Origin of the sequence: Algoriphagus boseongensis, assembly GCF_004362805.1 — a bacterium.
Taxonomy (GTDB): domain Bacteria; phylum Bacteroidota; class Bacteroidia; order Cytophagales; family Cyclobacteriaceae; genus Algoriphagus; species Algoriphagus boseongensis.
This window is the reverse complement of sequence record NZ_SNYF01000006.1, coordinates 57,672-115,342: the sequence shown is the minus strand read 5'-3', so window position 1 is coordinate 115,342 and position 57,671 is coordinate 57,672. Positions and strand designations below refer to the sequence as shown.

Sequence of the window (57,671 nt, the reverse complement as noted above, 5' to 3'; positions counted from 1 at the left end):
CCGCTTCTCCAACTTTTGCATAGTCTTGTTTTGGGGAGCGGCTTTTGTCTTTTTTTGTACCAAAAGCCAAGCTCAAATCGAGGAGCGTAAACCCTCTCCTTTCCAATTCTCCGGATTTTTGAATCTGTATTACGGCTACGACTTCAATGAGCCCAGTAGCTCTCAGCGCCTTCCTTTTCTTTACAATCATACCCGCCACAATCGCCCTGCAGTTAATTTAGCTTTGGTCTCAGGTTCGTATCAAGCTGATCGGTTTAGAGCAAATTTGGGAATCCATGCCGGGACCTATCCCGAAGACAACTATGCCAATGAACCAAAAGCACTTCAGTTCATTCATCAGGCCAATTTGGGAATAGCCTTGGATAAAGAGCAGACTTTATGGCTGGATGCGGGTGTTCTTCCTTCTCACATTGGCTTTGAAAGCGCGGTTTCCAAGGAAGATTTGACCCTGTCCAGGTCGCTGATTGCGGAGAACAGCCCCTATTTTGAAACCGGAGCCAAGCTGGGATGGCAGGCCAATGGCAAATGGTATTTAGCATTTCTCTACCTGAATGGCTGGCAAAGGATCCGACCAATTCCCGGCAAAAATAAACCTTCCTTCGGCACCCAAGCTACCTATACTCCCTCCGATCGTACGCTTTGGAATTGGAGTACTTTTCTAGGAACAGATCAAAGTCTGGAAGCAGGGACGAGTATTTTTTTCAGCAATCTCTATGGGACGTTTTCTGTTGGGGAAAGGTGGAAACTGATCGCCGGCCTAGATGTGGGTAAGCGTGTCAATCAGGATCTTGGAAATCAAACGTGGTGGGGAGCGGCATTCCTTGCGCAATACAGTTTTTCAGAAAAATTCTCCTCAGCCCTACGCTTAGAACACTACAGCGATCCTTTCCAAGGCATTACGTTTCTGTATGGGCAAGTAGGTCTGGAGGCGAGTGGTGTCTCGCTCAACCTGGATCAGAAAATCGGAGATTGGGGATTGTTGAGAGTAGAAGGCAGATATTTGGATTCTCCCCAATCCTTTTATCCTAGCGCGATTCAAAATGCTTCCAGCAACTTTTTTTTCCTAAGCTCTTTCTCGGTTTTTTGGAATTAGAGTTCATCTAATCGATCCAAGTAGGATTCCGCCTGATCCAAAATCTCCTGCTTATTTCCCATCTTATCCCAAGTGCGGTACATCATGCCTATTCGGGGGTTTTTCTCGAGTTTCTCCCGGTTGCGAGCATAAAAATGCCAGTACAGGCTGTTGAAAGGACAAGCTTTAGCTCCCAATTTTTCTTTGTGATCATAGGCGCAGTGATCGCAATAATTCCCCTGCTTTTTGATGTAATTGGCGGAGGATACATAGGGCTTGGTTCCCACAATCCCTCCGTCTGCAAACTGACTCATCCCCCGGGTATTGGTGATTTCCACCCATTCGATCGCATCGATGTAGATGCCGAGGTACCATTGGTCAACCTCATCGGGATTAATTCCTGCCAAGAGCGCAAAATTTCCCGTCACCATCAAACGCTGGATATGGTGTGCATAGGCATGATCTATAGATTGTCCAATAGACTGGCTCAGGCAATTCATTTTGGTCTTTCCTGTCCAAAACCAATCGGGTAGTTTTCGCTCATGATCGAAGAAATTCAATTGGGCGAAATCGGGCATTTTCGCCCAGTAAATTCCCCGCATATACTCTCTCCAGCCGATGATCTGTCGGATAAATCCTTCCACTTGGGCGATAGAAATTTGGTCCTGATGCGCCTTCCAGTAAGCTTCTACTTTTTGGACGACCTCAAGTGGACTGATCAACTTTGTGTTCAGAGAGAAGCTGAGTCGGGAATGAAATAAATAAGGATCCCAGGTGGTTAATGCATCTTGATAAGTTCCAAAATTTGGAAGGAGATGATCACAGAAATAGTCCAAGATTTCTAGACTTTCGGCTCGGGAAATGGGCCAGGGGAAATTTTCTGTGTCCAGAGTTCCGATAGTTTTGACACCGGAGTTTTTCAGCATTTCAGCGATTTCTGTCGCATCCTTAGGATGAATTTTTGCCTTTCGGAGCAGTTTTTTATCCTTCAGGGCTTGGCGATTGTCTTGATCATAATTCCATTGTCCCGTCATTGGCTCCTTCCCATCCATGAGGATATCGTATTTTTTGCGCATTTCCCGATAGAAGGTTTCCATGAGGTAGTTCTTTTTCCCTTTGAAAAAATCCTGGAGGAAATTCCGATCGGTCAGGAAGTGCTCGGTGTCAATCGCGCGAGAGGATATGAATAGTTTATCACAGATTTCCTGAAGCATTTGGTCAAGTCTATACTCATCCGGGAGGAGGTATTCGAATTGGGTGAAATTCTCTTTTTGGATTAAATAGCTGAGCTGGTCTTTTAGATTCTGCTTGTTTTCTGAGTTGTCGAGTTGATAATAAATGACTTGATGTCCGGAGGATTTGAGCTCTTTGGCAAAAGTCCTCATTGCCAAAAAGAAGCCAACCACCTTTTGGATATGATGGGTTACGTAATCAGTTTCCTGACGCATTTCCATCATCAAGTAAGTGACATTTGGGTCGATTTCTGTGAACCAGCTATGCTTTGAATTGAGCTGGTCGCCAAGAATTAGCCGAAGGGTTTTGGACATAAAAAAAGGACTTTCATTAACTGAAAGCCCTTTTCACCAAACATTGTTTAAAAAATCAATACTTAAAGCAAGGCATGGAGGATTTTCTTCCGACACCTTTGGATGAGGTCGCTAAGAAGCTATAGCGTAAACTGATTTCATGAGCTCCACCTGTATTGGCGTTTCCAAGGGAAGAAAGAGTGAAGTCGTGACTATAGCCTATGCTTAAGCCTGAGCCTAATGCAATCCCAACAAGAGCAATAATGGATTCATTATTAAAGGAAGATTCACCTGATACAGGAATTCCTCTATACCAAACCCCTAGAACCAAAGGCTGAAGATTCACCTGTGCACCCAAATCCAATTGCTGAAATGGAGCTTGATTTTTGTAATTGAAGGCAAAAGTCAATTCGCGGTTTCCTGTGCTACGATTCAGGAAGTTCTTTGCTCCAGCACCTGAAAGGTCGATCTTGTATCCACCGTGTGCAGAGAATTTTGCAGGGAGTTTGGAGAATTGTCCGTCAAGGAAGGAGATATTCGGTTGGGTGATATGGTGAGCAGAAAACCCAAACCAGAAGTTGTCATTGTTGTAAAGTGCTCCTACGCTGTAGTCGACAAATTGATGACGGGCATCTGCGCCTAAATTTTCTCCAGAAACACTTCCAATTGCTCCTGTTTGGTCATCAATTTGACTACCAAAGACCAAGTTTCCAAAGAATGCATCTCGGTCCATGTAGCTCACCTGTCCACCGATTCTTAAGAATGAGCGGAATCCTAATCGAGCTCGATAAGCATAGGTCAAGCCGATTTCAGAGACACTCAGGTTGGCCATGCTTTGCTCGGCACGGTTGAAAATCAATCCTACTCCGCTTTTTGCTCCAAAGAAGTAGTGGTCCACATGAGCAGAATAGGAAACAAAACTTTGCTCCAAACCTGGCCATTGATTTCGGTAATTTACTCCCATGCTGGTGCCCTCAGAAGCTCCTGTCAATGCTGGATTCAAATACAGTGGATTAGCGTAAAACTGAGAGTATTGCACGTCTTGAGCGGTTACATTGGCCCAATACATGGATAGTAGTAAGATAAGTGTAAATGTTTTTTTCATATACTTATCGGATTAGGGTTATTCCGCCGGTTTTCGTTTGGCTGATTCCGTCGGGGGTGATAAAGCTGATTTTGTATAAATAATTGCCGGGAAGGGATAATTGGCCTTTGTAAGTGCCATCCCAGCCTTTACTTTCTAAACTTGTAGTGGTGAATAGTTTTTCTCCCCAGGTATTGAATACCTCAAGGGTGAAGGATGAAATCCCTCTAAGTTTTGGAATGAAAGTGTCATTGAGTCCGTCACCATTTGGAGAAAATGCATTAGGGATAACCAGCATCTCGGTAGGAGCAAGGACATTGATGGTGTTCTTTTCAATGGAGGAGCAACCAAGCATATCGAAGCCGGTCAAGCTCACCTCATAAGTTCCTGGCTTTTCGAAAATGTGGATTGGATCTTTGTCTGATGACTTTTGGCCATCTCCGAAATTCCATTCCCAGGCAATGAATTCCGGAGCTATTTCACTTTCAAAAACGATCTCCTCCTTCACTTGGACCTCAGGTTCGCTGCTTATGGACAATTTTCGATATTGAAAATCCAATCTTGAACCCTGAGTATTGGTATTAGGGAAATCAACCTTGGTTTCTGTTTCAGTAACGCAACCCAATGCATCCTTTACAGTGACTTTTAAAGTCCCTGATTTATTGAAGGAGATTTCTCTGGAGTTTTCAGAACCTGTGCTCCAAGTAATTTGATAAGGTTCTTTGCCTCCTTGGATAGACACCCATGCGACTCCTTCCACGGTGCCTTCAGCACAATCCACGTCCAAGGCTGATTCAATTCTTGCAGTAAGAGACTGGGTTTCTACTACCTCAATGGTTTTGCTTACTGAACATCCACTTTCATCGGAAACTAAAACTGTATAAACTCCAGCCTTAAGATCTTTTCTTTGCAATTGGTCTGAAGGACTATCTGTCCAGCTTACTTTGATTTTTCCTTTTGCTCCTTTTACTCCTAGAGAAATACCTCCATCAGCATTTCCTGAACAAGAAACTGGACGATTATCCAAAATTTCGATTTGAAGGTTGGATTCGTTTGTTAGTGAAAACTGCTTTTCAACCTGGCAACCGGAGGCGTCTGTGATTTTTACTGAAAAAGTACCAGAGCCCAGATTTTTTGCAGAAGCAGTTGTTTCACCGGTATTCCATAGGTAGGTGTATGGAGCTTTTCCTCCGCTAACATTTACCTTAATTTCTCCATTTGAATTTCCTTGGCATGAAGGCTGAAGAATTGTTTCAGAAAGAGTAATTGTTGAAGAGGCTGAGATAGTATAGGCTGATTGAAAAGAGCAACCTTTGCTATCTTGAATTTGTACTTGGTAAGTTCCGGCCGATAAGTTGGAAAGGTCCTTTGTTGTAGCTCCGGTATTCCACTTATAGGTATAAGGAGGTTGGCCACCTGTTACGTTAAGGGAGATTTTACCATTGGAATCTGAGCTACAGGAAATATTTTCAATTGTTTTTGAAACCTGGATACCTTCTGAGGCAGACTTGATTTCAAAAGAGACGCTAGTGTCGCAGTTGTATTTATCTGCGACAGTTACAGTGTAAACTCCCGGTTCTAGGTTATCTGCTTCCCAAACATTTTTAAGTCCATTGCTCCAGGTTACTTGATAGTCAGGGCTGTTTGGTTCGTAATCGTTTCGACCGATTTTAACAGAAATCTTTGCATATCCATCTGCGCCGGAACCACAGGTGGCATCTTTCTTAACAACAGGATTTAGGATAAGAGGAAAAGGAGGCTGGATTACGATTTTTTGTTCATGTACTTTTCCTTCTGAATCAGTGATCCAAACCGTATAAGTTCCAGCATTTAGGTTGGTTCTGTTTTGAGAGGTTTCTAAAGTATTCCACTTAAAAGTGTAAGGGGCTTTTCCCCCTCCAACAGTTAGATTGATGTTTCCTTTTTCGCTATGCGAGCAAAGAGCAAGTTTACCACTTACTTCAACCCATATACTATTGTATTCAATAACTCTACTTGTCTCCCTAGAAGGTATATTAAAGGCATATTGAGAATATGAAATAGACGGACATACTACCATCGCTAGTAGTACTAATCCTAATCTTATATATGTAAATAAGATTCTATTCATTTCCTCTTATATATATTTTCAAGTGGTGTTTTTTGCCTTATAATATTCCTTTTGTGTATTTTATATTTTAGAATATTATTTTTTGTATTGCACATACAGCAAAATGATATTCTACAAAAGACACATTTTGATGAAATAAGACTCAAATAATTCTAAAATGCAAGAGAATTGGAGGTGGGCAATGAAGAAGTAGTTGTCTTCGAAAAGTCTAATTTTTCTTGAAATTGTATCAAGCTTGAAAAAAATGTTTAGGTCCTGCTTTTTTCAGGATATGAAATGAAAAAGGCCTGAATTTCAGGCCTTGAAAAAAAATTTGAAATTTTTCAAAATTTTTTCTGGAAGTAGTCGTTTTCGAGCAAAAATCAGTACTTAAAACAAGGAATTACCCTTGATCTTTGGTTCCTGGAACGAGGATCACCCCACAAAAAAGTGTATCTAATCGATATTTCATGTGCTCCTCCGCTGTTTTTTTGGCCTAATTTGGATACAGTCACATCGTAAGAGTAACCGATATCCAAACCACTTTCTAAAGAAACTCCAACCAAGCCTATGACAGCTTCATTGTTAGGCAAATTGTTCTTTGTTGGAAGACCTCTATACCAAATTCCCAAGACCAAAGGCTGTAGGAATAGCTGTGCTCCCAAGTCGAGTTGGTTAAATGGATCCTGCTGTTTGTAGTTGAATGCAAAGGAAAGGGACCGTTCTTGTCCAATATGGGTAAAGTAATCTCTGCCTCCTGAGGATAAATTCATTTTATATCCTCCTTGGAAAGAAACCTTCATGGGGAGCACACTAGTTTGATCGTCTACAAATGAAATATTTGGCTCGGTTAGGTGATGTGCAGATCCTCCGATCCAAAATTTGTCTGTGTAGAACAATCCTCCTACTGCATAATCAACAAAAGAATGCTTACTATCTAATGGAATACCATTGAGCTCATCTGTAATACCTCCTACCGTTCCATTTACAATGTCAATCATAGATCCGAATACCAGATCGGAGAAGAAAGCATCCCGCTGCATATAGCTTACTTGCCCACCTATCCTGAAAAATAGATTTTGACTTAATTGAAGTCGATAGGAATAGCTAAGTCCAATTTCATTCGTGGAAAGATTGGCTAGGGTTTCTTGATTGCCATTAAAAATTAATCCAATACCACTGTTGTAGTCAAAAATGTAATGGTCTATGTAAGCAGAGTAGGAATTGAAGCTATGGTCTAGGCCAGGCCATTGATTTCTGTAGTTTACTCCTACACGGGTTAACTCACTTGCACCTGTCAGGGCAGGATTTAAATACATAGGTGCAGCGTAAAATTGGGAATACTGGACATCCTGGGATTTTGAAACGTTCAATTTCAAAATCCAAGCTATCATCACTATACACCCTAATACCTTCCTAAGCATAACTACTCCCAACAAGTAACAAAGTTATTACCAATAACTTAACCTGAATTTGATTTTTGACAATTTAACATCAAGGGCTTAGGATTGGGTGAGCAATCTTTTGTTTTGTCGAAAACCGACTTGAATTCATAACAATTAACTCTCTTAAACTCAATAATTATACCAAAGGCGCCTTTTGAGCGCCTTTGGGTTAAAATTCAATAACTACTTGATGTCTAATCAAGTCTTCAAATTCTTCCCTTTTCCGAATCAAATGGGATTTCCCTTCCCAAATCAAAACTTCAGCAGGGCGTAATCTTGAATTGTAATTTGAGGACATGCTGTATCCATAGGCTCCCGCATTTTTAATAACGAGTAGATCCCCTCTTTTTATTTCATTCATTTCCCGATTTGCTGCGATGGTATCGGTCTCGCAGATATATCCTACCACGTTATATTTCTTTTTGGTACCAAAAGGGTTGCTCAGATTATATACTTCATGGTAGGCATCGTACATCATTGGGCGGATCAAATGATTTAGTCCTGAATCTACTCCTGCAAAAGTGATGGATGTAGAGTCTTTGACCACATTCGTTTTTACCAAAAGATATCCTGATTCACTTACTAGATACTTTCCTGGTTCAATCCAGAGCTCAAGCTGGCGTCCATATTTTTTACAAAACTCCTGGAAAGCCTCACCAACCTTTTTCCCAACCTCGGCAATATCAGTTGCTACATCATTTGGCTTATAAGCCACCTTGAATCCTCCTCCAAAATCCAGGAATTTCAAATTTGGAAACTTCATCGCTGCTTCGAAAAGCACATTTCCACCTTTGAGGAATACTTCTGCATCCAGAATATCTGATCCTGTATGAATATGAAGTCCTACGATATTTACGCCAAATTTATCGACGGTCTCTAAAATCTTTGGAAGTAACTCAATTGAAATCCCAAACTTACTTTCGCTATGTCCGGTTGAGATTTTTAGATTTCCTCCGGCAAGAATATGGGGATTGATTCGAATGCAGGCGGCCACAGATTTTCCATATTCAGCCCCAAACTGCTCCATTAAAGGAATACTGTCCAAATTGACCATCATCCCGATTTTCACAGCTTCCTGAATTTCTTCAAAACCAACCCCGCTTGGCGTATACATGATTTCCTCAGGAGAAAATCCAGCAAGTAAACCTAAGCGAACTTCCTCTATGGAAACAGCATCCATTCCGGCCCCGGCTTTCTTGATCAGTTTTAAAATTGAAAGATTACTTAGCGCTTTGGTAGCATATTTAATTTTCAAGGGAACTGCAGAAAAAGAATTCTGCAAGGTTTTTACCTGACTAAAAATCTTTTCCCCATCATACACATATAATGGAGTACCAAAGGTTTTGGCTAGTGACTCGAGACTGATGCCTTGAATATCCGTGGGGTTTTGCATCCTTTGTGGCAAATTTGAGGGGCAAAGGTATCCTTTGTACACAAAAAAAGGAAGCCGAATAGCTTCCCTTTTGATAGATTCAATGTAATTAAGATTACCTGCTCAAATAACGGCTAAAATTCCCTTTGGTTTGAATTCTTTAAGGATGGGATTGAGTTAAAACATGTTAAGTACCCAATTGACCCTATTCAATAGGCGTAAATTTGAACTATGAGTAAAAATCGTATCACCCTGATAGTCGTATTGATGTCCCTGGCCAGTTTTGGCCTGATGGGTTTCCAATACTATTGGGTGAGAAATGCGTTTCGTATCAATCAAGAGCGTTTTGATCAAAACGTCCTTCAGGCTCTTTCCGGCACGATCGAGGAGCTGGAGAAAGGAGAAACCAGTGATGTTCTTTTAAGCCAATTGTTAAGAGATTCGGCTTTCCAGGAGAATCTTTTTGAGAAAATTGACCCGATCGAGCTTCAGATTCAAACCAGACCAACCTACTCTAGACCATCGGTGGTGGATACCCTTTTTTCCACAGAAATGCCCCAGGTGAGCCAGACTTTCCGTAGGATGCTTTTGTCCAGAGGATTGGATATTTCAATTTTATCAGAGTTGGAAAACTTCTTTACCTACATGACTCCTGAGGTAGCCTCGTCCATGTTTACACCAGATGAGATGCAAATCCTCTTGCAGGAAAAGGAACGGCAATTGGAATATATAGATAAGAGGCAAAGGTTTTTGGCTGAAAATCCAAGAGCTACTACTATTCTAGTCCCAAATGAACCCGGGGAGATTAATATTTCTGAAGATGCTTTAGAAAAAATCCTAAAGACCAATCTCAAAATTGAATTGATGAATCAGGCTTTTGCCGAATTAGCCGAGGGGCAGCAGGCTATTTTGGACCGCTTGGACACTGGAAAAGTGAAATCCATGCTGAAAAGACAATTAGTAGAAAAAGGGATTACTGAGGATTTTGAACTGGGCTTGCTAAATGATGAAGGAAATATCATTGGCATTGGACCTGTTCCTGATCCTTTGCTTTTGAAAACTAAGGGTATGCAGGCCAAGCTTTTCCCGAATGATATTTTGGGGAAAGATAATTTTCTCTATGTCTATTTTCCGGAGAAAAATAACCACGTCCTTCGGCAAGTTTGGCTTCCGATATCCTCGTCTTTGGTTTTTATCTTAGTTATCATTTTCTGTTTTGTATATGCAATTCGGGTCATTTTGAGACAGAAAGCACTCTCGGACATCAAGAATGACTTTATCAATAACATGACCCATGAGTTCAAAACTCCTTTGGCAACTGTAAGTCTTGCGGTAGAAGCACTTCAAGATCCCGAGTTAAGTACTCAGGATAAATTTAGATCCAGATATCTGGGAATCATTAAAGATGAAAATAAGCGCTTGGTGTCCCAGGTGGAAAAAGTTCTCCAAGCGGCAGCTTTGGATAAGCAGGACTTTAAGCTAAAAATTGAAAAGATCGATATAGCCGATTTGCTGGAAAGTACGGTGGAGCATATTGGGCTTCAGGTTGAAAAAAGAGGAGGGAGAATTGAGTTCTTTAACGAACTGAGATTTCCTGAAATCGAGGGTGACGCCTTTCACCTCACGCATATTTTCAACAACCTGTTGGACAATGCAAATAAGTATGCAAGTGAGGTGCCTTTGATTAAGGTCAAAGCTAAAGATGATGGAGACCAGGTAATTGTTTCCATTGAAGACAATGGAATCGGAATGAGTAAGGATGCCCAAAAGAAGATTTTTGATAAATTTTATAGAGTTCCCACTGGCAATTTGCACGATGTGAAAGGTTTTGGACTTGGTTTGTCTTATGTAAAAACTATGCTCGAAGCCCACCATGGAGAAATCCATGTGCAATCTGAACCAGGAAAAGGAAGTATATTCACTATTAACCTACCCAAAAAACAATGAGCAAGGCCAAACTATTGGTCGTGGAAGACGACCCAAATCTAGGAGACATCCTACAGGAATACCTGCAAATGAAAGGCTACGAACCTACACTTTGTAGGGATGGGGAAGAAGGATGGAACAAATTCAAAAAGGATAAATATGACCTTTGCCTTTTGGATATTATGATGCCAAAAAAAGATGGCTTCACCTTGGCGAAAGAAATTAAAAAGGTACAGGAAGACCTGCCAATTCTTTTTCTGACAGCTAAAAATCAAAAGGATGATATCATCGAAGGTTTAAAGATCGGAGCAGATGACTACCTGACCAAGCCCTTCAGTATGGAAGAGCTTCTTCTGAGAATCACTGCAATCCTTCGCAGAACTCAAAAATCAACTGAAGTCGCTCCTTTGAAAACTTACAGCTTTGGTGACTTTGTTCTGCATTACGATGAACAATATATCGAAGGTCCTGAAGGAAAGCATAAATTAACCTCCAAGGAAAATGAGCTGATTCGCCTTTTAGCTTCTGAAATCAATAAGTTGGTGAACCGAAGCCATGCGCTTAAGCAGATCTGGGGAGATGATAGCTATTTCAATGCTAGGTCTATGGATGTGTATCTAAGCAAGATTCGGAAAATCCTCAAGGATGATCCTAAAGTGCAGATCATCACGGTGCATGGAGAAGGGTTTAAGCTGATTGTTGGCGAGGCTTGATGTAGCTAAAGATTTGAATAAATAATTGAAAAACCCCCAAATTCATTCAATTTGGGGGTTTTTGTTTATAAGAATCTATTTGTAAATGGCTTAGAGAAGAATTTCTTCACTAACTCCAAACCACCAAACTTCCCGACATTAAACCAATTCCGCCCCAATACCCGGCCCCTTAGGAAAAGTCACTTTTTCAGGAGTAATCTGTACACCACGAGCAGGATCTTTGGCTAATAGCATCGCGCCATCCATATCCACGTAATCCAGCAAGGGAGCAATATGTGCGATTGCAGTAATTCCAACAGAGGATTCGGTCATGCATCCCACCATAGTTTTCATTCCCAAAGATTTTGCCTCACGGATCATCCGAAGACCTGGGGTGATTCCTCCTGCTTTGACCAATTTCACATTGATTGCATGAAAAAGGCTGTGGCATTTTTTCACGTCACTTTCTACGATACAGCTTTCATCTGCCATAACAGGAAGCTTGGAGTGCTTATACACTTCTCTCATCCCCTCGAGATCATCCTTCCCCAAAGGCTGCTCCATAAACTCCACCCCCAATTTGGCAAGCTCCTCAGAGTAGCGAATAGCTTGCTCAGCCGTCCAAGCGCAATTGGCGTCGATTCTAAAGATAGAATTGGTATGTTTTCTTAGTTCCCGGACGATTTCCAGATCATTTGGAGTCCCCAATTTGATTTTATAAATGGGCCAATCGACTTCTTTCATTTTGGCTACCATTTTTTCTACTGTATCGATCCCAATGGTGAAATTGGTGAGGGGAATACTTTTAGGGTCCAGGTTCAGGTATTCGTAAAGTTTTTTGCCTTGCTTTTTGGTGAACCAATCCCAAGCAGCCAAATCTAATGCACATTGGGCAAAAGGATTTTCTTTAAAAATATTTTTTCCCATTTCCCAAAGTTCCTCGGGAATACTCCACTTTTCGCTTTCTACCAAAGGACGTGCCTCTTCTAGGCAAGCGCTCATATTCTCGATCGTCATGCCATAAAAGGGATTGGTGGTCGATTCTCCCAAGCCCCAAAATCCATCTCCCTCTAACTTTACGATCAAGGTATCCTGTATATCCCGGCTTTGATGAGCAATGGTAAAGGTGTGTTTTAAGGGTAGATCAAAAACCTGGTAACTTAATTTCATGGCATGATTTTTTGAAAGTGTCCAAAAATACGTCGAAATATTTGACTCGATTACCTAGTTTTATTCCGAATTGATTGAAAATCTTCCAATAATGGCAAATACTAAATTCCCTTTCCTATTCTTCGTTTCTTTCTTATCCGTTTGTCTTTCCTTTCTCGGAAATGCACAGGTAGCTTATCAAAAAATTCCTCTTGAAAGACTTGAAGCCGCTTTTGAATCATACAAAGAACCTGCAATTACCCATAGGAGATTTAAGCACGCCGACCTGCAGCCTCTGATTCAAAAGCACTCCAGTGATTTTCAGGTTGAAAAATTGGGAGAGTCAGTAGAAGGGAGAAGTATCTCGGCAATGAAGTGGGGTGCTGGGCAAACGAAAGTGATGCTTTGGTCACAAATGCATGGGAATGAAAGCACAGCCACCATGTCCCTTTTTGATTTATTCAATTTTCTGGAAGGAAGTGGTGATGGATTTGATTACTTAAGGAGTCTGCTGAAATCCCAGTTGAGCCTAAAATTCATCCCAATGATCAATCCGGACGGGGCCGAGGCATTTAAGCGTAGAAATACTTTAGATATCGATTTAAACCGGGATGCGATTTCTCAAATTTCTCCAGAAGCTGTAGTACTAAAGTCAGCCAGAGATGACTTTGAACCTGAGTTTGGGTTTAATCTTCATGACCAGCAGGTGTATTATAATGTGGTCAATACACCTAATCAGGCTACAATTTCCCTTTTGGCACCAGCCTATAATTATGAAACAGAAATCAATGAAGTTCGGGGAAGAGCGATGAAGACCATTGCCGGGATGAATGAATTGCTGCAGCAAATTATCCCTGGAGGTGTGGGAAAATATGATGATGCTTTTGAACCCAGAGCTTTTGGTGACAATATCCAAAAATGGGGAACCAGCACCATTTTGATTGAGTCAGGCGGCTATCCAAACGATCCTGAAAAGCAGGAAATCCGAAAGATTAATTTTATGATTATCCTGAATGCTTTGCACCAGATAGCTACTAAGGGCTATGAGCAGTACACCACGGAGCAATATTTTGCGATTCCAGACAATGGTTTGCAGTTGGTGGATCTGATGATCAACGAAATGCAGATAAAAGTTCAGGGGAAAAACTACCCGATTGACTTGGTTATCAGAAGGAGAGAAAATGAAGCAAATGGCTCCTATTATGTTTCAGGCGCAATTGATGATTTGGGGGATATGCAGGTTTATTTTGCTTTTGAAACTTTGGATGCAACAGGTTTGGAATACACCGAGGGGAAAGTTTATCCAACCGCCTTTGAAAATGTGGAGGCCATTTCATCAGATAAAGCAATGGAATTACTTAAGCAAGGCTTTTTGGCCGCAAAAATCAAAAATGGAACAGTCAGACAACTTCATGGACTGCCAATCCAGATTTTGAAAAGCACAGAAAAAATATTAGGAGGTTGGTCTACCAGTTCAGTCCCCAACTTCTTCCTTTCCAAAGATGGAGTATTGAAATATGCCGTTGTCAACGGATATCTAGTTGATTTGGAAAAGCCCAAAGAGCAAGTCTACAAGAATCGAATTCTCTAGTGTTAATTCAGCTTAAAATAAGACAAAGCCCTCTACATAGGAGGGCTTTTTGCTTTTGAATCCCATAGGTAAAACTCTTATATTCAATTACAAATCCTTTTTGTATGAAAACCAATCTCTCTTCTGTCCTTTTCTCGATAGCCATTGTCATCGCAGCTTTTGTCCTTGGCAATGCAGTCATTAACCGTAACAGGCCTCAGGGAACTATCCATGTGACAGGTCTTGGGGAAAAGAATTTTACTTCCGATCTGATTGTTTGGGAGGGTAACTTTACCCGTGAAAGTAAAAATCTACAATCAGCCTATTCGGATTTGGAAAAAGACAGAACCGCAGTCACTGATTACCTTAAATCAAAAGGAATTCCTGAGGAGCAATTGGTTTTTAATGCGGTTTCTACACAGCCCATGTATCAGCAGAATTATACTTCCTCGGGTAATTATGCCGGACAGACTTTTACAGGATATCAACTTAGCCAAACCTTGGTCATCGAATCCAAAGAGGTGGAAAAAGTGGAAAAAATCAGTAGAGAAATCACGGAATTACTCAATCAGGGAATTACGTTTTATTCCATACCCCCTCGGTATTATTACACCCAATTGGAGTCCTTAAAGTTGGAAATGGTGGCCAAAGCAACCGAGGACGGGAGAGTGAGAGCGGAAAGAATCGCGGTGAACTCCAACTCCAAACTCGGTGATCTGATTACCGCCAATATGGGAATTTTCCAGATCACCGGTCAAAACTCCGGAGAAGACTATTCTTGGGGAGGCACTTTCAATACTTCCTCCAAAAATAAAACTGCCTCCATCACCATGAAGTTGAGTTTTGAGGTAGATTGAAAAGGATGGGTAACTTTGGTTCATGAAAGGGAAAAAGGAAAAACCTAGTCTTCACCCCAGGAATCTTCATCAAGGCCGATATGAGCTGGAAAGCTTAGGGGAGATTTTGCCAGAATTGAAACCCTTTATTTTTATCAATGACTTTGCAAATCTTACCCTGGATTTTTCCAATCCAAAAGCTGTAAAGTTTCTCAATCAGGCGCTGCTAAAGAAGTTTTATCAGGTTGACTTTTGGGATATCCCTGAGGGATTCCTCTGTCCTCCCATACCCGGTCGTGCGGATTACATTCATTATTTGGCTGACCTTTTGGCTCAAAAAAATATGGGAAAGGTTCCCCCTGGCGAAAAAATCAGAGTTTTGGATATCGGGACAGGAGCCAATTTGATCTATCCAATTTTAGGAAACTCTATTTACGGTTGGACCTTTGTGGGTTCTGATTCGAATCCCGAAGCCATTCAATCTGCTCAAAAAATCATTTCAAAAAATCCTCATCTAGCCGGTCAAATCGAAATCCGATCCCAGAAGGATTCCACCAAAATTTTCTCGGGGATTATTGAGAAGGATGAGTTTTTTGATTTGACTCTATGTAACCCTCCCTTTCATGAATCTGCTGAAGCGGCGCAGGAGGGTAGCCGGAGAAAAGTTCAAAACCTAACCGGTAAGCATACTTCCAAAGCTGATCTAAACTTTGGGGGCCAAGGAGCTGAACTTTGGACTGAAGGGGGAGAATTGGCCTTTATCAGAAAAATGATCCATGAGAGTGAGAAATTTAAAAACCAGGTTTTTTGGTTTACAAGTTTGGTTTCTAAATCGGAAAATCTAAAACCCATTCAAGGTTCACTCGAGAAAATAGGTGTCCAATCTCAGGTGGTTTTCCAAATGGCCCAAGGAAATAAAATAAGCCGATTTGTGGCTTGGACTTTTTTGAATGAAAAGCAGCAGGAAGCCTGGAGAACTTTTCGATGGAAAAAATAAAAGCAGGACTCGCCTGCTTTTAAATAGTATTGTTGTTCTTAAATCAAGCGTTCAAGGTGTATTCCACGCTGATTTCCATATTCAAAGCTCTTGAGATGGGGCAGTTTTTCTCGGCATCTTTTACTAATTCAGCGAATTGTTCTTCAGAAATTCCCTCGACTTGAGCCTTCAAGACTAAGTGAGATTTCTTCAAAGTACCTTCCTCAAAAGTAATCTTGGAAGTTACATACAATTCTTTTGGAGGGAAGTTCGCTCCGCTAAGGTTGAAGCTGAGTTTCATCGCGAAACATCCTGCATGAGCCGCAGCTACGAGTTCTTCTGGATTAGTTCCTACACCATCTTCAAATCTGGTGTTGAAAGAGTATTGTGTTTTGTTTAGGACTGTGCTATCTGTGGTCAAAGTTCCTGAGCCTTCTTTGCCGCTTCCATTCCAAACGGCCGTTGCTTTTCTGATCATGGGATTAAAGAGTTTTAGGGATTAAAAGATAAATAATAAAGGAATTTGAGCTGTAGAAAGTTTCGTCCTAAAAATATTTCCTTTTTCCCACAGATTACCACAGATCAAAATCACTGATTTTCACAGATTAGTTAAAAATATCAGTGTGGATCTGTGGCATAAAATCCGTGTAAATCTCTGGGAACATTTTTAAATTAGTCAATGCATGAAAACGAAATTTCTTTCTTAATTCGAGGGGCAATTTTTAAAGTGTATAATACTCTTGGGCCTGGACTTTTGGAGTCTAGCTATGAAGCTGCATTGGGTTATGAATTGGTAAAATCAGGCCTTTTGGTTGAACACCAAGTTGGACTTCCCTTGATTTATCAAGAACTGAAATTGGAGATTGGTTACCGAATAGACTTACTAGTAGAGAAAAAAGTAATTGTTGAAATTAAGTCTGTTGAGCAAATAATGAATGTCCACCACCTTCAAATAATGACTTATTTGAGATTATCGAAATTAAAACTTGGTCTTTTAGTCAATTTCAATACTGATGATCTTTCTAAAAATATTATTAGAAAAATAAATGGATACCTCTAGTTTTTCCCACAGATAATCACTGATCAAAATCACGGATCTTCACAGATTAGTTAAAAATATCAGTGTGGATCTGTGGCATAAAATCCGTGTAAATCTGCGGGAACTAATCCTTTGCCAATTTCTGGAAAATCTCCAAATACTGCTCCGTTACATAATCCCAATTGTACTTTTGAGTCAGGCCAAGTCGGGCAGTTTGGCGAAGGTTTTCTAGCTTTTCAGGTTGTGATTCAGCCTTTTCTACCAGAGATTTTACTGCCATTGGATTTTTTTCAAAATACCATCCGTGCTTTCCATTTTGGAGCATTTCCTGATTAAAAGGAGTATCTAAGGCCAGAATTGCGCAGCCATAGCCTAGCGCTTTCAGCATGGCAGGATTGGTTCCCCCGAATTCGTGCCCATGAAAGTAAGCGTAGCAATGAGAATACAAAGCGGCCAACTCATTGGGATCGGTGACATATCCAGTAAAAAGAAGACGGTGATCTTGGATGTTTTTTAGGCGAATGGCCCATTCATCAGCGAAAGGTACATCGCCTACGACAACCAATGTTTTATCAGAATTTGATTTTAAAAATCCTTCAATTATCAAGTCGGCATTGTTATCAGGCACCAATCGACCGACAATCAGATAATAGCCTCGGCTAATTAGATTCCACTTCAAGATAGGTTCCGCAGAAACTGATTCTTTTGGGTTTGCACCGTAAGCAATGACCTTTGAGTCCTTTTTGAAAAGCTCTAGATAGACCCTTCGCATTTCGTCAGAATCATTGATCACCTGATCGTAGAATTTGGTGGCCATTTTGGATGCCCAGAAGAAATACTTTGATCCCAAGCCTTTCCATTTGGGACGGAGCCACTCCAAGCCATCCACATTGATGGCTGTTGGCTTTCTGAAAATCTTCGAAATGATCCCAAAAGGACCATTGCCGCTATTGACTACAAAAATCACATCCACATCTGAAAAGCAGGCATGGATCATTGAGAAAAAAGTATGAGTGAGTTGTGTCAGACTTTTGGTTTCAATGGCAGGCGTGTAAATGCATTCTATGCCGTTTACGAATTTTGGTTTCTCTGGAAAAAGTGCCCGATGATTATACACCCGAACAAGAACTCCTTTGGCAACAAGCCGCTCCCCTAGTTCTTTGATCATGGTGTCATATCCCCCATAGACATAGGGATAGCCCTTCGCACCCATGATAGCTACTTTCAGTTTCTTTTCAGATGCTGCCATAGGTGAGTGATTATTTTTTCTTCAAAAGCTTCTAGGCTGTAAATGCTCAGCACACGTTTTTTTCCTGCTTCACCCATTTTTGACCTAATCTCAGGCTCGGAAATTAGCTTTTCCAAAGCAGAACTGCCTTTGTCAACATCTCCAATTGGAATCAAAAATCCAGTTTCACCATCCAATACCATTTCTGATGCCCCTCCGGATTTGGTGGCAAGTACCGGTTTGCCTGAAGCCATTGCCTCCAAAATCACAGTGGGAAAAGAATCAGGCAAAATGGAAGGGAGTACAAAGATGTCCAAGGAAGCCATGATTTGGGGAATATCCTGGCGAAAGCCTAAATAAGAAATTTTGTCTGAGAGACCATTTTGGGAAATTGTCTCCTTAATTTCTTCCAAAATCGATTCGTATCCGGGAAAGGGATCTCCAACTAGGACGAAATGAACCTGAGGATGATTTTTCAAAATTCTCTTTGCGAGTTGAAGGAAGAAAAGTTGCCCTTTTCCGGGATTGATTCTCCCTATCATCCCAACAAGTATTTGGTCCGAAGAAAGACTCAAGTCCTCTCGTAATTGAGCTTTGGCATCCAAAAACTCATCATAAGGGATGCCATTGTGAATCACTTCAATTTTAGCTTTCTTCAAAAGTGGTTGCCAGTGATTAGCAACTGCCTGAGATACCGCGATGGGTTTTGACGTGCTGGAATCAAGCAATCCACTAAGCCAACTAACCAAAGGCGCTGGTCCAGGGAGAATTTCATGGATATGCCAAATGTGCGGTAGCCTTTTCCTTTTTGCCCAATAAGCTCCAACAACCACAGCCAGGGTATTGGAATAGACCAATTCGAATTGATATTTTTTATGAAGCTGAGAAAGAAAGCGGTAGGCCTGAAGGTTTTTGTTTAGTCTATTTAGAAGCCCGCTGGGATTCACATATTTTCTCCTGAGAATTCCCAGATTTTGAATGTAAAAGGGAATCTCAGCTGCTTGTAATTCTGCTTCAATGAGACCTGGACCGGTCAGGACCACAATCGGGGAAAGCCCCTGATTTTTGTAAAAGCGCAAAACCTGAAGAATGATTTTCCCAGAACCGTAATATTCGGATGAACTCTGAAGGAAAAGTATATTTCTGGTCTTAGGCATTTCTCCTAAAATAAATTCCAAAGATTCCTGATTTTCTAAAAGCTACCGAAAGGACTTCCAAAATCCATGCAAAAGGAAGTAAAAGCCCAATTCCAAGAATCAGGCCTAAGGTTTTTTTTCGCTTCAATCTCAAAATAAGGTTATCTCTAAATCCAAGTCGAGAAAGTAAAGCCTGAAGCATTCCCAAGACTCCAAGGTGTATGGAATAGGATCTTATTCCGACTTTTTGAAATCCGATTTTCGCTAATTGCTGCTCTAAAACAGGTTCTGTCCAATGGGTGAGATGCTTTGGAATATCCCAATGCATCCAGGATTTTCCGGCAAGTTTGGCTTGCCAAGAATCAGCCCGAGGCACTTCAATGTAAAGAATTCCATTTTCTTCAAGGTTTTGAGACACTAGCTCCTCCAACAACGATATAGGTTTTGGGAGGTGCTCCAAAACATGATTTAAAGTCAAAAAATCAAATTGGCCGCCCTGAATTTTTCCACCCTCATAGAAGGAATTGAAAACTGGAACCTTGTAATTTTCCTTGGCAAAATCGGCACGGGATTTTTCAGTTTCGACCCCCAATACTTTCCAACCCTCAGCTTGGGCTTGGGCAAGAAATTGCCCTTTTCCGGAGCCGAAATCCAAAAGTTTAGAGGCTTGGGGATTCAGTTTTTTTGCTTGATGAAGAACCTTTTTTGCCTCAGAGAAGATGATTTTTTCAAAGACTGATTTCCTGTTATCCACCACGGCATAAACTTCATCTCGATAAAGAGAATCTGTATCCAATTCTTCAGGGATATACGTCCAATTCACCCCACAGGAAGTACAGGGGATAATTTCGAAAGAATTAGGATGATTGGCCGGAGCCGAATTGCAAATCGGACAGGTAATTTGCCGCATGGATTACTGGGGCGAACTCAGAATAATCTGGTGAAAAGCTTCGATAAATTTTTTAGCAGAAAACTCCTTGGCCCGTTCATTCCCTGAAAGGATCAACTGGTTCCTGAGGTCATTTTCCTGATCCAAAAGTATCATTTTTTTAGTCAAGTCGTTTTGATTTCCAGTTTCAAAAGCCAAACCAGAATTGCCGGCTACTTCGATTAAGGCCGGCTGGTCCGAATGAATCACCGGAATTCCAAAGCCCATAGCCTCCAAAATCGGAATTCCAAATCCCTCATTTTCCGATGGGAAAACATAGGCAAATGCCCCACTGTAAAGCGCTTTGATCTCCCCATCATTGAGATATCCTGGCAAGATGACCATGTCTTCCAAGCCTAATTCCTTAACCAGTTTTTCAACAATCGGAAGATCATTCATTTGCTTGCTTTGACCTGCACCACCTACCAGGATCAGTTTTTTAGTGGATTGGGTTTGCTTCAGGTAATCGGCAAAAGACCTGACTAGAAGAGGAAGACTTTTTCGCTTATCAAAAGTCCCGATGTGCAGGAAATAACCTTGCTGTTCAAGCTTGTTTTTGGCTAAAAATTTCTGATCTGTAGCCGCCTGCATTCCTTTTGGGGCTTGGTAAATTACCGAAATAGGCCAGGTTTTACCCAAATGTTCTTCCAGAGAATTCTTCGAATACTCCGTGGTGGTAATGATTTGGGTGTTTTCCTTAAGCCCTTTCTTGATCAAGCTGAGAAAATATTTTCTCCACCATTTGGGGTAATTTTCAGGCATTTGCCAGAAAAATGCATCGTGGATCACGGTAAGCCTCCTGCAAGGAAGTGGTGCCGCGGGAGAAACAAAATCCGGGCAAATCAAGACATCCGGCTTATACTTTTTGACTAAATCAGGAAGTTGAAACTCTTTCCATCGGAAATAATCCAGATGGTAATTGAGCTTTTGGATTTTGGTTTTTAGTCCTTGGTAAGTTTGATCCTTGGATTGTTTTTCGGGTTCGTGCGTAAAAATCCATTCTACTCCTTTTTCAGGATATTTTCTGGCAGCTTTAGCCAGTTCCATCATATAGGTTTTGATTCCCGTGGTGGCTACGTTGAGGTATTGGAGGTCGAGTAGGACTTTCATTCAACCCCAATTTCAACACTTTTTTTCAAAAGACTATACTCTTGTACACTATACCCGATCATCCACCAACTTAGCCATGCTACATAAGTATACATTTCTGCATTTGCCGTGAAGAGTGGAAGTAGCATTCCGACTTTGGTAGCAGCACCCACAAAAGCGATTCTGGCAGTGGAAGTGTCCTCAGTTTGGTAGAAAACGCGAAGGCTTAAAACTACTCCGGTTGCAATGGTCAGGATGTAAAATATCATCCCGATCCAGCCCAATTGGACTCCGTAGATGAGAAATTGATTTTCTCCTCCTACCCTGAGGTCATCCGTAACGCTTCCGGCATTTCCACTCATGGCTAGCCCAATTCCAAAAGGATTACCCACCATGGAATCCAAGGCCAAAAGCCATTCCACTACGTGGCCTATGCTGGAGGTATTTTCAAAAGTCAAGGTATCGAGTACAAAAAAGTAGAAATCTTCAGAAGCAAAAAAGACCACGTAAAGCCCAAATCCAAGCAGGGCGATAAATCCAGCACCGATGAGTTTATACAATCGAAAAACCAGGGCAATGAAGAAAATCATCACAAAGAATGCCCCAAAGGCTGCCCGAGAGGCTGAAAAAACCAAACTTCCCAAGCTGAAAGCCATGACCAAAAGGTAAAGCCAATGGTATTCTTTTTTGGTGGTCAAAAACCAGATTAACCCTGCTGCAAAGCCCATCAAAACCGAGCTGGCCATTTCTAGTGGATCAGAAAAAAAGCTAGCCAATCGTTTGGTTACGGCCTGAGTTTCAAAGGTCCAGGTGAGGCCAAAGTTTCCTGTGGGGTCAATGTCATTTATAGCCTGGTTATACAAAGCATACCCCGTGAATTGTTGTAAGTGAGCGCCAAGTAGGTAGTTTTCTACCAAATTGAAAAGAAATGCAGCTATGGCGATCCCGAAAATGATCGAAAAAATCCTGCCTTTCTCCCAAGCCTCAAATCGGGTATTTCTACCCAAGAAATAAACGAAGCCGGGTATCAACATACTTTTGAAGTACAAAGCCTTATTAATAAATGAGGCCTGACCAATTGGGAGAAGAAGATAAATAAAAGCCAAACTCAAAAAGCTCAGCATCATCCAATCCGTTGATTGTAGCTTAAAGGGGTAATCACTCAACTTCTTCTGGTAAAAGAGGAATACCAATACAGCGATCAGAACTACCAATTCTTTGATAATCTGAAAAATGCTGACTACTTCCGGAGATCGGGTAGCCAAGTAAACTATACTCAAGCTGGTAATGTAAAAAGGGAGAAAAGCCGCCAAATAGAAAATAAAGTAGCTCCATTTTCCCTTGAAGATCATTTCCTGGGAGACCCATAAAAATCCTCCCCCAACAGCCAGAGCAAGAAGTAAAAAAACTATCAAGGCCATCGAGATGCAGGTTTAAGTGAGATTCCCCATCCGTCTCGGATTCCTTTCGCTACTGCCTTCAGCTTTTGAAAACGGCCTCTGAATAGAAAATAAATCATCCAAAGCGTAAACCTTCCCAGATGATATATCATTCCTCCAAAGTTTCCTTCTTGTCCACGAACTAGGAAAAATTGATTGCGAACATGAAAATAGAATACTTTGGGGCTTAGTGTTCCTTCATTTGATTTCTTTTTGGAAGAGGCTCCAGCTTCATGATAAATGACAGATTTTTCCTCGAGTTGGACTCCAAATCCAGCTGCTTTTATCCGCAAGGACCACTCTACGTCTTCGAAATAGAGGAAGTATTGCTCATTTAAGAGACCGGCTTGGAGAATAGCTTCTCGACTGACTAGCATGCAGCAACCTGTAGCCCAATCCAACTCTACCTTTTTGAATCTATAATCCGCCAAAGGTTCCCGATCTCCAAGGGTAATGGCTCTAGAGAGACTTTTTACCCATTTTCCTCCTGCGCTCCAGATCTCTTTTGGGTTATGTAAAAAGAGAATCAAGGGTTGAATAATGCCAGTTTTAGGGTTTTGAATAGCTTTTCTGACTAACTGTCCCAAAAAGTCGGGTTTGACTAGAGTATCATTATTCAGCAGCAAAATATGCGAAAAACCCTCCTTCAAAGCTTTTCTAATTCCGACATTATTGCCTCCTGCGAAGCCTAGGTTTTCTTGATTTTGAATAAGATGAATTTCTGGGAATAGCTGTTTTAGCTGCTTTCCCTCCTCATTCTCTGAGGCATTATCTACCAGGATGATTGCATAATTTGGATAATCCACTTTTCGAAGTGAAGCGAGACAGGATTTTGTGAATTCTATCCCATTCCAATTGACCACTATGATGGCTACCGATACCTCAGAAGTAAAAGCCATGAACCAAGGATCGTTTTTGCCGGTAGAGAAGCACCAAGCAGATTAGAAATACGATTACTTCGGTGGAAAGAATCCCCGCGCTGAGCCCGAGCCCCCCAAATTTGGAAGTCAGAAATGCCGAAACAATCACCATGTATAAGCACATCATCCAGCTTGCCCTGAAAAGCAATTCTTTAAGATCTGCAACCAACATCAAAATGATATTTCCCACATTGAGACAAGCCAAAAAAGGAACTGCAGAAAGAATCTGCAAGTAAAGAACAGATTCCTTGAGTTCAGATCGAGATAGTACTTGAATAATCCAAGGAGCAGCAAGGTAGGTTCCTCCGGAGATTAGAGCTCCGATAAATAAAACACGCAGATAAACTTTTTTAAGAAACCTGTAAAAAGCCAAGGGATCCTCTTTGTGAAGCTTGGAAGCATTTGGAAAAACTGCCTGAATGATCAAGGCAGGAAATAGGCGGAGCACCATCACGACTCGCTCAGCAAGGCTGTACATTCCCAAAGTTTCTGCCACAGAAAAAAAGCTGAGAATGATCAAACCTCCATTGATGGAAATATGACTCGCCAAGTTGCTGAAGAAAAGCAATACGTTGTCTTTTAGGCTTTTCCAAATGGCTGAAAACTCCGGTCGGTAAAACTTTATCTCCAAGAAGGAATGGATGTAAGTCAGAAGTAGCAAGTTGATGGAAAGCCCAAAAAAACCCATCAGGAAGTTGACCCATTTGCTTTGCTCAGGATTGTGGATAAAAAACACAATTCCCATCAGGAAGAGTAGCTTGGAGAAAATATTGGCAATAGAAATCAGCTTCATTTTTTCCATCCCCTGAAAAAACCACAAGGGTAAGGTCGCCTCTGAGAAAAGAAGAAGAACAGAGAAAATCAAAATCGTCTGATATTCCTCGAACAAGCCCAATCCAAAAATCCCGATGAAGATGGTAAATGCTGCCAAAAAGGCTAGGATCAACTTGGCAGAAAACACATTGGAGACCACATGAGATAGTCCCTCTTTGTCTTTTTGAAGTAAAGCTACCTCTCTCGGTGCGCTGAGATTGTACCCAAAGCCTACCAAAATATTTAGCAAAATGATTACGGATAAAGCCAAATTGACCAATCCAAATTGATCTACCCCAATACTTTGGATGAGTAAAGGCATGGAAATAATCGAAATCAGCACATTGGAAGATTGGATCACTGCCAAAAACAGGAAATTTTGGATGGATTTATTCCGGATAAAATTTCCGATCGGAATGAGCTGATTAATCTTTTCAAACATGGCAGCTTAGGGTTTAGCTTTCCTGCACATGCTTTTGATACAGTCTGCGGAAGTATAGGGTGAAAAGCACCAGCAATCCTGTAAGGATAGCACCTAAAACCATTCCCTTGACGAGTCGGATTTCTGTTCTTTTCAAGGGAAATCTCGGTGAATCTATAATCTGAATCAAAGGAGAATTATTGCGATGATTGACCTTGGCGATTTCCAGATTTTTGACAATTTCCTGATAAACCGCTCCGGTGGCTTGCACGTCTATTTGGCGCTTTCGGCTTTCTATGGTGGCAGTACTTAGGAGCGGGTTTGCATTAGGAACTCTATCCTGAGCAGTGGCATAGGCACCGATGTTTTCATCCAAAATCGCCCTTACCGAATCAGCCTGGCTTTGTAGAATCTGAAGGTTTTCTCCGGTTTTCTTGGTTTTAGTTTCAAAGTAGAAGGTGTTGACCTTGTTGACCAAAGTCTCATTGAAGACCTTGGCAAAGGGCTCATCCTTTGAAGAAATGCTGACTTGGATAATGCTGAGTTTTCGATCTGGCTTGGCTACGGAAAGTTGCCTTTCCCGAATCAATTTGGCCACTTCTTTCACTACAGAATCTTGAGTCACCGAGAAATTTTCCCTTGCAATAGAAAAATCAAGATTAGTAAAATCCACTTTGGACGCCCACTTTTGGTCCAACTCCTCAAACTCTACAAACCGATCGATTAATAATTTTTCTTCAGAAAAAGGGCTAAGCAACGTTTCCCCAAGCATTCGGTCGGAGCGGTAGAGTTCCATGATATTATCTCCCTGGAAAAGCCCGCTTGTACCTCCCAAAGAACCTAAATTAACTCCAACCAGAGAAGCAAGGCCTGACATCTGGCCGATGGATGCACCATCTCCCTCTTCTAAAACGAAAGAGGTTTCAGCATGAAAGACCGGCTTTTTGAAAATAGAACCCAAGGCTCCTAAGCCTATTCCAATTATTCCAGCGAGAACAAGAGTTTTCCACTTTGAAATGAAAAATTTCAACCAATCTTGAAGGTTTTGGATCACCTCCCGAAGGGTAAATTGATTCGATGAAAAGTGCTTATTTTCTGTCATTACCAATTGATTTGTGAAATGACCAAAGCTAAAGTGGCTAATCCAGTCGTAATTCCAACCACTTCTCCCAATCGGAGCGGAACCCGAGGGCCTTTGGTAGGAACAATGACTTCTGCACCAGGTTCCACTGAAGGATAGTTACGGATGCCCAAGAAGCCTTTGGTGCGTTTCACTGCCCCATTTGCATAGACTACATAAGTTTGCTTGCGGTTTGCTCTGCGCTCAAATCCTCCAGCACTGTTGATGTAATGTTTCAGACTTCTTCCACTTTCGTATCTGAGCGTAGTAGGATAAACCACGTCTCCACGCATTCTGATTGTTTGAAGAAGTTTTGGAATGGTCAGAATATCACCTTCCTCCAAAAGCAAATCCTCTTCTGATCCTGGGTTTGAAAGAATCTTCTCCAAGTTGATTGCTACTGCTTCGGATTCTTTGATTTTTACGGCAAATCCTGGTGTTTCAGAAGCTATTTGATCCAGTGATTCCCGCTTGACTGCGGATAAAGTGGTATCCACTGGATTTTCTTTTTCCTTTGGAAGATCTCTGAATAGTCTTCTCAACAGCTCTTCTTGAGCTTCAGAATTATTGGGATCCTCCATCAATTTTAGCCTGAGTGCTTCCAAATTTCTCTGCCTTCGAATCTGTTCAGATTCCGTATTGAAAAATTCTGTTCTCCTGATTAGGGTTGCCCCTTTGGAGTAGGCAAATTGGTTCAAACCACCAGCTCGCTTTACAAGATCTGAAATTCGCTCCACGCTGGTTTCGATAGCAAAAATCCCAGGAGAATTCACTTGGCCTTCCACTGCCACCAAACGCTGCATATTGAAATTTGCTCTTTTTCTCACAATTACCTGGTCAAAAGGCTGCAAGGTTGGAGAGCTTGGATTGGAGGAAAGATCGGGATTAACTGAAGCGGGAATAATTTCCGCTAAGGTTCCCAAATCTGCGTCTTCCAATCTTCTTGCAATTTCAATGTCTTGAGTATTGGCTGACTCCTGAAGTCCCCCTGCCAACAAAATCAATTCTTCCGGAGTCATTCCCTGAGAAAATGGATAAGTTCCAGGTCGCTTCACTTCACCCAAAATCTGAACATAGCGCTCATTTTGGATATCATAAATGCTGGCAATTCGGATCACATCTTCTCTTTGCAACTTGATATCCGAATTTGTCCCATCTAAGATGGCTTTCAAATTCACCTCGATTACCTCAGAGCTAAAATCATCTTTGGTTCTCAAAATGCTTGCTCTTTGGGTATAGGCATCGCCTTTTAGGCCATCAGCATTTTTGATCAATTGACTTAAAGTAAGTCCCTCACTAAGAGCGAATGTTCCAGGGCGGAAGACTGCTCCTTTGATTTGGACCCGGTTAGAATATCGATCTAAAATTCTTCCCACCGTTACCTCGTCTCCTCCTTTTAGGATAAACATCCCAAACTGATTTTGGTATACGTCAGAAACAGACCGCTGATTTCCGGTAATTCTGGCTATGGCGATACGGTCCTTAAAAGCCAAATCGGTAAATCCTCCGGCATATCGGATCAAATCTTCCAAATTGTCATCCGGCTTTACCTCAAATGTCAAAGGACGTTTAACTTCTCCGGTAACCTTGGCTCTGGATAAAAATGGCTGAACCAAGATCACATCCTGATCCTGGAGTTGCAGATCCAAATTGGCTGTTCCCTTGATCAATAGCTCATAGACATCAATTTCTGCTACCTGCTTATTGTTTCGCATAAGCTTGATTGCACGCATGGTGCCATTTTCGTTGGGACCTCCAGCGGCATAGAGAGCGTTGAAAACTGTGGAGAAGGCACTAAGAGTGAAGGTTCCCGGAAGTCTTACCTCGCCGAGAATATGAACTTTGATTGTTCTTACATTTCCCAAAGTGACCTGAAGAAAGGTGCTCGGATTGGCGCCACTAAGCCCGGGGTAAAATCTGGCAATTCTACCTTTGATGATTCCGGTAGCTTCTTCTATGGTTTTTCCAGAAACGGAAACTGGACCGATATTATCCAAAAGAATGGCTCCATCTGGATTAACTGTAGCCTCGTAATATTTTTCAGACTGGCCGTAGATATCTACATAGACCAAATCACCAGGACCTAAAACATAACTTTTTGGAGTGGCTTGGTTTAGGCTTGGCTCGAAACTGAGTCTTCTATTTTTCTGATAGAAGAGATTGGAACCAAAAATCTCCCCTGAAGTCGGGTTTTCAATTACTTCTTGGGCTTGAATCAAGCCTTGAGTGATCTGGTTTAAATCGACCTGTTTTCTTGGATCCCTACGGGAAACATTTGATTCCCTCATTGTGCCAGCATCTAAGTTCAGGGATTCAATTCGGCTCCGTAATTTTTCTACTTCCACTGAAGGCATTCCCCTTAGCTGAGCCATTTGAAGAAATTCGGAAGTGCTTAAACCAGCTTCCTGTGCTCTTCTCACCAATTCCTCAATCTGTGCATCTGTAAGCTCATCTACTTTGATGCTGGTAACGTCTTGGACTTGTTGGGAATAGGCTTCTGGACTGGACCAAGTCAGCGCACACAGGAGGATAAAAAAGTACCAAAGTCTTTTGGATAAAATCATGAGTAAAAGGAAGTTCCGGGTGTTTGATCGGGCAATTTAGGAGTTAAAAATCCATCAATTTATTAATTCTACCAAATCTCGGGCTAATTTCCCCCTTTTTCCGGTCTTATTCAGTACAATTTCTGCAAATCTCAATTTCAGTTCGATCTTTTAAAAGTTGGGATCGAAAAGCCTGATAAGTACTTGAATTCCAGATTTTCTCCAGAGGCTGAAGGGTAAGTTCACCCATGACATGCTGGGCATCTTTATCAAAACAGCAAGGCACAATTTTTCCATCCCAAGTGGACACAGCCCCCTGCCACATTCTCCAGCATTTGTTTTCAAGTGCTTTTTTGAGTTTCCATTTCCCGTTTCCATCCGGGATATAGCGGGAATACCCCAAATCTGATGGGATGAGTTCGGAGCCATTCTCAAACCCATAAATCTGGGTTGATTTCAGCTGGAGCTCATCGACGCCGATTTCCTTAGCCCATTCCTTCAAATTTGGAATTTGATGTTCGTTTTGTCCGGTGACCAAAAATTGTAAAATCACTCTTGGGAAAGACCTTTTGGCCTTTTTTCTTTCTGACAACAAAAGTTGAAGTCCTTTTTGAACCTTTTCCAGACTTCCTCCAATCCGGTACTTTTCATAAACTTCTTGGGAAATTCCATCCATGGATACGATCAATTGACGCAAGCCAGAGGATAAGACTTCCTCCACATTTTTTTCATTCAGGTAATGTGCATTGGTTGAGGTGGAAGTGAAAATCTTGTTGGAATCTGCTATTCTCACCATCTCTAAAAATCGGGGATTAAGAAATGGCTCGCCTTGAAAATAAAGATGGAGCCAGGTCAGATGACTTTTTACCTGTGCTATGACTTGCTCAAAAAGCTTCTCCTGAAGCATCCCCTTGGGTCGGGTAAAAGACCGTAAGCCAGAAGGGCATTCAGGACAGCGGAGATTGCAGCTGGTAGTTGGCTCAATGCTCAGCGTAGTAGGTTTTGCCCACATGATAGGCTTTCCAATTAGCCTGCTTAGGTAAAAAGATAATTTCAACAAAAAGAAATTACTCACCTTTTTAGGTGTGAGGTAGAGAAAAAATGCTTTTGCTGTGATCCATTGGTTTTTCACGCTGAAAAATAACCTGAAATACCATGAGGATAAAATCCTGATGCACCAATCCCCAGATTTACTCGTTTCATTCCCGATGCTTTGTTTAATTTGTCCCTCAAATCCTTGATTTATGCGCAGAATTATTTCCTTTTCTTTTCTAGTGGCATTGGTATTTTCTTTTTCCTGTGGGAAAAAAGAAGTCACTTGTGCGCTTGATGAGGATATTCTTGATCAGACTCTTGAAGTAGAATTGGTCCGATTGGAAAAGGAATTTTTCGAAGCAAAAAGCATGGAAGAGGTGAAATTCCTTCTTGAAAAATATCCTGATTTTGCCAAGGATTATCTAGAGCAAGATCTTTATCCCTCAGTGGATTCCTTAGCGAATACCATTTTCCTGGCTAATCAGGATTCTGCGATGCAGGTACTCTATGATTCAGTAATGGTTGAATTTGGAGACATTTCAGCTCTTCAGACCGAACTTGAAAATTCATTCAAGTACATCAAGCATTATTTTCCCGATTTCAAGACTCCAAAGGTTTACACTTTTGTCTCTGGCTTCAATTCTGACTTGCTGATCAATGAAAATATGATCGTCATTGGCTTGGATTATTTTTTACCCAAGGATCATGAATTTCAGCCGGACATTCCTCGGTATATGGCCGATCGCTATGAGAGGGAATATTTGGTTCCCATGATTGTCTTGGCCATTTCTTCAAGATACAATCAGACAAATCCCGCAGAAACTAATCTCCTTTCTGAGATGATTTATTACGGGAAAGCCTATCATTTTGTCAAAGCCATTATGCCTTGCACCTCAGATCAATATATCATTGGCTACACTCCTGAGGAAATTGACGAATGCTGGGCGAATGAGGAATACATTTGGTCACATTTTGTGGAAAATGAACTCCTATTTGAAACCAATCCCTTCGAAATCAGAAAGTATATCGGAGAGGCTCCATTTACTGATGCGATCAGTACCAAGGCTCCCGGAAGATTGGGAAGATGGATGGGGTGGAATATCGTGGATGACTACCAGATCAATCAGGATGTGAGTTTACCTGATTTAATGATGGAATCGAATGCTGAGCAAATATTCAGGCAGTCCGGATATCGACCCCGCCGGATTGAATAGGCTTGGGTTTAGGCTGGATTAGTTCAACCAATCGGTCAACGGCAATCTCTTTTGAAAAATAGGTCTCGGCTAATTTTCGGGATTTTTGACCCATTTTTTTGATTTCTGAAGGATTGCTTTCCAGTTCCTCCAACTTTTGGAAAGCCTTTTCCCATTTTCCTGGGAGAAATGGAATTCCCAACTGGTGAGACTTGACCAAGTCATGAACCCAGCCTTTGTGATTAACCAAAATGGCTTTTCCGGCTGCAAGGGCATCAAAAAATTTATTCGGACTATTGGTTTTCAGCACCGGAAAATGAGCAAATGAAATCCAGGCAAAATCAGCCAAATTGAGGATTTCGTTGACTTTTTCTTTTGGCCCAAAGGGAATAAAATGGACCTGACCCAAATCCAAGAGTTTGGTTTTTTCATTTAATAGATCAAGATGACTTCCCTCGCCCATAATCAGGAAATTCCAATTTTTCCCTTTTTCCTTGGCCATTTTTGCCAGCTTCAATAATTCATCCACGGCATTTACCAAACCAATGGCTCCGGTGTAAGCAATGGTTAATCCTGACTTTAGCGGTAGTTTTTTCTCTAATTCACCAGGCTTTTCCATAGGATAAAATCGATCTAAATCTGAAAAATTAGGGATCAGTGCCACCTCTTTTTCAGGAGTGATTTTTTTGAGATGCACTGCAATTCCCGGAGAAAGTGCCACTAAACTCATTGCCCCCGAATAAATCTTTCTTTCCAGTGCCCTTAGCCATTTGATAAGTAGAAAATTTTTAATCGCACCAACTTGAATGGGAGCCTCTGGCCATAGATCTCTTACCTCGAAAATGTAAGGAATGGCTTTTTTCTTCTTGACCCAAAGACCAAGCAATCCTGTACTCAGTGGAGTGGATGTGATGTAAAGTAAATCCGGACGGGGAAGTTTTTTAAGCAGTTTTCTTCCAAGGAACACAAAGTTCCAAAAAGCCCAAATCCGCTTCAGAAAGCCAAACTTCTGCTCGTAAGGTACTGGGAGATAATGAACTTTTATCCCATCAATCCAGCGCTGATCGTAGTCAGGAAGCGAATGAGCCGTGATGATTTCTACTTCTATTCCCGATTTTACCAAACCTTTAGCCAAGTGGTAAGAGCGGACTGCTCCCCCTTGTTCAGGGGTTCGAAAATATTGGTGGATATAATAGATTTTCATCTTTGCTGGAGCTGAATCCATTCAGCTAAAAGGAATAAATTAAAGATCGTCAAAAAATGGGATTTCACTTTTGATTCCGGCTTTAGACAAAGAGAAAGTGTTGGAGCAGGAAGTGAGTTTTGGTGCTTTTTTGCAAACTCTGTGAGCGTAGAAAAAATCCGTTTAGCAACAGGTCCATTTTCACTCAGCCATTCCTGAAGCGGAAGTCCGAAACCAAATTTTTTTCTTTCAGCCATCAGATTTAAACCCATTTCGGATAAAGCCTCCTTGATCCAAACTTTTCCCAGTAACAATTCATTGCTGTCCACTGCCTTCCAAATCGCCAACATTTCTGAATCCAGATAAGGTGATCTACCTTCGATTCCATGAGCCATGAGGGCATTGTCCTGAACTTTCAAGATATCCTCCACCAAATAGAATTGCCGGTCAAAATCTAGAAACTGTTTGAATTCAGGATATTTTGGGTTGAAAATTCTTGAATAATCCTCCAGCAATTCCGGGTCTGGGTTTTCCAAGGCGGAAAAATTGAGCATGGTTTTCCGAGGATCGGAATCTATGCCTGTAGTCATTTTTTTCAATTCTCTTCCCAGAGGAAGTTGACTTAAAAGCGGAGCCCATTTAACCCAAAAATCCTTTCGGTTAAGGTATTCCTGAAAAGCTTCATGTCTTCGATACCCTCCCCAAAGTTCATCTGCTCCTGCTCCTGAGACAAGAACCTTCACCTCATCTTTTGCTTTTTTCCCGATCATCCAAGTCAGAAACCCAGCAGAGTCGCCTATGGGCTGATCCGCGGATTGGATATACTCATCCCAGTTTTCTAAGAAGACAGTCTGGTCAACCTCAATAAGCTCATGTTTTGCAGGAAAGGATTTGACAAATTTTTGAGCAAAATCCCCATCAGCGTATTTCTTACGGTATTTCTTTTCCACCTGAATGGTGTAAGCAGGCAAAGGGGTGCCCGTTTCCCGATACCAGGTAGCATACAAAAGAGAACTGTCCGCCCCTCCGCTAAGCATCATTCCCAAAGGAACATCTGCATGAAACTGGTTAGAAATTATCTCCCCGAGAGTTTCTTTAAATGAAGAAAAAGAAGGCTTCGAATTGGCCTTCTTGGGTAAAGGAATAGTATCCCATCTAAAGGTGGAATGCTGAGAAATGCTACTTACTCTGGCTGGCTTCCATTCCCGGATACTTTTAAAGAAGGTCTTTCCAGGTGATGGATTTCTGAAATAATAATAGGGGTGGATTTGCTCAAAATCGATTTCAGATTGATTCAATTGAGCGATTCCCTTAGTCTCTGAGCTGATGATCAAAGTATCCGGATTTTGGGAGAAAAAGAGAGGTTTTTCTCCATTTCGATCCCTTGCCACTAAAACTGATTTTTGGAGCAAATCCACATAAATCAGGGAAAACATGCCATTTAATTTTTTAAGCCCTTCTGATCCAAAATATTTCAAATAATGCAAAAGGACCTCCGTATCGGATTGGGTGATAAAATTCACCCCCATCTTTTCCAGAAATCTTCGGTGCTCCTTGAAATTATAGATTTCTCCATTCCAAATGAGCAAGCTGGTTCCGTCTGGAGACCAAAATGGCTGATCTGCATCAGGTCCTGGATGAAGAATTTTGAGACGGTTTACCCCAATCCATAATCCCAGCCAAGGAGAAAAAATAGCTTCTTGGTCAGGACCTCTATGCCTAGAGCTTTTGACAAGAGTTTCAATTGCCTCTTTATTGGCCCCTTTACCCCAAATTAAATGAATTCCACACATTAGCTTTCTTGATCTTCCAAAACAGGTTTACCGTGATTTTTCTCAAAAAATTTACAGAAATGTGTTAGGGTACATTCCTCGCATTTCGGCCTTCTAGCCAGACAAACATACCTTCCGTGCAAAATCAACCAGTGGTGTGCGACGTGGATATAGTTTTTGGGGATATGTTTCACTAGTTGTTTTTCTACTTCCAAAGGGGTTTTGGCAGTCATTGGAACTAAGCCCAATCTTCGGGAAACCCGAAAAACATGCGTATCCACAGCCATATTGGGCTGATTCCAAACTACTGATGTGATCACGTTGGCCGTTTTTCTTCCTACACCGGGCAGTTTGGTGAGTTCATCTACAGTAGAAGGGACCTCTCCCCCAAAATCTTCCATCAGCATTTTTCCCAAGCCAATCAGGTGTTTGGTTTTATTGTTTGGGTATGAAATGGATCGGATGTAGGGAAAAAGTTCATCGAAATGGGTCGCCGCCAAATGTGCAGGCGTTGGAAAATGCTTGAATAATTCCTTAGTCACAATATTCACCCGCTTGTCAGTGCATTGGGCTGAAAGAACCACTGCAACCAGGAGCTGAAAAGGGTTTTCGTATTCCAATTCAGTTTCTGCTACAGGCATATTTTCAGAAAAATGCTTAATAAATGCCTCGTAGCGTTGTTTTTTGAGCATGTTTTTAAGATTATTGGATAGGCCTCGTAAGATAGTTATTATTGGAAAATTGTACCGATAGTCAGTAGGATGAAAATGTAAATTTTAGTCCTAAACCTCCAATTTCATGAGATATTTACTCTTAGTTTTCAGTGTTTTTGTTTTCACTATGGAAAATTCAACGGCTCAAAGCCGCCCTCGAGAATTGGGAATTCATTTTGGAATTTTACCTACCGGTTCCTTAAATGCTATCACAGACGTTACTGGAGTGAAGGTTGGACATTTTACCAAAATTGAGGGAGAATCTATCCGTACTGGGGTAACCGCAGTTTTACCTCATGAGGGGAATATCTTCCAAGAGAAGGTTCCAGCGGCCATTTTTGTAGGGAATGGTTTTGGGAAGTTGGCAGGAGTGACTCAAGTAAAAGAATTGGGAAGTCTGGAATCTCCGATCATTTTAACGAATACGCTGAGTGTGGCAGCGGGGATCGAAGGCGTAGTCAAACATACCCTTGCTCAATCAGGGAATGAACAGGTTCAATCGGTCAATGCCATAGTCGGAGAGACCAATGATGGATTCTTGAATGATATCCGAGGAATGCATATTTCAGCCGAGGAAGTGATTCGGGCAATTCAAAACGCTTCAGAAGGAAAGGTTCAAGAAGGGAATGTGGGAGCAGGTACTGGTACAGTTTGCTTTGGTTGGAAAGGGGGAATTGGGACTTCTTCAAGAAAATTACCCGAGTCTTTAGGAGGATACACAGTTGGGGTTTTGGTTCAGACCAATTTTGGAGGAAACCTTCAGATTGCAGGAATTCCAGTGGGTCAAAAGTTGGGGAAATATCCATTTAAAGATGCTTTAGAAAAATCCGATGGAAGTTGCATGATTGTGGTGGCTACGGATGCACCGGTATTGGAGAGAAATCTGGAAAGAATGGCTCAGCGGGCAATGATGGGTTTGGCAAAGACCGGGGGGATAGCATCCAATGGTTCGGGTGATTATGTGATTGCTTTTTCCACCAATCCGAATCTGAGAATTCCTCATTCTAATCCTTCTCAGCAGCTCATAAAAGGTGAATTTTTAGCAAATGATGACATGACGTCTCTATTTCTTGCAGTCATTGAGGCCACGGAGGAGGCCATTATAAATTCTCTTTTTGCGGCAGAAACTATGCTTGGAAAAGAGGGGAGGAAGGTTGAAGCATTGCCGAAAGAAAAGGTTTTGGAGATGTTAAAAATGTCATCTTCCAATCGATTAGACTAGACAGTTATTATTGCAGCAATTACCAGAATCATTCCAAGGCAAAACAAAAAAATGCTCAGCACTGAAGCTAAGGAAAATCGTGTGTCAGGATGGGTGGATTTTAAGGATTTGGTAGTTTGTATGTGTTGATAAAAGGACATGCCTAAGAGAATTAAAGCAGCAAGGAAAAGTCCCACGGCAATAATTTTTCCATTGAGTAATTGGACAATTGCGCCTTGGTTTGCTTCTTTCCTTTTGTAATAATATTCATATACCCCAATCCCCAAAACCATGAAACTTAAACTGGTTCTAACCCACGCAAGTTGAAGTCTTTCAAAGGTGGCCCGATTCCTTTCTTGTTTAATGGATAGTTTAGGGGTGGATTTTTTTTCAGCAGGATTTTGGAGTGGGTCCATAGAGTTACCGAGATATTCAATTGATACTCGAAAAAGGTACAAAGATTTTCAATTGATTCTCTCTAATTTTCTCATATGTCGGGTAGTGATTTTTTTATTCAATATCTTGTTAAAGTGATTTAACTGAAACTTTTAATGGATACCGAAAAGCATAAAGACCTCACCTGGCTAGAACATCTTCAGAGAAATAGTTGGGAGCCTGAAGTGATTATTTCGGGGATTACTTTGGCTGTTTTATTTATTATTCCTTCCCGACTATTTGATTTTTCTGTTGTTCTGATTCAGGATTATGGTCTGGAGCAGATTCCAGCTCAGTTGATTCTGGTTTATTTCTCCCTTATCATCACTGTTTTTAAAATCTTTTTGGTTATCCATTTGATTATGCGCTTTATCTGGGCGGGAATGTTGGGAATTACCTATGCATTTCCAGAAGGCGTCATCAAAGAAAAACTGTTTAAATATTCTCAATCCGTAGATTATCCACATCCAAATGTCTATTTGATAAAGCTTGAGCGATGGTGTAGCATGCTTTATGGTTTCCCTATCACTGTTGCGGTACCTATCTTTACAATCACTGTTTATTTAATGGCTTTGATTGGAATCTATTTGGTTTTCAATCTAGACTTTCAAGTGGTCTATGTGATTTTTATGTTGTCCATTATCCTTTTAGCTCTAATTTCTTTTGTTGGAAAAACCAGTAACCTAAAGGATAACATTGGAAAAAGTATGAGCGGTACAATTGGAGCTGTTTACCAAAGTAATTTGGGGAAATGGGCTTTCGTTTCTTTCTCTTTGGTATTGATAGTTATTTCTGCACCCTTCATTTCAGAGGATTTAAAAGGCTTTTCTGCATTTCAAATCCAAGTTAATTTGAATGAAAAAGACTTTGAGTGGCCAAATGATCAAGGTTATTTTGAGGAGTTTAATTCAGATAAAAAGCGCTTTGCCAGAGTCTGGACTACCAAAAAACGGGTAGAGAAGGAAAAGATAGAAATTTATCTTCCACTCTATGTCCGGGAGCAAAATTCCATTTCAAAAATAAACAATCTGCTACCCCATGACAGTATTTCCTGGGAGAAAGTGGATTCTTACGAGGATCAGTTTAGGATATTTTTGAATGACTCGTTGGTAAGCATTGCGGATTGGAGGCCAGTTCAAGCAGGACATACAGGACAGGCTGCCTTGATGGGACAATTGCCCATAGACCATTTGGGATCAGGAATTCATGAAGTTCGGGTTGAAAAACTCACCTATTTATCACCTTTCCTAGGTGCAGGCAACGACCTTCGTCATCGGAAAAAATGGGCTCGATTTGAGTTTATTAAGGATTGATTCCTACATCCTAATTCTCCACTCTTTTGGGTAGTAATTATTGATTCTGTTCCCCAAATTTTTCACCCAGCCAAGGGGAAGATTTTGGTAAGTCATCAATACCCAACCCAAGGGTAAATGCTCAAATTCTTGATCGTTTTTTCTCAGGAAGTCTAGCGCTTCTTCCAAATTCAGTTCGTGCTTTGGAAATGGGTTTTTGGGCAAATTGGATAAGGCCCATTCATGAGAAGGAATCCATTCATTCTTTTGCTTTTTTCCTAGCTCCACACCAAAATACCTGAGATTCAATACTTGGGTGATTTTCTCAAAATACCGGTAAAAGTCACTTTGAATGCGGAAAAAGGAGTCGTTCAAGGTGTAATATTTCCCATGTCCATCAAATCCAAGTTCTTCCTCCAAGGCCTGTCCTTCTTTGGCTCCTAAAGACTTTAAAACCTGATGTTTGAAATCCTTGATTCTTCCGGGATCTTGGGTGGAGGCAGAGTCCGGTCGTTTTAACACCGTGATAAAAAACCCTTCTCCCTCTACTTTGTGGGGGAAAAATCTATACCCATAAAAAGTGCCTTCTTCTGTTTCCACACTTGTTTCTACGATTTTCCACTCAGGATCCAAGGCAATTCGCGCCGGTTCAAAGGCAAATTCTTCAGTGAGAAACCGAATCATGTCTTCATTTTCTTTCTCATTGAAAGTGCAGGTAGAATAGATCAGGTAGCCTCCTCCTTTTACCAAAGCACCTGCTTTGTCCATGATTCTCTTTTGACGAGCTGAACATAGTTGGACATTATCTAAGGACCATTCTTCTCTGGCATTTGGATCTTTTCTGAACATTCCCTCTCCTGAACAAGGAGCATCTACCAGCACCAAATCAAAAAAACCTTCCAATGACTCAAAATGATCTGGGTCATTGTTTGTCACCACTACATTTCCCATTCCCCATTTGATTACATTTTCCTTGAGGATTTGGGCTCTGGATTGGATTACTTCATTGGCTACCAGCAATCCTTCTTCCCCTAAAAAACTTGCAAGTAAAGTGCTTTTGCCTCCGGGAGCTGCTGCAAGGTCCAAGTAAACTCCTTTAGGAATCTCAAGGCTTCTAAGAATATGCTCGATAAACATGGAAGAGGCTTCCTGAACATAATATGCCCCAGCATGAAATAAAGGGTCAAGAGTAAAACTGGGCCTTTCTTCTAGAAAATATCCATGATTAGACCAAGGAACCGGCCTTTTAACCCATGAGTTTGTGAATGGCTTAGTGGGGTTTATCCTTATCGAAGTCTGAGAAGCTTGATTAATTGCCTTTTTAAAAAGTTCGAACTCCTGTTCTCCCAATAGGGCTTTCATTTGGGATTCAAATTCGGCTGGCAGTTGGATTTCGGACATGAGGCAAAGATAGTGATCAGAAAGCAGTATGCAGTTTTCAGATTTTTCCCTACTGCCCACTGCATTCTGCCTACTTCAAAATTTCTTATCTTGAAAGTAAACTATCGAATCCATGGAACTCCTCTCTAACATCATCATTGGCTTGATTGCTGCCTTGCATTTGTATTTTCTATGGTTTGAGATGTTTGCTTGGGAAACCACAGGTAGGAAGATTTTTAGACAATTGCCCAAAGAAATTTTTCCAAAGACAAAAGTTCTGGCAGCTAATCAGGGTTTATACAACGGGTTTTTGGTGGCTGGATTAGTTTGGTCATTGGTTATCACGGATCCAGTTTGGGCGGATAAGGTCGCCCTATTTTTCTTGACTTGCGTTTTGATTGCCGGGATTTTTGGAGCGATTACAGCAAGTAAAAAAATCTTCTATGTGCAGGGATTACCAGCTTTGATCGGAATTATTTTGAAATTGTTGTTTTAACCGCGAAGGCCCTAATAAATGGAAACTTCTCACAGATTTCTCAGATCTACACAGATGAATTTTTTAGTACCCAGTGATTTGGATAGTCACCCTGAGCGGAGTCGAAGGGTGACCTCTAAGTTTTAGAAAAGAGTGACTGGCAGGCTTAAGGTTAGGATAACTGTTTGGCTTCAGATCAGGTACTGACAGGCTGAACGGAGTCGAAGCTCGGTACGGTAAAATAAAAGGAGCTCAAAGCCAATTCCAGTTAAAATAAAAAGGAATCCAAACCTAATACGGCTAAAAAAAGGGGCCGAAGCCCCTTCTTTTAGTTATCATCATCTTCATCAAAGTCATCCTCATCTTCAGCGCCCATATCAAACATGGAGCTAAATAAATCTTTGAACTGGAGACCGGTATCCAAAAGCTTTTTGCTCAGCTGGGAATATTCAGCAAGTCCATGAAGGGCAAATTCCATAAAGAATTCCTTTTCTTTTTCAGGAAGGGTTTTGACCATTTGGGTGACTACTTCTTCCAGTCCAGGAACTGCATGAAGTGCTGTTTTATATTCCTTATCCGATTGAGAGGCTAGAATATCCAGTTCATTTCCTTCTCCAAACCACGCCAATGGAATGACATAAGGATTGCCATTTTTGTCCTTTTTCTTTTGCTCCGGAGAAGGGAAATAGTTGACAAACTGAGTCCTGATAGCTTTTCCAATCAGATTATAAGCTACAAGTCCAGCACCTTCCTGCTCACCTTCATAGACCAACTCCACCTTTCCGGTAATCGCCGGAATCACTCCGATCAAATCGGCAATCCTCACTACCGTGTTGGTTTCACCATTCAGATAAAGCCTTCTTTCTGCTGCAGAAATCAAATTTTCATAAGCAGAAATCGTCAATCGAGCTGACACACCACTTTTTTCATCCACAAATTCAGATCCTCTGGCTTCGATAGCGATTTGCTCGATAAGGTCTCTCATCAACTCAGGCACATGGATTTGCTCAACTGGCTTCCCTTCCAGATTGGCTTCCTGTGCGGTAATCCTTTTTCCGATTTCGATTGATTTGGGATAATGCGTGATGATTTGACTTTCAATTCGGTCCTTTAGTGGAGTTACGATGCTTCCCCGGTTGGTATAATCCTCAGGGTTGGCAGTAAATACGAATTGGATATCCAAAGGAAGTCGGAGTTTGAAGCCTCGGATCTGGATATCGCCCTCCTGTAAAATATTGAATAGCGCCACCTGAATCCTAGCTTGTAAGTCAGGGAGTTCATTGATAACAAAAATGCAGCGATTAGACCGTGGAACCAGACCGTAATGGATCACCCGCTCGTCATTGTAGCTTAACTTCATAGTGGCGGCTTTGATGGGATCCACATCTCCAATAAGATCAGCAACCGATACATCAGGAGTTGCAAGTTTCTCGGTATACCGGTCCTCTCTATGCAACCAAGCCACAGGAGTATCATCTCCTTTTTCCTCTATCAGATTTTTGGCAAAGGTGGAAAGAGGATGAAGTGGGTCATCGTTTAATTCAGAGCCATAAACTACAGGAACATATTCATCCAACAAATGAGTCATCATTCTGGCAATTCTCGTTTTCGCCTGACCTCGAAGTCCGAGTAGATTGATGTTGTGCCGGGATAAAATAGCTCGTTCTATATCCGGAATTACGGTATCCTCATAGCCCCAGATTCCTTCAAAGACGTTCTCTTTGTTTTTGATTTTTTGGATCAAATTATCTCGGAGTTCCTCCTTGATTGATTTGGGCTGATAGCCGGAAGCTTTGAGCTGTCCAAGGGTTTTAATGTGGGTAAGTTCTTTTCCGCTTAGTTTTTTATAGTCCATGTGGGTTTAGAAGCGTTTGGTTCGGTTTCGTCTATAATCTTCAAAAATGAGGTCGCCAAGGCCTTTTAGGCTGCTGTAATATGCATTGCCGTTGTTGACTTTGGTAAACTCCTTTACAAATTCTTTCAAATAAGGATCCGAGGCGATCATAAAGGTCGTCACTGGGATTTTCAATTTTCGGCACTGAGCTGCCAACTTGAGCGTTTCTGCCAATATTTTGCTGTCAATACCAAAGGCATTCTTATAGTATTTGATTCCGACTTTGAGACAAGTGGGCTTTCCATCGGTGATCATAAAGATCTGCTTATTGGGATTTTTTCTTCTTCGGAGTAAATCCATAGCAAGTTCCAAACCCGCCACCGTATTCGTATGGTATGGCCCAACTTGCAGATAAGGCAAATCTTTGATTTCTATTTGCCAGGCATCATTTCCAAAAACAATAATATCCAAGGTATCCTTAGGATATCGGGTTTTGATCAATTCTGCCAAGGCCATCGCTACCTTTTTAGCTGGGGTAATTCTATCCTCACCGTACAAAATCATGGAATGGGATATGTCGATCATCAAAACCGTGGAAGTTTGGGAGCGAAATTCATTTTCGACCACTTCCAAATCATCCTCTGTCAACAAGTAATCTCCGCTAAAGCCGTGATTGGCTTGCGCATTTCTCAGGGAGTCGGTAAGCGCAATTTGGTCCAGGTTATCCCCAAATTCATAAGCCCTTCGATCTGTACCTCTTTCCTCTCCCATTCCAGAATGGGTGGTTTTGTGCTGCCCGGATTTTCCTCTTTTAAGTTTCCCGAAAATCTCCTCCAAGGCACTCTTTCGGATAGTTTGTTCAGCCTTCCCGGTGATTTTGAATTCTCCTTTTTGGTTTTCCTCGGTGAGATAGCCCTTGGTTTTTAGGTCTTCTATAAAATCCCCAATCCCGTAATTCGGATTGGTCATATTGTATCGTTTATCCAGGTTAGTCAGCCAGCTTAAAGCCTCTGCCACATCACCTCCGGTCATGGTCACCAACTGAAGGAAAATGTTCAGAAGATTCTCAAACGTGTTTTTCTCAGGGTCCTGAGTAGGAATATATTGTGTAAATCGAAAGCCTTTCATAGATAGACGCTAGACCTTAGATGCAAGAAACAAGATTTTGGAATTTGAAATCAGGTATCAAGGACTAGAATTAGGATTTGTTGAGAGATTAACAAAGTCAGGGGCTGGGGAGTTTAGTATTTGAGATAAAATTCAAGGAAAAGATGAAATCGAGGATTTCATGCAGGTAAAACATTTTTAGAATTAGCCTGAATGCAAGATTCCGTCTAACCATAAGAAATCAAAATATTGACAGATGAAAAACTACCTTACCTCTGTTGGGATCGTGACCGGGTTATTGATTGTATTTGTCACGCTAATCCAACTGAATATAGCGCATTTCTTGATTTGGCTGATTTTCTTGGCTTGTCCATTTTTAATTATCTGGATGGTTTGGGCTGTCCTTGCGGCTCCTGTTCAGATTGAAGAAAGCTTTGAAGAGCAGTGGTACCAAGATAGGCCTGATCTTAAAAGAATGGAATAATGCCTAAATTTCGGCTATGAGTTCCGCCGAAAATCATTCCTTAATAATTAAATCCACCGCAAAGCGCTTGGGATTTGACTTTTGCGGAATTGCCAATGCGGAATTTTTGGAGTCTGAAGCTCCCCGAATGGAGGAATGGCTCAATCGAAATTACCATGGTAAAATGGCCTATCTGGCCAATCATTTTGATAAGCGACTGGACCCAACTAAGCTAGTGGAAGGAGCTAAAACGGTCGTTTCCCTGATTTATAATTATTTTCCAGAAAAGGAACTACCTCACCAATCTGAGGATTTCAAGCTTGCTAAATACGCTTATGGGGAAGATTATCATATCGTTATTCGGGATAAGCTGAATGAGTTTTTGGAAGTTTTGCGGGAAGAGATCGGAGAAATTAATGGGCGCTCATTTGTAGACTCGGCTCCGGTAATGGAGCGACAATGGGCCCAAAGAGCAGGATTGGGTTGGATTGGAAAAAATAGTCTGCTTTTAAACCGAGAAATGGGGAGTTTTTTCTTTTTAGCTGACCTGATTATCGATTTGGAAGCGACTCCTGATACGCCTTTAGCTAAAGATTATTGTGGTACTTGCACAGCTTGTATCGATGCCTGTCCTACAGATGCGATTGTTCAGCCAGAGGTGATTGATGCCTCGAAATGTATTTCTTATTTGACAATTGAATTGAAAGAGGCTATTCCTGATGAATTTAAAGGGAAAATGGAGAACTGGGCTTTTGGCTGTGATATCTGTCAGGATGTTTGCCCATGGAATAGGTTTTCGAAGCCTCATCAGGAAACCAGATTTTCCCCGAATTCCGAACTTTCGGCATTTACCAATAAGGAATGGATCGAAATGACTGAGGAAACCTTTAAGCGGGTATTTTCCAAGTCAGCCGTAAAGCGAACCAAATTATCGGGAATCAAAAGGAATGTTGATTTTTTACAATCAAAAGGCCTTTAGGCTCATATCTAAGGCTTTGACAGAATAGGTCAAAGCGCCCATGGAAATGTAATCAACTCCACAAGCTGCCACTTCGGCTAGAGTTTCTTCCGTAATTCCTCCAGAAGCTTCTGTAGAATATCTGCCATCTATCAGCCTTACTGCCTCTTTCATGGTGGCATAATCCATATTGTCCAGCATGATGTATTCCACTCCTCCTACTTCCAAAACTTCTCTGACCTCATCAAGATTTCTTGTTTCTACTTCTATTTTCAGATCCAAGCCCTTTTCAGCCAAAAAATGCTGAGTACGTTCGATCGCTTTTCTGATTCCTCCTGCAAAGTCTACATGGTTATCCTTTAGCATCACCATATCATATAAAGCAAAGCGATGATTTACTCCTCCTCCGATGAAAACCGCCCATTTTTCCATCAATCGGAAATTCGGAGTAGTTTTTCTGGTGTCCATCAATCGCGCTTTGGTATGCCGGATTAATTGGGTAAGGTGATGGGTTTTGGTGGCAATTCCACTCATTCGTTGAAGGCAATTGAGAACCAATCGTTCTGATGTAAGGATAGAGGCAGAGGGTCCTTTTACGATCAAACCAACATCTCCGTCTACTACTTCATCTCCATCTTTTTTCAAAAATTCAACCTCCAAAGACTCGTCCACAGCTTTGAAAATCATTTCGGCTAATTCTAAACCGGCAATAATTCCATTGTCCTTAATCAGCAAGCGGGCTTTGCCCATTTTGTCTTTAGGAATGGAGGCTAAAGAAGAATAATCACCAGGTCCGATATCCTCCTGCAGGGCGGTTTGGATAAAGTGATCAATAGCCTGTGGAGTTAAATAGGGTGGTTTCATTTGGCAAAAATAGCCAAATCCGCGGGTTGACTTAGTTTTTTACGAAATCCAAGCTGTAAATTCTATAGGAGCTGCTGGCTTGGGAGACTTTGATAAAAACCTTGTAGGTGCTCGGAACACTGGCGTATTCCCCAATATAGGTACTGATATTCCCTTGGTTTTCTTTTTGGTAAAGAATAGAAAAGCCCTGGGAGGGATTCTTTTTGAAAAAATCTTTCAAAACTAATTCCGCCTGATTTTTAGAGTAATCGCCCTGTTGTCCATTGATATTCAATGAGATGGAGGAATCAAAAAATTTAGCCAATTCATAACTCGACCCACTTTCCAAAGCAGATATTATGGGATCAATAGAATTGATATCCCCCATGACATTTGGGTCAGGTTGAAATGAAAGCCAAAGGGAAAGGATAATTTTGAAAAGAAGCATCGAGCTCATTTGGCAAAATCCAAGCCAAAAAAATCAGTTGAAGATTCAAATTTTTAGGTTCAAAAAAGTAGGCGACAACACCTGTCCAAAAATTTTTGCTGGGGAATTTTGGCTTGAAAAGTAATATATTTGTCCCATGGACAAGAAAGTTTTACTGATGATTTTGGATGGTTGGGGCATAGCTACCAACCCCGCTGTTTCAGCTATTGATAAAGCCAAAACCCCTTTTGTAGATAGTCTTTACACCAAGTATCCTCATGCAAGATTGGAAGCATCCGGTTTGGCAGTGGGTCTCCCTGAAGGACAAATGGGTAACTCGGAAGTAGGACATATGAATATTGGCGCTGGTCGGGTGGTATACCAGGATCTGGTCAAAATCAATCAGGCAGTGAAGAATGGGGAATTAAATACTCATCCTGTTTTGGCTGCTGCTTTCGCAAAAACCAAAGCTGCTAACAAAAAAGCTCATTTTATCGGGTTGGTTTCTGATGGAGGGGTTCATGCTCACATTGATCATTTGAAAGGTTTGTGTGATGCAGCGAAATTCCATGGCTTTGAAAATGCTTTCATTCATGCCTTTACAGACGGAAGAGATACCGATCCAAAGGGAGGAATCAAATACTTGGAAGATTTGCAGAATCATCTAAAGGATTCCACCGGGCAGATTGCTTCGGTAATCGGAAGGTATTATGCAATGGACCGGGACAACCGCTGGGAAAGAGTGAAATTGGCCTATGACGCCATGGTCCATGGAGAGGGAGAAAAATCAAAAGATATTCTTGCCGCCATTTCCAAATCCTACAAAAACAACGTAACGGATGAATTTATCCGACCAATTATCCATGTTGGCTCGGACAATAAACCTCTTGCAAAGATTGAGGAAGGAGATTTGGTGATTTGCTTCAATTTCAGAACAGATCGTGGAAGAGAAATTACTCAAGTTCTGACCCAGAAGGACTTCGAAGATTACAATATGAAAAAATTGAATCTCGACTACATCACCTTCACCAATTATGACGATACATTCAAGGGGGTTCAGGTTCTTTTTGAAAAGGATAACTTGAATAATACTCTGGGTGAAGTTTTGGAAAGAGCGAATAAAAAACAAATTCGAATCGCTGAGACAGAGAAATATCCCCATGTGACTTTCTTTTTCTCAGGAGGAAGGGAGAAAGAATTCATTGGAGAAAGCCGTCTTCTTTGCCCTTCTCCAAAGGTAGCCACCTATGATCTGAAGCCAGAAATGAGTGCTTTTGAAATTGCTGCCAAGATAAATCCTGAGTTGAAAAAGAAAAGTGCAGATTTCATCTGTTTAAATTTTGCCAATGCCGACATGGTAGGGCATACGGGTGATTTTGATGCTGCGGTCAAAGCTTGTGAAGCTGTGGATGAATGCGCAAAAAGTGTAGTAACTACCGCATTGGAAAATGGCTACACTACGATTGTCATAGCTGATCATGGGAATTCCGATATGATGATCAATGAAGATGGTTCGCCAAATACCGCGCATACCACGAATCTAGTTCCCTTTATCTTAGTTGATGGCAACGAACAAATTCCGGTCAAGGACGGAAAATTAGGCGATTTGGCACCGACTATCCTCAAATTGATGGGTGTGGAAATCCCTGCCGAAATGACCGGGGAAATCCTGATATAATCCATGAAAGTTTATTTAAATCTCTTATTTGCCCTAGTGCTAGGGTCTTTGCTTGCATGTTCTTCTTCTGAAGAAAGACTCCAATTAGAAAAACTCCCCTACTTCGATGTAAAGAGTTTTTTGGATTTGGAGCTTTCAAAATTGGAAGGAGTGGAGGTAACCAAGACCTCCAGAATCAACGGTACGGAATCTATTGTGGATACTGTCTACACTGTGGAGGATTGGAAGGAGGAATTTGCTGTGTTTTACCAGGCAGATATCAATTTGCCTTCCTTGGCGACCTCCTATTCCACCGATGCAAAGTATGATTTGCTGATCCATGAATTGCTTCCTGGAGAAAAAGGGAAGGTACAGCAAATCGTTGTTCGGTTTAATGGGAATTATCCGGGGTCGATTTCATTTAAGATGAAAGAGGAAAATATGTTTTTCTCAAGTACCACGATGGGTGAATTTTATATCAACCAACTCACCCAAAAATTGGATCATTACACGATAGAGACCACCCAAAAAGTCATGTTCTTGAAACCGACTAATATCAAGATTCAGGGTATTGTCAAATAATTCCCAAACATGGAACTCATAAAAAAAAGCCCGGTTTTGCCGGGCTTTTCTGTTTATCTGTCAAATAATGGAGGTCTTTTAGCCTGCCAGTCTGTATTTTCCTGGATGAGTCTTCCCAGCATGATGAGCTTTTCTTCATCAAATAAGTTTGCCAAAAGAGTGATAGAAGTTGGACTTCCATTTTCGCTAAATCCATTGGGTAGACAAAGCGCCGGATGCCCGGTAAGATTGGTGATTTGAAGTTGCTGTCCGGCAAAAGAAGGAGTGACAATCACATCATACCCTTTCATCAATTCATGCATTTCTTTGATCAATAAACTTCTTTGTCGGCTCATTTGCACATACTCCACAGCGGGGATAAATCTTGCCGCACGGAAAAGATTTGGCCAGGCATTTCTTCCCTGAGCTACCAGCTGATCATCCAAATTGAGACGGGTGAGCTCATCAAAGGCTGCCGCTCCTTCCACCATCAGCATACTTACAATTGGTGCTGCATTGACGCTTGTCTTTAATTCCAGTGGATGAAGTTCAATTCCCTGATTTTCCAGGACTTTCAGAACTTCCAAATCATTTTTGAGAGTAGGGCGGTCTCCTTCAAAGAAAGGCTTGAAATAGCCAACTTTAAGTTTCTTCACCTCATTTTTAGCCGAGTAATTGAAAGCAGCTGAAATGGTAAATGGATCTTTTTCATCCATTCCGTTGATTACAGAAAGCACGATGGCATTGTCAACTGCGGAACGTGAAATCGGCCCGATTTTGTCCATGGACCAGCTCAATGCCATAGCTCCATGTCTGCTTACCCGTCCAAAAGTTGGTCGTAATCCCGTTACTCCGTTTCTGGTGGATGGAGAAACGATTGAACCCAAAGTTTCAGTGCCAATTGCAAAAGGTACCAATCCTGCACTGACCGCTGAAGCAGAACCTGCGGATGAACCGCTTGATCCTTGGTTTAGATTCCATGGGTTTTTGGTCACGCCCCCATACCAAATGTCACCCATCGCGAGAGCACCCAAAGTAAATTTTCCTACCAAAACTCCCCCTGCCTCATCCAGTTTTTGTACCACGGTACCAGTTTCATCAATTACTTGGTCTTTGAAAGGTGCAGCACCCCAGGTGGTCTTCGTTCCGGTAACTGCCAAAAGATCTTTGATGCCGTAAGGAATTCCATGCAATGGGCCACGGTATTTTCCTTCTGCCAATTCCTTGTCCATAGCTCTGGCTTTTTCCAAAGCAGAATTTTCCATCAAGGTGATCAGACACTGGAGTGTATCAGAATAGGTTTTAATCCGATTGAGATATATCTGAGTAAGTCTTTCTGAGGAGATTTTTTTGGTTTGGATCAGGACTGCTAGTTCATGCACTGGCATGTAGGCGATGTCATTTTCTTTTTCCGGAAGGCTGACATTTTTAGATAGCCCCCAATCTTGGGCCTTTTGCTCCTGGCTAGGATAGAATCCCTGAGGAAGAGGATTGAAAATTAAAGAAGGGGCTAGGGAGTTTTCAAGCTTGATTTTTCGCAGGTTTTCCAGATTATTTCTCTGGTTATTCAAGTTGGAAATCATGCTGTCTTTCTCTTGCGGAGAAAAAGAAAGACCGATCAAATCGGCTGCCGCATCAATAGAAATTGGAGTGATTTCTCCGGTATTTCTGCCCAAAGTAAACCCGAGTGTCAGGAAAGCAATTGCTCCTAAAGCCAGAATTAGAAATTGACCTAGGTGTATTTTTCGTTTCATTGGATAGTTTTGTATTTATGCCAAACTCTTGAGGCAGTAAGGTGTTTAAATAGCCTAAAAAAATCAAACCGTTCATGGATCAAAAACCCAAATTCCCTGTATTCCCTATGCATTTTCGAGGCCTGCTTTTATTGGCAGGTATTTATACGGTTTGTTGGTCGGCTTTTTACAAATGGTATGGTACAGAATTACTTCAATGGCTTTCTATGGGAGAGGAAATGGGAAAGATTCCTCCTTATGCTTTTTTCGGCCTTTTTGGGATTGTAGTGGGTCTGGTAATTTTTGTTTCAGCGTTTTATCCAGTGAGTTGGGTTTGGCTGATATTGGCAGGAATAACCGGGAAGATCATCCTGGCAATTTGGTTTACTCTGGGTTTTGCTTCTGAATTGGGCTGGAACAAGCGAAGTATTTTTCACTTGGTTTTCAATGAGCTGGCGTGGTTGATTCCCTTGATTCTGATTTTCCTGAGGAGTCTCCAGGTCAAAAATTATTTGAATGAAGTGGATTCAAAAAAGTGAAAAATAAAAAGGGAGGCAATTTTGATTTGCCTCCCTTTTTAGATTAAAGCAACAAAATCAAAAGAAGGATAATAATGATAATTGCTCCGATTGAAAGGTAAATTCCTTTACCGTCAGCTTCTTTTTTCATTTCCTTCATTTCTTCCTTCACCGCTTTGATTTCTTCCTTGCTCATGGATTTGAAATCCATCGCTTTAATTTCATCCAAACGAGCTTCCATTTTTTCTAGCAATTCTTTTTGCTCCTCAGTCAAATCTTTCTTTGGCTTTTTAATCGGAGCTGCTTCAATGAAACTCATGGAACCTACAAGGATCAAAATGGTTAGTAACTTTTTCATAGAGTTAGGTGGGTTATGGTGTGAACTTAAACTTTCTTCAAATTGGATTGTCAAGAGAACAAAAAGAAAACTATTAAGGGAGCTCTTTGAAAAATTGTAAATTGCTCGACTCAATGAGGAATTCTTTAATTAAAAATAGCATATAATGTCCCAAAAACAAATCCATAAACTTTTTCTTTTAGATGCAATGGCGCTGATTTATAGAGCACATTTTGCATTCAGTAAAAATCCTAGAATCAATTCCAAAGGGCTCAATACTGGAGTAATGCTTGGGTTTACCAATACGCTTTTGGAAGTTTTGGAAAAAGAAAAGCCCAGCCATATCGCTGTTGCTTTTGATTTACCAGGGCCTACTTTCAGACATTATCAATATGAATTATACAAGGCAAACCGCCAAGACCAGCCTGAGGATATCACAGCTTCTATTCCTTGGGTAAAGGAAATTGTTAAGGCCTTTAAAATCCCAATTCTGGAAATGGATGGATTTGAGGCAGACGATATTATTGGGACAATTGCAAAAAAAGCTGAGAAAGATCATTTCACAGTGTATATGATGACTCCTGATAAAGATTATGGACAAATCGTGGATGATCATATTTTTCTATACAAACCCGCTTTCATGGGAAATGGGGTGGATGTCATGGGGCCAAAGCAAGTTTGTGCGAAATGGGATATCGAGCATGTGGATCAGGTCCGGGATATTTTGGGTCTGATGGGTGATGCAGTGGATAATATTCCTGGGATTCCTGGAATCGGGGAGAAAACCGCGGTCAAACTTTTGAAGGAATTTGGTACCGTCGAAGGTCTGATTGCCAATGTGGATAAGCTCAAAGGCAAGCAAAAAGAGAATGTGGAGAATTTTGCCCAGCAGGGCATTATGTCCAAAGAATTGGCAACGATCAAGATTGACGTTCCTGTTGAGTTTGATGAAGTGGACCTACGATACGATGGATTTGATGAGGAAAAGCTTCGGGCGATTTTTACAGAATTGGAGTTTAGAACCTTGGCAAGCCGAATTTTCAAGGATTCATCTGGGAAAAAACCAGCAATTGCAGCTCCTGCTCAAATGGAGCTTTTCGGCGGATCTTCAGCTTCGGTATCTGCCTCTTCAGAGGAAGATGTTGAAGAAGAAAATCCAATATTGGAGCCGGTCGCTTTGGATACGATTTATTCCAATATCCACAATTACCATAAAATTAAAGGAAGGGAAGCAGTTAGCGAATTGGTTGAGTTTCTTTTGCTTCAAAAAGAATTGTGTTTCGATACAGAAACTACCGATCTGGATGCGATGAAAGCTGAATTAGTAGGATTGTCTTTTGCCTATGTGGAGGGAGAGGCCTACTACATTCCTGTTTCAGCCAATCAAAAAGAGACTCAGGAAATTTTAGAAATACTTCGGCCTGTATTCGAAAATGAGTCCATTTTGAAAATCGGGCAAAACATCAAATACGATATGCTGGTCCTGAAAAATTATGGAATCGAAGTAAAGGGAACCCTTTATGACACCATGTTGGCCCATTACCTGATTGAGCCAGAAGGAAAGCATAGCATGGACTGGCTGGCCCAGCAATACCTGAATTATAGACCAGTTTCGATCACTGAATTGATTGGAAAAAAGGGGAAAAATCAAGGTAATATGCGTGATGTGGATGAGGACGAAGTCACTTCTTATGCTGCTGAGGACGCAGATGTAACCTTGAGATTGAAGAAAAAATTTGATCCCATTCTGAAGAGCAATGGCTTGGTAAAACTCTTTGATGAGGTAGAAAATCCTTTGATCCAAGTGCTTACTTCTATGGAATTCGAGGGGGTAAAAATCGATACCGATAGCTTGGCGGAGCTTTCTGTGGCCTTGGACGAAGAAAGTAAGGAAATCGAAAAACGCGTTTATGAACTTGCCGGTGTTCGGTTCAATTTGGCATCACCAAAGCAGCTGGGAGATGTACTTTTTGAAAAACTCAAACTGGATCCCAAAGCGAAGAAGACCAAAACAGGGCAATATGCAACCGGAGAGGAAGTTTTGAGCAAATTGGCGGATGAGCATGAAATTGCCTCGGCTATTTTGGAATTCCGTCAAATGGTCAAATTGAAATCCACTTATGTAGATGCCTTGCCTACCATGATCAATCCCAAGACTGGAAGAATCCATACGACTTACAACCAGTTTGTCGCAGCCACAGGTCGATTGTCTTCCATCAATCCCAACCTTCAGAATATTCCTATTCGAACTGCCAGAGGTCGGGAAATCCGAAAGGCTTTTGTGCCAAGGGATGAAAATCATATTCTGCTTTCTGCGGATTATTCACAGATCGAATTGAGGCTAATGGCTGCTTTTTCTCAGGATGAATCCATGCTGGAGGCCTTCAAAAATGGTAGAGATATTCACGCCACTACGGCAGCCAAAATCTTCAAAGTGCCTTTGGAGGAAGTTACCTCTGATATGAGGAGAAAAGCCAAAACCGCCAATTTTGGGATTATCTACGGGATTTCGGCTTTTGGCTTGGCTCAGAGACTTTCTATCCCTCGGACTGAGGCAAAGGAAATCATTGATGCCTATTTCACGGAATTCCCTGCGGTAAAAGAATACATGGACGGAGCCATAGAAAAGGCCAGAAAAGACGAGTACGTGGAAACCATCCTTGGCAGGAGACGATATCTCCGGGACATCAACAGCCGGAATATGACTATGCGGGGATTTGCAGAGCGAAATGCCATCAATGCACCCTTGCAGGGTTCCGCAGCAGATTTGATCAAGGTAGCCATGATCCACGTGTACGATTGGATGAAAAAGGAAAAGCTAAAGTCCAAAATGATCCTTCAAGTACACGATGAATTGGTCTTTGACGCGCACAAAGACGAAGTTGAACTTTTGAAGAAAAATATCCCTGGCCTAATGTCAAATGCTATCAAACTCCCAGTCCCGATTGAAGTTGAGGTTGGAGTAGGGTCGGATTGGCTGGAAGCCCACTAAGATTAAAGAATTGTAAGATTTTAAAATTGAAAAATTACCGGTATTAATTCAGGTCTTAGATCTAGCTACTTGATACCATTTACTTGATACTTTAGGAATGGTTAAAATCAAAACTTCTTTTTTCTGTCAAAACTGTGGAGCCCAAAGCCCCAAATGGCTAGGCAAATGTCCAGCTTGTGGAGAGTGGAATACCTATGTAGAGGAAGTCATCCAAAAGGAAGATACCGGGAAAGGAACATGGAAGCAGAGCTCTGGATCCACCAAAAAAGCAAGTACGCCTAAGAAAATTTCTGAGGTAAACTATGAAGAACAGCCACGATGGGTCACTGGAGATGCTGAGTTAGATCGGGTACTTGGAGGAGGAATTGTTCCCGGTTCTTTGGTTTTGATCGGAGGGGAGCCGGGAATTGGGAAGTCCACCCTGATGCTTCAGATTGCTTTGATTCTGAATGGAAAGACGGTGCTTTACGTCTCCGGTGAAGAAAGTGAATCCCAGATCAAAATGAGAGCTGACCGGATGAGTTCGAAGAATCCGGGTTGTTATGTTCTTTCTGAAACGAATACCCAACAGATTTTCCAGCAGATTGAACTCCTCAAGCCTGATTTTCTAATCATTGATTCCATCCAAACCCTTTCCAGTCAATATGTGGAGTCCGCTGCAGGATCTGTTTCCCAGGTTCGGGAATGTACGGCAGAGCTGATGAAGTTTGCCAAGGAAACAGGAACTCCAGTTTTCCTGATTGGACATATTACCAAGGATGGTTCGATTGCTGGTCCCAAGGTATTGGAGCACATGGTGGATACGGTCTTGCAATTTGAAGGAGATCGGCATTTGACCTATAGGATTTTGCGGACTTCTAAAAACCGCTTCGGTTCTACCCATGAATTGGGCATTTATGAAATGAGAGCCGAGGGACTTCGAACCGTCGCAAATCCTTCAGAAATTTTATTGACTCAGCGGGAAGAGGTTTTAAATGGAGTAGCTATTGGAGCAATGATGGAGGGCAATCGCCCACTCTTGATCGAAATTCAATCTCTAGTCAGCCCAGCTACCTATGGGACACCCCAGCGAAGTAGTACAGGTCACGATGCAAAGCGCTTAAATATGCTTTTGGCGGTTTTAGAAAAGCGTGGGGGAATGAGGCTGGGCCAGCATGACGTGTTTTTGAATGTAGCTGGAGGTTTAAGAGTAGATGATCCGGGCTTGGATTTGGCGGTTTGCGCTTCCTTGATTTCGAGTTATGAGGACACTCCGGTTGCAGAGGAAATTTGCTTTGCAGGCGAGGTGGGTCTTGGAGGAGAGATCCGAGCCGTCTCCCGCATCGAAAACCGAATTGCAGAAGCAGAGAAACTTGGATTCAAAAAGATTGTCGTTTCTAAGTATGCAGTCAAAGGATTGGATTTAAAGAAATTCAAAATTCAAATCTTACAGGTAAGCAAGCTTGAGGAGATGTATAAGTTGATATTTTGACTTTATTTGAATCATTGCTTCAGAATTGATAAACTGAACTTCAGGATTAATTTTAACCAACTATTTTAACTTTAGAATTTAAATTTTGAAAAATAAAAGAATCGCCATTCTCGGTGCAGGAGGATTGGGAGCTTGTACAGCACTAGAATTGGCTCAAAGGGGGTATTCCATTGATTTGTATGAGAAACATTCTGAGCCTATCCGCAAAGCTAGTTTTGTAAATGAAGGAAAAATCCATTTAGGATTTATTTATGCCTTGGACAAGGATTTATATACCGCAAGGCAAATGATCATTGGGGCCGTCCATTTTATTTCCAATTTGAAAAGATGGATTTCCATTAAACCGGAAGAGGTTATTTCCACACCATTTTATTATTGCAACCATAGGGGTTCTCTTTCCAAAGGGGATGAGTTAGGAGCGCATTATCAAAAGTGTGCGGAAATTTTTGATGAAGTCAGCCAGCATTATGACAAGAAATACCTGGATTTCGAAGAAACTATCTTTTCAAAAAGACTTTCACAATCTGAAATGGAGGGGATGGTCAATCCCGAATATTTTCAGGATGTATTCCAGACCAATGAGTATTCTGTAGAACCAAGGATAGTTGCCTCACTCTTGACAGAAGCCCTTTTAGAAGAACCTAAAATTCGTCTTCATGTCCATACTACCGTCCAAAAAGTAGAAAGAAACGGCACCAGTATTAGAGTCCATTTTGAAGAAGGAGAATCGTTGAGGCAGGAGGAATACGATGAGGTTATAAACTGTACTTGGAATAGTCTGCTGAGGATTGATCAAACCATGGGAATTGAACCGCTATACAATTGGTCCTTCCGATATAAGTATGGGAATAAGATTTTGATTCCCTTTGGGAATGAGGATTTTCCTTCCTGCACCATGGTTCAGGGTCCTTATGGAGATTGTGTCAATTTTAGGGATAGGGGAGGATTTTTTTCCTGGTATCCAATTGGCCGAACGGGTTGGTCTGAAGGGAAAAACCCACCTGACTGGGATCAGATGTATTCCCAAGAAGAACGTTTTGACATTTTCAAAAGAAGCTTTGAGGAGTTGAAAAAGAGAGTTCCGGCTTTGAGGGAATTACACTATCCTAGCGAAAAAGTCGATCCTGCTGGAGGAATAATTTTCGCCTTGGGTAATACAGATGTGGATAACTCCAGTAGCAAGCTTCATACCCGGCATGAGGTAGGTATTCGATCCTTTGATGGATATCACTCTGTAAATACTGGAAAATATACCTTGATTCCCCTTTTGGCGCTTCAACTAGCCAATCGAATTGATGGAAGACCTGAAATGAATGAAAAGTCCACTGGTATCCATTATCATAGCAACCTATAATTGCAGCCATCTTTTAAGGCATGCTGTCCAATCTGTAATCAACTCTGATTTTCAGAATTGGGAATTAATTGTAGTTGGAGATTGCTGTACCGACGATACCGAGGAGGTAGTGGGTTCTTTTAGAGATGATCGAATCCTCTATTTTAATCTTCCTCAAAATAGCGGTCAACAAGCTACACCCAATAATTTTGGCTTATCAAAAGCCCAGGGAGAGTATATCGCTTTTTTAAATCAGGACGATTTATTTTATCCTGACCATTTGTCGAAATGCGTTAAGGAAATGGAGGATACTGAAGCGGATTTTATAATAGTTCCCGGCCTTAAAATTATTACGACCAAAAAGGAGGATTTTGAAAAAGGGAAGTATAGGGCAGATCTATGCAGCGTTCATCCTGATGGAAAGTTTTCTACCAATATATTCAGCGTAGCTTCCACCTGGTTTTTTAAATCTGAAATTGCCAAAAGGATTGGGGCATGGAATGTGGAAAAAGATCTTTATGTAACTCCGTCCCAAGAATGGATCTTCAGGGCTAACCAAAAAGGAGTTCGATTTCACTTTCCATCAAGGGTGGGGGTAATGGTAATTTTGAGTGGGGAGCGTAGAAACTCTTATGTCAATAAACACAGTTTTGAGCATGATTTTTTTTCAAAAAGGATGAATGACCCGGAGTTGAAAGCAAAGCTTTTAGAACAAGCTGCAGTTTTTGCATATAAATTTGTCCAAGATCAGTTTTTCTTTCAGCCCAAAGTATTAGTCAAAAGAGTAATGGGTTTGCCCTTAGACTGGGTACTAAAAAAATTCAAAATTCATCCCACCTCACTTCGCTTTCGAATGGTTTGGGGGGCGAAAGGAAATTTAATCCAAAAAGTTAGAAAGGATACCGGTTTAGACTAGCTTACTGTTCATGTGAATTCTTGATTTTTCTTTCTCATTTTTGGAATAAAAATTAAGCCCATGAAAGCCCTCCTCACCATCGGACTTCTAGTTCTTTCTAACACATTTATGACACTTGCCTGGTATGGTCATTTGAAATTTGCCGAATGGAAATGGTTTAGTAAGCTCGGTCTGGTTTCGGTCATTCTGATCAGTTGGGGAATAGCCCTATTCGAATACTGCTTTCAGGTACCTGCCAATAAAATTGGTTTTTCCGGCAATGGAGGTCCTTTTTCCTTAGTGCAGTTGAAAGTTCTTCAAGAAGTAATTACTCTCGTGGTGTTTATGATTTTCACCTTGATTGCGTTTAAAAATGAAACCTTAAGGCTAAACCACCTCATCGGAGCTATTTTTCTTATTTTGGCTGTCTATTTTATTTTCAAAAAGTAGCCAGCAGCCCATGAGGTCTTCAATTTTTGTTTTCCTGATTGCCATGTTTGTTTTTTCTTCCTGTAAAGAAGAAAAAGCAATTCCTCCGAATATTGTCTTGATTTTGACGGATGATCAGGGATATGGGGATCTTGGAGTCCATGGAAATGAAGTAGTCAAAACTCCCAATTTGGATCGCTTGGCAGGGGAATCAGCTCGATTTGACAGGTTTTATGTCAGTCCACTTTGTGCGCCTACACGGGCCAGTTTATTGACAGGTCGATATCATCTTCGCACAGGGGTGGTTTCGGTTTCTAAAGGTCTGGAAACTATGAATGCTGAGGAGTACACCTTGGCTGAAATGCTCAGAGATCAAGGGTATGCCACGGGAATTTTTGGAAAATGGCACAATGGGCAGCATTATCCCAACCATCCTTTGGCTCAGGGATTTGATAAATTCACGGGATTTTCGGCAGGGCATTGGTCGAATTATTTCAATACACATTTGGAGAAAAATGGAAAGGAAAAATCCTTTGAAGGCTATCTGCCTGATGTACTGACAGAGGAAGCTCTAGATTTTATCCGAAAAAATAAGGATCAGCCATTCTTCACATATCTATCGATCAATACTCCCCATAGCCCTAACCAAGTTCCGGATGAGTATTTTTTACCTTATAAAAACGCGGGACTTGATGATGAATTAGCGGCGATTTATGGGATGGTGAGTAATCTCGATTGGAATATCGGAAGAGTTTTAAACTTGCTTGAAGAGCTGGGCTTAGATGAAAATACGCTGGTCATTTTCCTGACAGACAATGGGCCAAATGGTCAGCGATTCAACGGGGAAATGAAAGGAATCAAGGGCTCCGTACACGAAGGCGGAGTGCGAGTGCCAAGTTTTTGGAGGTGGAAAGGGAAGATTACCTCACAGCTAATTTCAACTCCTGCAGCCCATATTGACGTTTTGCCAACCCTTGCGGATTTGATTGGAGTAAGGGAAATTCCTGGAAAACCTAAAGAC

50 protein-coding genes (2 of these 50 cut by a window edge) are annotated in these 57,671 nt (G+C 41.4%); 22 read left to right on the top strand and 28 right to left on the bottom strand.

Going from position 1 to position 57,671, the window contains the following annotated elements:
• On the top strand, positions 1–1,093 hold the 3' portion of the coding sequence (locus DFQ04_RS08070) for a porin (protein WP_166637286.1). It extends 11 nt beyond the left edge of the window; only the last 1,093 of its 1,104 coding nucleotides appear in the window; the start codon falls outside the window, past its left edge; it ends in the stop codon at positions 1,091–1,093.
• On the opposite strand, the gene DFQ04_RS08065 is transcribed toward DFQ04_RS08070, so the two are convergent.
• The 5 genes from DFQ04_RS08065 to lysA all read right to left on the bottom strand — a co-directional run bounded on the left by DFQ04_RS08065 (position 1,090) and on the right by lysA (position 8,609).
• The gene (locus tag DFQ04_RS08065; protein ID WP_133554604.1) at positions 1,090–2,619 is read right to left on the bottom strand and encodes a cryptochrome/photolyase family protein; all 1,530 of its coding nucleotides are present in this window, start codon (positions 2,617–2,619) and stop codon (positions 1,090–1,092) included. The two genes, DFQ04_RS08070 and DFQ04_RS08065, sit on opposite strands and share 4 nt — an antisense overlap.
• Positions 2,620–2,674: 55 nt before the next feature.
• Positions 2,675–3,703, bottom strand: a complete 1,029-nt coding sequence (locus DFQ04_RS08060) for a PorP/SprF family type IX secretion system membrane protein (protein ID WP_133554602.1) — start codon at positions 3,701–3,703, stop codon at positions 2,675–2,677.
• A gap of 4 nt (positions 3,704–3,707) precedes the next feature.
• Positions 3,708–5,792, bottom strand: coding sequence for a T9SS type B sorting domain-containing protein (locus DFQ04_RS08055; protein ID WP_133554600.1), 2,085 nt, complete (start codon positions 5,790–5,792; stop codon positions 3,708–3,710).
• Between the two features lie 362 nt (positions 5,793–6,154).
• Complete coding sequence (locus DFQ04_RS08050) at positions 6,155–7,195, bottom strand: PorP/SprF family type IX secretion system membrane protein (protein ID WP_133554598.1); 1,041 nt, start codon at positions 7,193–7,195, stop codon at positions 6,155–6,157.
• Between the two features lie 190 nt (positions 7,196–7,385).
• The gene (gene lysA, locus DFQ04_RS08045) at positions 7,386–8,609 is read right to left on the bottom strand and encodes a diaminopimelate decarboxylase (RefSeq protein ID WP_133554596.1); all 1,224 of its coding nucleotides are present in this window, start codon (positions 8,607–8,609) and stop codon (positions 7,386–7,388) included.
• Positions 8,610–8,819: 210 nt separating this feature from the next.
• Here lysA and DFQ04_RS08040 point away from each other — a divergent pair, with 210 nt between their 5' ends.
• Both DFQ04_RS08040 and DFQ04_RS08035 read left to right on the top strand, forming a co-directional pair.
• On the top strand, positions 8,820–10,535 hold the full coding sequence (locus DFQ04_RS08040) for a sensor histidine kinase (RefSeq protein WP_133554594.1): 1,716 nt from the start codon (positions 8,820–8,822) through the stop codon (positions 10,533–10,535).
• Positions 10,532–11,227, top strand: a complete 696-nt coding sequence (locus DFQ04_RS08035) for a response regulator transcription factor (RefSeq protein ID WP_133554592.1) — start codon at positions 10,532–10,534, stop codon at positions 11,225–11,227. Before DFQ04_RS08040 ends, DFQ04_RS08035 begins: the two co-directional genes overlap by 4 nt.
• Positions 11,228–11,365: 138 nt before the next feature.
• Here the strand turns inward: DFQ04_RS08035 and DFQ04_RS08030 are convergent, their stop codons facing one another.
• Positions 11,366–12,376 (bottom strand): dipeptide epimerase, encoded by a 1,011-nt coding sequence (locus DFQ04_RS08030; RefSeq protein WP_133554590.1) that lies wholly within the window; start codon positions 12,374–12,376, stop codon positions 11,366–11,368.
• Positions 12,377–12,467: 91 nt separating this feature from the next.
• Between DFQ04_RS08030 and DFQ04_RS08025 the strand changes: the two genes are divergently transcribed.
• From DFQ04_RS08025 to rlmF, 3 genes are all read left to right on the top strand, one after another.
• The gene (locus tag DFQ04_RS08025; RefSeq protein ID WP_133554588.1) at positions 12,468–13,946 is read left to right on the top strand and encodes a M14 family zinc carboxypeptidase; all 1,479 of its coding nucleotides are present in this window, start codon (positions 12,468–12,470) and stop codon (positions 13,944–13,946) included.
• Between the two features lie 104 nt (positions 13,947–14,050).
• Entirely contained in the window at positions 14,051–14,782 is a 732-nt protein-coding gene (locus tag DFQ04_RS08020; protein ID WP_133554586.1) for an SIMPL domain-containing protein, read from the top strand.
• Positions 14,783–14,804: 22 nt separating this feature from the next.
• Positions 14,805–15,758: a 23S rRNA (adenine(1618)-N(6))-methyltransferase RlmF gene (gene rlmF / locus DFQ04_RS08015; RefSeq protein WP_133554584.1), complete on the top strand. Its 954-nt coding sequence runs from the start codon at positions 14,805–14,807 to the stop codon at positions 15,756–15,758.
• 43 nt (positions 15,759–15,801) lie between these two features.
• Here rlmF and DFQ04_RS08010 read toward each other — a convergent pair whose 3' ends face one another.
• Positions 15,802–16,215, bottom strand: coding sequence for an OsmC family protein (locus DFQ04_RS08010; protein WP_133554582.1), 414 nt, complete (start codon positions 16,213–16,215; stop codon positions 15,802–15,804).
• Positions 16,216–16,416: 201 nt separating this feature from the next.
• On the opposite strand from DFQ04_RS08010, the gene DFQ04_RS08005 reads away from it, so the two are divergent.
• Positions 16,417–16,797, top strand: a complete 381-nt coding sequence (locus tag DFQ04_RS08005; RefSeq protein WP_133554580.1) for a GxxExxY protein — start codon at positions 16,417–16,419, stop codon at positions 16,795–16,797.
• 103 nt (positions 16,798–16,900) lie between these two features.
• Here DFQ04_RS08005 and DFQ04_RS08000 read toward each other — a convergent pair whose 3' ends face one another.
• The 10 genes from DFQ04_RS08000 to DFQ04_RS07955 form a co-directional block, all read right to left on the bottom strand.
• Entirely contained in the window at positions 16,901–18,025 is a 1,125-nt protein-coding gene (locus DFQ04_RS08000) for a glycosyltransferase (protein ID WP_133554578.1), read from the bottom strand.
• Positions 18,001–19,182, bottom strand: a complete 1,182-nt coding sequence (locus tag DFQ04_RS07995; protein WP_243739651.1) for a glycosyltransferase family 4 protein — start codon at positions 19,180–19,182, stop codon at positions 18,001–18,003. Before DFQ04_RS07995 ends, DFQ04_RS08000 begins: the two co-directional genes overlap by 25 nt.
• Positions 19,154–20,050 (bottom strand): class I SAM-dependent methyltransferase, encoded by an 897-nt coding sequence (locus tag DFQ04_RS07990; protein ID WP_133554576.1) that lies wholly within the window; start codon positions 20,048–20,050, stop codon positions 19,154–19,156. The genes DFQ04_RS07995 and DFQ04_RS07990 overlap by 29 nt, the downstream gene beginning before the upstream one ends.
• 3 nt (positions 20,051–20,053) lie before the next feature.
• On the bottom strand, positions 20,054–21,178 hold the full coding sequence (locus tag DFQ04_RS07985; RefSeq protein ID WP_133554575.1) for a glycosyltransferase family 4 protein: 1,125 nt from the start codon (positions 21,176–21,178) through the stop codon (positions 20,054–20,056).
• Complete coding sequence (locus DFQ04_RS07980) at positions 21,175–22,578, bottom strand: O-antigen ligase family protein (RefSeq protein WP_133554572.1); 1,404 nt, start codon at positions 22,576–22,578, stop codon at positions 21,175–21,177. Before DFQ04_RS07980 ends, DFQ04_RS07985 begins: the two co-directional genes overlap by 4 nt.
• Positions 22,569–23,495 (bottom strand): glycosyltransferase family 2 protein, encoded by a 927-nt coding sequence (locus tag DFQ04_RS07975; protein WP_133554570.1) that lies wholly within the window; start codon positions 23,493–23,495, stop codon positions 22,569–22,571. Before DFQ04_RS07975 ends, DFQ04_RS07980 begins: the two co-directional genes overlap by 10 nt.
• Positions 23,479–24,771 carry an oligosaccharide flippase family protein gene (locus DFQ04_RS07970; RefSeq protein WP_133554568.1) on the bottom strand — a complete coding sequence of 431 codons (1,293 nt, stop codon included), beginning with the start codon at positions 24,769–24,771 and terminating at the stop codon, positions 23,479–23,481. The genes DFQ04_RS07975 and DFQ04_RS07970 overlap by 17 nt, the downstream gene beginning before the upstream one ends.
• 13 nt (positions 24,772–24,784) lie before the next feature.
• The gene (locus tag DFQ04_RS07965) at positions 24,785–25,852 is read right to left on the bottom strand and encodes a GumC domain-containing protein (RefSeq protein ID WP_133554566.1); all 1,068 of its coding nucleotides are present in this window, start codon (positions 25,850–25,852) and stop codon (positions 24,785–24,787) included.
• A complete protein-coding gene (locus DFQ04_RS07960) occupies positions 25,852–28,434 on the bottom strand; it encodes an SLBB domain-containing protein (protein ID WP_133554564.1) in 2,583 nt (860 codons plus the stop codon). The genes DFQ04_RS07965 and DFQ04_RS07960 overlap by 1 nt, the downstream gene beginning before the upstream one ends.
• A gap of 106 nt (positions 28,435–28,540) precedes the next feature.
• Positions 28,541–29,545, bottom strand: coding sequence for a radical SAM/SPASM domain-containing protein (locus DFQ04_RS07955; protein ID WP_208110520.1), 1,005 nt, complete (start codon positions 29,543–29,545; stop codon positions 28,541–28,543).
• A 112-nt stretch (positions 29,546–29,657) separates the two neighbouring features.
• Here DFQ04_RS07955 and gldB point away from each other — a divergent pair, with 112 nt between their 5' ends.
• Positions 29,658–30,662: a gliding motility lipoprotein GldB gene (gene gldB / locus DFQ04_RS07950; RefSeq protein ID WP_133554562.1), complete on the top strand. Its 1,005-nt coding sequence runs from the start codon at positions 29,658–29,660 to the stop codon at positions 30,660–30,662.
• Here gldB and DFQ04_RS07945 read toward each other — a convergent pair.
• Genes DFQ04_RS07945 through nth form a run of 3 tightly spaced genes read right to left on the bottom strand, consistent with a single transcriptional unit; the run spans position 30,625 to position 34,288 of the window.
• Complete coding sequence (locus DFQ04_RS07945) at positions 30,625–31,845, bottom strand: glycosyltransferase family 4 protein (protein ID WP_133554560.1); 1,221 nt, start codon at positions 31,843–31,845, stop codon at positions 30,625–30,627. The two genes, gldB and DFQ04_RS07945, sit on opposite strands and share 38 nt — an antisense overlap.
• On the bottom strand, positions 31,842–33,617 hold the full coding sequence (asnB, locus tag DFQ04_RS07940; RefSeq protein WP_133554558.1) for an asparagine synthase (glutamine-hydrolyzing): 1,776 nt from the start codon (positions 33,615–33,617) through the stop codon (positions 31,842–31,844). Before asnB ends, DFQ04_RS07945 begins: the two co-directional genes overlap by 4 nt.
• On the bottom strand, positions 33,617–34,288 hold the full coding sequence (gene nth, locus DFQ04_RS07935) for an endonuclease III (protein WP_133554556.1): 672 nt from the start codon (positions 34,286–34,288) through the stop codon (positions 33,617–33,619). Before nth ends, asnB begins: the two co-directional genes overlap by 1 nt.
• Before the next feature lie 106 nt (positions 34,289–34,394).
• On the opposite strand from nth, the gene DFQ04_RS07930 reads away from it, so the two are divergent.
• Positions 34,395–35,531, top strand: a complete 1,137-nt coding sequence (locus DFQ04_RS07930; protein WP_133554553.1) for a P1 family peptidase — start codon at positions 34,395–34,397, stop codon at positions 35,529–35,531.
• Here the strand turns inward: DFQ04_RS07930 and DFQ04_RS07925 are convergent.
• Positions 35,528–35,926, bottom strand: coding sequence for a YidH family protein (locus DFQ04_RS07925; protein ID WP_133554550.1), 399 nt, complete (start codon positions 35,924–35,926; stop codon positions 35,528–35,530). The genes DFQ04_RS07930 and DFQ04_RS07925 overlap by 4 nt on opposite strands.
• A 135-nt stretch (positions 35,927–36,061) precedes the next feature.
• Here DFQ04_RS07925 and DFQ04_RS07920 point away from each other — a divergent pair, with 135 nt between their 5' ends.
• Positions 36,062–37,258, top strand: coding sequence for a hypothetical protein (locus DFQ04_RS07920; protein WP_133554547.1), 1,197 nt, complete (start codon positions 36,062–36,064; stop codon positions 37,256–37,258).
• 3 nt (positions 37,259–37,261) lie between these two features.
• Here DFQ04_RS07920 and DFQ04_RS07915 read toward each other — a convergent pair whose 3' ends face one another.
• Positions 37,262–38,638: a methyltransferase RsmF C-terminal domain-like protein gene (locus DFQ04_RS07915; RefSeq protein ID WP_133554545.1), complete on the bottom strand. Its 1,377-nt coding sequence runs from the start codon at positions 38,636–38,638 to the stop codon at positions 37,262–37,264.
• Positions 38,639–38,750: 112 nt separating this feature from the next.
• On the opposite strand from DFQ04_RS07915, the gene DFQ04_RS07910 reads away from it, so the two are divergent.
• The gene (locus DFQ04_RS07910; protein WP_133554543.1) at positions 38,751–39,113 is read left to right on the top strand and encodes a DUF1304 domain-containing protein; all 363 of its coding nucleotides are present in this window, start codon (positions 38,751–38,753) and stop codon (positions 39,111–39,113) included.
• Positions 39,114–39,420: 307 nt separating this feature from the next.
• Here the strand turns inward: DFQ04_RS07910 and DFQ04_RS07905 are convergent, their stop codons facing one another.
• A complete protein-coding gene (locus DFQ04_RS07905) occupies positions 39,421–40,947 on the bottom strand; it encodes a MoxR family ATPase (protein ID WP_133554541.1) in 1,527 nt (508 codons plus the stop codon).
• 6 nt (positions 40,948–40,953) lie between these two features.
• Positions 40,954–42,054 carry a vWA domain-containing protein gene (locus DFQ04_RS07900; protein ID WP_133554539.1) on the bottom strand — a complete coding sequence of 367 codons (1,101 nt, stop codon included), beginning with the start codon at positions 42,052–42,054 and terminating at the stop codon, positions 40,954–40,956.
• Positions 42,055–42,289: 235 nt separating this feature from the next.
• On the opposite strand from DFQ04_RS07900, the gene DFQ04_RS07895 reads away from it, so the two are divergent.
• Together DFQ04_RS07895 and queG are read left to right on the top strand one after the other, a co-directional pair.
• Positions 42,290–42,517 (top strand): hypothetical protein, encoded by a 228-nt coding sequence (locus DFQ04_RS07895; RefSeq protein WP_133554537.1) that lies wholly within the window; start codon positions 42,290–42,292, stop codon positions 42,515–42,517.
• 16 nt (positions 42,518–42,533) lie between these two features.
• Entirely contained in the window at positions 42,534–43,475 is a 942-nt protein-coding gene (gene queG, locus DFQ04_RS07890) for a tRNA epoxyqueuosine(34) reductase QueG (protein ID WP_133554535.1), read from the top strand.
• Here the strand turns inward: queG and nadC are convergent.
• A complete protein-coding gene (nadC, locus tag DFQ04_RS07885) occupies positions 43,461–44,318 on the bottom strand; it encodes a carboxylating nicotinate-nucleotide diphosphorylase (RefSeq protein WP_133554533.1) in 858 nt (285 codons plus the stop codon). The two genes, queG and nadC, sit on opposite strands and share 15 nt — an antisense overlap.
• 31 nt (positions 44,319–44,349) lie before the next feature.
• A complete protein-coding gene (locus DFQ04_RS07880; protein WP_166637285.1) occupies positions 44,350–44,745 on the bottom strand; it encodes a DUF4783 domain-containing protein in 396 nt (131 codons plus the stop codon).
• A 136-nt stretch (positions 44,746–44,881) separates the two neighbouring features.
• On the opposite strand from DFQ04_RS07880, the gene gpmI reads away from it, so the two are divergent.
• Both gpmI and DFQ04_RS07870 read left to right on the top strand, forming a co-directional pair.
• The gene (gene gpmI, locus DFQ04_RS07875; RefSeq protein WP_133554529.1) at positions 44,882–46,402 is read left to right on the top strand and encodes a 2,3-bisphosphoglycerate-independent phosphoglycerate mutase; all 1,521 of its coding nucleotides are present in this window, start codon (positions 44,882–44,884) and stop codon (positions 46,400–46,402) included.
• Positions 46,403–46,405: 3 nt separating this feature from the next.
• A complete protein-coding gene (locus DFQ04_RS07870; RefSeq protein WP_133554528.1) occupies positions 46,406–46,963 on the top strand; it encodes a hypothetical protein in 558 nt (185 codons plus the stop codon).
• 53 nt (positions 46,964–47,016) lie between these two features.
• Here DFQ04_RS07870 and DFQ04_RS07865 read toward each other — a convergent pair whose 3' ends face one another.
• Positions 47,017–48,696 carry an amidase gene (locus DFQ04_RS07865; RefSeq protein WP_133554526.1) on the bottom strand — a complete coding sequence of 560 codons (1,680 nt, stop codon included), beginning with the start codon at positions 48,694–48,696 and terminating at the stop codon, positions 47,017–47,019.
• 74 nt (positions 48,697–48,770) lie between these two features.
• Here DFQ04_RS07865 and DFQ04_RS07860 point away from each other — a divergent pair, with 74 nt between their 5' ends.
• Positions 48,771–49,214 (top strand): hypothetical protein, encoded by a 444-nt coding sequence (locus DFQ04_RS07860; protein ID WP_133554524.1) that lies wholly within the window; start codon positions 48,771–48,773, stop codon positions 49,212–49,214.
• Between the two features lie 43 nt (positions 49,215–49,257).
• On the opposite strand, the gene DFQ04_RS07855 is transcribed toward DFQ04_RS07860, so the two are convergent.
• The gene (locus DFQ04_RS07855; protein ID WP_133554522.1) at positions 49,258–49,551 is read right to left on the bottom strand and encodes a hypothetical protein; all 294 of its coding nucleotides are present in this window, start codon (positions 49,549–49,551) and stop codon (positions 49,258–49,260) included.
• Between the two features lie 145 nt (positions 49,552–49,696).
• Here DFQ04_RS07855 and polA point away from each other — a divergent pair, with 145 nt between their 5' ends.
• The 6 genes from polA to DFQ04_RS07825 all read left to right on the top strand — a co-directional run.
• A complete protein-coding gene (gene polA, locus DFQ04_RS07850; RefSeq protein ID WP_133554520.1) occupies positions 49,697–52,522 on the top strand; it encodes a DNA polymerase I in 2,826 nt (941 codons plus the stop codon).
• A 97-nt stretch (positions 52,523–52,619) separates the two neighbouring features.
• Complete coding sequence (gene radA / locus DFQ04_RS07845) at positions 52,620–53,993, top strand: DNA repair protein RadA (protein WP_133554518.1); 1,374 nt, start codon at positions 52,620–52,622, stop codon at positions 53,991–53,993.
• 85 nt (positions 53,994–54,078) lie between these two features.
• On the top strand, positions 54,079–55,347 hold the full coding sequence (locus DFQ04_RS07840) for an FAD-dependent oxidoreductase (RefSeq protein WP_166637284.1): 1,269 nt from the start codon (positions 54,079–54,081) through the stop codon (positions 55,345–55,347).
• Positions 55,307–56,242, top strand: coding sequence for a glycosyltransferase family 2 protein (locus DFQ04_RS07835; RefSeq protein ID WP_133554514.1), 936 nt, complete (start codon positions 55,307–55,309; stop codon positions 56,240–56,242). The genes DFQ04_RS07840 and DFQ04_RS07835 overlap by 41 nt, the downstream gene beginning before the upstream one ends.
• A 60-nt stretch (positions 56,243–56,302) precedes the next feature.
• Entirely contained in the window at positions 56,303–56,671 is a 369-nt protein-coding gene (locus tag DFQ04_RS07830) for a DMT family protein (protein WP_133554512.1), read from the top strand.
• 10 nt (positions 56,672–56,681) lie between these two features.
• Positions 56,682–57,671: the 5' portion of an arylsulfatase gene (locus tag DFQ04_RS07825; RefSeq protein WP_133554510.1), read on the top strand. The gene runs 756 nt beyond the window's last position; only the first 990 of its 1,746 coding nucleotides appear in the window; the start codon lies at positions 56,682–56,684; its stop codon lies off the right edge, out of view.

Bases quoted from the DNA above. Each gene is read 5' to 3' on its own strand.
- DFQ04_RS08065 (WP_133554604.1), bottom strand. From the start codon at position 2,619: ATGTCCAAAACCCTTCGGCTAATTCTTGGCGACCAGCTCAATTCAAAG.
- DFQ04_RS08060 (WP_133554602.1), bottom strand. From the start codon at position 3,703: ATGAAAAAAACATTTACACTTATCTTACTACTATCCATGTATTGGGCC.
- DFQ04_RS08055 (WP_133554600.1), bottom strand. From the start codon at position 5,792: ATGAATAGAATCTTATTTACATATATAAGATTAGGATTAGTACTACTA.
- DFQ04_RS08050 (WP_133554598.1), bottom strand. From the start codon at position 7,195: ATGCTTAGGAAGGTATTAGGGTGTATAGTGATGATAGCTTGGATTTTG.
- lysA (WP_133554596.1), bottom strand. From the start codon at position 8,609: ATGCAAAACCCCACGGATATTCAAGGCATCAGTCTCGAGTCACTAGCC.
- DFQ04_RS08040 (WP_133554594.1), top strand. From the start codon at position 8,820: ATGAGTAAAAATCGTATCACCCTGATAGTCGTATTGATGTCCCTGGCC.
- DFQ04_RS08035 (WP_133554592.1), top strand. From the start codon at position 10,532: ATGAGCAAGGCCAAACTATTGGTCGTGGAAGACGACCCAAATCTAGGA.
- DFQ04_RS08030 (WP_133554590.1), bottom strand. From the start codon at position 12,376: ATGAAATTAAGTTACCAGGTTTTTGATCTACCCTTAAAACACACCTTT.
- DFQ04_RS08025 (WP_133554588.1), top strand. From the start codon at position 12,468: ATGGCAAATACTAAATTCCCTTTCCTATTCTTCGTTTCTTTCTTATCC.
- DFQ04_RS08020 (WP_133554586.1), top strand. From the start codon at position 14,051: ATGAAAACCAATCTCTCTTCTGTCCTTTTCTCGATAGCCATTGTCATC.
- rlmF (WP_133554584.1), top strand. From the start codon at position 14,805: ATGAAAGGGAAAAAGGAAAAACCTAGTCTTCACCCCAGGAATCTTCAT.
- DFQ04_RS08010 (WP_133554582.1), bottom strand. From the start codon at position 16,215: ATGATCAGAAAAGCAACGGCCGTTTGGAATGGAAGCGGCAAAGAAGGC.
- DFQ04_RS08005 (WP_133554580.1), top strand. From the start codon at position 16,417: ATGCATGAAAACGAAATTTCTTTCTTAATTCGAGGGGCAATTTTTAAA.
- DFQ04_RS08000 (WP_133554578.1), bottom strand. From the start codon at position 18,025: ATGGCAGCATCTGAAAAGAAACTGAAAGTAGCTATCATGGGTGCGAAG.
- DFQ04_RS07990 (WP_133554576.1), bottom strand. From the start codon at position 20,050: ATGCGGCAAATTACCTGTCCGATTTGCAATTCGGCTCCGGCCAATCAT.
- DFQ04_RS07985 (WP_133554575.1), bottom strand. From the start codon at position 21,178: ATGAAAGTCCTACTCGACCTCCAATACCTCAACGTAGCCACCACGGGA.
- DFQ04_RS07980 (WP_133554572.1), bottom strand. From the start codon at position 22,578: ATGGCCTTGATAGTTTTTTTACTTCTTGCTCTGGCTGTTGGGGGAGGA.
- DFQ04_RS07975 (WP_133554570.1), bottom strand. From the start codon at position 23,495: ATGGCTTTTACTTCTGAGGTATCGGTAGCCATCATAGTGGTCAATTGG.
- DFQ04_RS07970 (WP_133554568.1), bottom strand. From the start codon at position 24,771: ATGTTTGAAAAGATTAATCAGCTCATTCCGATCGGAAATTTTATCCGG.
- DFQ04_RS07965 (WP_133554566.1), bottom strand. From the start codon at position 25,852: ATGACAGAAAATAAGCACTTTTCATCGAATCAATTTACCCTTCGGGAG.
- DFQ04_RS07960 (WP_133554564.1), bottom strand. From the start codon at position 28,434: ATGATTTTATCCAAAAGACTTTGGTACTTTTTTATCCTCCTGTGTGCG.
- gldB (WP_133554562.1), top strand. From the start codon at position 29,658: ATGCGCAGAATTATTTCCTTTTCTTTTCTAGTGGCATTGGTATTTTCT.
- DFQ04_RS07945 (WP_133554560.1), bottom strand. From the start codon at position 31,845: ATGAAAATCTATTATATCCACCAATATTTTCGAACCCCTGAACAAGGG.
- asnB (WP_133554558.1), bottom strand. From the start codon at position 33,617: ATGTGTGGAATTCATTTAATTTGGGGTAAAGGGGCCAATAAAGAGGCA.
- nth (WP_133554556.1), bottom strand. From the start codon at position 34,288: ATGCTCAAAAAACAACGCTACGAGGCATTTATTAAGCATTTTTCTGAA.
- DFQ04_RS07930 (WP_133554553.1), top strand. From the start codon at position 34,395: ATGAGATATTTACTCTTAGTTTTCAGTGTTTTTGTTTTCACTATGGAA.
- DFQ04_RS07925 (WP_133554550.1), bottom strand. From the start codon at position 35,926: ATGGACCCACTCCAAAATCCTGCTGAAAAAAAATCCACCCCTAAACTA.
- DFQ04_RS07920 (WP_133554547.1), top strand. From the start codon at position 36,062: ATGGATACCGAAAAGCATAAAGACCTCACCTGGCTAGAACATCTTCAG.
- DFQ04_RS07915 (WP_133554545.1), bottom strand. From the start codon at position 38,638: ATGTCCGAAATCCAACTGCCAGCCGAATTTGAATCCCAAATGAAAGCC.
- DFQ04_RS07910 (WP_133554543.1), top strand. From the start codon at position 38,751: ATGGAACTCCTCTCTAACATCATCATTGGCTTGATTGCTGCCTTGCAT.
- DFQ04_RS07905 (WP_133554541.1), bottom strand. From the start codon at position 40,947: ATGGACTATAAAAAACTAAGCGGAAAAGAACTTACCCACATTAAAACC.
- DFQ04_RS07900 (WP_133554539.1), bottom strand. From the start codon at position 42,054: ATGAAAGGCTTTCGATTTACACAATATATTCCTACTCAGGACCCTGAG.
- DFQ04_RS07895 (WP_133554537.1), top strand. From the start codon at position 42,290: ATGAAAAACTACCTTACCTCTGTTGGGATCGTGACCGGGTTATTGATT.
- queG (WP_133554535.1), top strand. From the start codon at position 42,534: ATGAGTTCCGCCGAAAATCATTCCTTAATAATTAAATCCACCGCAAAG.
- nadC (WP_133554533.1), bottom strand. From the start codon at position 44,318: ATGAAACCACCCTATTTAACTCCACAGGCTATTGATCACTTTATCCAA.
- DFQ04_RS07880 (WP_166637285.1), bottom strand. From the start codon at position 44,745: ATGCTTCTTTTCAAAATTATCCTTTCCCTTTGGCTTTCATTTCAACCT.
- gpmI (WP_133554529.1), top strand. From the start codon at position 44,882: ATGGACAAGAAAGTTTTACTGATGATTTTGGATGGTTGGGGCATAGCT.
- DFQ04_RS07870 (WP_133554528.1), top strand. From the start codon at position 46,406: ATGAAAGTTTATTTAAATCTCTTATTTGCCCTAGTGCTAGGGTCTTTG.
- DFQ04_RS07865 (WP_133554526.1), bottom strand. From the start codon at position 48,696: ATGAAACGAAAAATACACCTAGGTCAATTTCTAATTCTGGCTTTAGGA.
- DFQ04_RS07860 (WP_133554524.1), top strand. From the start codon at position 48,771: ATGGATCAAAAACCCAAATTCCCTGTATTCCCTATGCATTTTCGAGGC.
- DFQ04_RS07855 (WP_133554522.1), bottom strand. From the start codon at position 49,551: ATGAAAAAGTTACTAACCATTTTGATCCTTGTAGGTTCCATGAGTTTC.
- polA (WP_133554520.1), top strand. From the start codon at position 49,697: ATGTCCCAAAAACAAATCCATAAACTTTTTCTTTTAGATGCAATGGCG.
- radA (WP_133554518.1), top strand. From the start codon at position 52,620: ATGGTTAAAATCAAAACTTCTTTTTTCTGTCAAAACTGTGGAGCCCAA.
- DFQ04_RS07835 (WP_133554514.1), top strand. From the start codon at position 55,307: ATGAAAAGTCCACTGGTATCCATTATCATAGCAACCTATAATTGCAGC.
- DFQ04_RS07830 (WP_133554512.1), top strand. From the start codon at position 56,303: ATGAAAGCCCTCCTCACCATCGGACTTCTAGTTCTTTCTAACACATTT.